The organism is Pseudomonas sp. ICMP 8385 (assembly GCF_002699915.1).
Lineage (GTDB): Bacteria > Pseudomonadota > Gammaproteobacteria > Pseudomonadales > Pseudomonadaceae > Aquipseudomonas > Aquipseudomonas gessardii.
On record NZ_LKBY01000093.1, the window covers coordinates 56,850 to 101,901 of the forward strand.

A 45,052-nucleotide genomic window follows, 5' to 3' on the forward strand; every position below is an offset into this window, starting at 1 on the left:
CCAGAAAACCCGGCGCCCACGCTGCATCACCGCCCCCGTCGCGCTGAAAAACAGCTGCTGGGCCATGTCGGCGCTGATCCGTGAGTAGTAGATCGCGATCACATCGCTGTCGGTCTTGTCGGCCAGGCTGCGAAAGCTCATGAAGCGTTGTTCCGGCCTTTTCAAATGGCCGGCGCTGTATTCGGCGTTGGGAGCCCCTGGCGTGCGGTAATGGAAATGGGCGTAGGCCAAGACCTTGCCCTGCGTGTCCTTGACCACATACTCCTGGAGGAAGTCATTCTCCCGCTTGAGCGCAATGCGCCCCTCTATCGGCAGGATTTGCACCTCATTCTGGCGCTTGAGGTAGGCAATCCCTTCTTCATCAGGCGCCAGGCGCTTGACCATCTCGATGCGGATCAGACGGCCATGCTCCACCAGGCGGCTGGAGGCCTGCGCCAGTTCCTTGAGCAGGGGCAGCGTGGCGTCGGACGCTTTATCTTGCCCCAGAGCCTTGCGGATCTTGTCAGCCACCGCGTCGATTTTCCCGGCGTGGCGCAATACTCGGGCCTCGACACTGGCGGGCAGGTGGGAGAGGCGTGCTTCGTTGCGGGCTTGCCCAAGGACCGTTGACTGTCGATCCAGCAGCTTGCGCCCATCCTCCTTGAGCTTTTCCAGGGGGCGCACCGGGCGCACGGGCGGCGGACTGGCCTCGGTGATCGCCTCGAACTCATCACTGCCAGGCGCCTGCCGAAAGCTCGCCACCACGCTCTGATCGACCGGGTTGATGACATCGACGATGTCCTCGTTCAATTCCGGCGTACGCGCCCGGACCTGGCCCACCAGATAGCGGTTCTTGCGGTCACGGATCAAGCGTTTGCCAGAGGCCAGCGAGGGTCCGGGTGTACGCACAACCGTGCGCTCACGCTCGCGCAGCAACGCCGCCAGGGAGCCTTGCGCCTCATGCTCCAAGGCGTTGAGCATCCGACTCAAGCGTTCGACGCTGCCCTCATAAAGCAAGTCAGAAGCCATGTCGCCATACTCGCGCAGGGACGCTTGGGTAGTGTCGTAGTCGAGCAGGATGGCGCTATACCCGTCGATGCGCTGTTGCACTGTCAGCGGGCCTGGGTCCTGCAAGTCTTTTTGTGACTGGAGCGACTGAATGGCTTCGTCGATCAGCGACCCGATACGGATGAAATCGTCATACTCCTCAGGCAACGGCGGCCTGCGTACGATCACCCCACCCAATGCCTTCACCTGCAGGGATTTCCAGTCCAGCGGCGTGCCAAGCGTAGAAGGGAGCAGTGCTTGCGCCCGTGACTCATACCCTGGCACTTGGGCCAGCCTGGCATAGTTGTTTCGCTCCAGGATGCTCAATTCGATCAGTTTTTCGTTGTAGCCAATGATCGTCTGCATGGACTGGACCAGCGTGTTGTGGGCCGCCTGGACAACGGCCACGTCTTCATGCCCCAGCTGCTCATGCAACTGGTTGCGACGCTCACTGGGAAACACCTCGGTCGAGCGTTTGGTAATCAGCATCGCCATTTGCACCCGCAGGTTTTCGACAAGATCCTCCAATTGCTGGATCTTCTCCTGCTCGAACCGCTCCACGGGTTTGTTGGCATGCTTTGCAATCAACGCATCGAGCTTGTCGAACTGCGCCCGGTTTTGTTGCTCCAGCGCAGTTAAATAACGGTCCCGCAGGCCTTGCAGGGAGGGGTCAAAGAGCTTTTCCGGGTCTGCCCCGTGGGCCTCTTCAAAACGCTCTTCGCTGGCCGCCACCTCACGCTCAGCCGCCATCAGCCGCTGCGTTGCCTCCTGATAATGACGTTCAAACATCTGGTTCTGACGCTGGATATTTGCGCGGCGACTGGCCGCCGACAGCTTGGGGTGCCCACCGCGCAATTGCAGGCCCAGGTCGACTTTCCAGACTCCATGCGCATCCTTCCCGAGCCAGGGGCCCATGTGCAGGGGGTTTCTCAAGTCCACTACCCGCCAACGCCCCTCAACCTGCTTGACCCCGTACAAGTGGCTGTCAATCAACAGGTAATCTTCCTGGCTGACGGCCCCACTGGCGTGCCGCACCATGACCCGGCCGCGTACGGGGCTGTCTGGCGAACTGATCGCCGGGGTTGCCGGCCATTGCTCGCCAGGCCCCGGCGACCAGCGCAAGCTCTCAAGCTGTGCCCGCTGCGCGGGGTCGAGGCGTAACCGTGAGTTGGCCCAGGAAAAGTCCATGCCCGTCACATCCGCCAGTGAGCGCTGCCAGGCAAACGTCGACGGCGTCTGCTGCACATGCCTGAGCGCAGGGGTTGCCAGCGAGCCGGTAAGGCGTGGTTGGGTCTCGCTCAGGCGCAAGCGCTGATCAAGGCTGACGACCGGGCTCAACAACAGGCCCGCCAGACTGCCGAGCAACTCGGCCAGGGCATTGGCCGACGCTTCCTGGCTGGCTTCGGCCGGCAGCGCCAGCACCGCGCGAAAACTGCCATACACCTGGGACAACCACCCGGCCACGGCCACCGGCCCCCGCAGCATGGGTAGCAAGGCGTTGAAAATCTGCCAGAGATTATTTTTGAACAGCGTCCAGCGCAGTGCCTCGACGGAGGTGGAGCACTGTTCGGCGGCCTGCCACAGCCCCCTGGCGTTTTCATCGAATACGGCCTCCAGAAATACCCCCGGCACGGGCTCGTCACTGAGCAATGCCGGGCTGGAAACCGCCTGCTCGCTGTATTCATCCCCCTGTAGAAAACGCTGGACATGGGGGTTTAGAAACCCGCCATTGCCAAACAAGGCCCGACTGCTTTCACTCAGGCGCTCAAGCACCAGCGCCTGTAGCTCGCTGCCCATCCGGGCGATCTCGTCAAGCAGCGCCTGGCGGCTGGAAAACTGTTGGAGCGCCGCCTCGTCCTGATCGGGCCGGTACAGGAGATGGGGCAGCTCACTGTGGTCCCTCGGGCCGATGACAAACAGGTTATCGGCCTTATGCACAACCCCACCGGCATGGGCGAGAAACGCCAGGGGCCGGGCCACGATCACATGGTTGCCGACGGTACGCTTGAGGGGGTCGCGCTGCAGCACCGCTTGCACCACCGCGACGCCTGACGGGGTCCACCCATGGCGTTGGCGCAGGCTGTTCTCCAGGGCACGCAAAGGCAGCTGGAGTGCCATTTGCTCGACAAACAATTGCCGTCGGCGCGCCGACTCGGCCGGGTCCGACAGCAACGCCTGCTTGAGCAGCGCCGGGTAATGCCGGCCCACATCGACCGTGTCGATAAGCCGCTTGAGGTATCCCGGCTGAAGCCACCTGGCCGGCAAGTGCCCCGGCGCGGCCTGATGGCTGATCTGCACATTGGCGTAGGGCGTGGCGAAAGGGTTTTCCAGCGCCCAGAGGGTCAGGGTCTTGGTGGTACGCTCCGTCCAGCCCACCGTGGCGCCTTGGGTGCGTTCAAATGTCAGCAGGCAATCATCCGGGTCGATCGGGACGGCTTGCGGGTAATCCAGGCGCATCTGACGTTGCAGCGCCTTGCGGGCATACACGTCAATCGGGTCCAGGCCGTCGAGGAACGACGCACCGCCCGTGCGTTTGTGCAAGTGCGCCAGGCGCTCAAGCCATTGGCCGTAGGTTTGCCGGTCGGCCTCGCTGGCGGCCTGCAACCATACCGGCAGCTGTTCTTCGTGGGGTTGCTGGACATAGTCGGCCTCGAACCAGACCTGGGGCGCAGTGAGTTTGCGCAGCAGGCGCTTGTAGCTGTCGACCTCGGGCAGTGCCGACCAGTCGATTTGCCTGAGTGCCCTTAACTGGCGCTCCAGCAAGGCCTGGGCCTGGGCATCGAAGACATCGCCCTGGGGCTCCCTGAGCAGCCATTTGACGAGCAGGCCGGGGATGTAGTTGCTCATGTAGCGTGGCAGCAGGTTGCCCAACTCATCCTGCGTGGTGAGCTTGAGCACGCTCATCGCAGGAACATAGACCAGGTTGACCTGTTGCTGCGCCACCTGGCGCTGCAGGACCAGCAGCGGCAGCCATTCGCCCGGTTGTCCCTCGTGGCCGGCATAGACCTGGTAAATCCGCAGCACATGCTCCCCACCCAGCACTTGGCGATCCACCTGGTAGGCCCAGAGTTCCTGTGGCCCGTCCCCCAGGCCCAGCAGCTTTTTGCCTTCTAGCGGCGTCAGCGCCGGGTTCTGCCGGGCGGTGAGCAGGCACTCGCGCAGTTGCCTGCCAACGGCGCCCCAGCGACTCAACGTCGTGTCGTCGGGAACAGGCGCGTTCCAATAAGCCACCAGCCGTGCGGTAAAGCCATCGAGCAGCTCGGGCGCCAGGGTGTTGAGCATGAACGCAATATCATGGACCGCAACCGCACCGGTGAACGGTACGAGGCCCAGGGTGAGCGAGTTGACCAACACGCAATGATGACCGGCCACGTAATTGAGCACGTCGCGGCTCATGCAGCGCTTGATCAGGGCGTCACTCAAGGTCGTGAGTTGGGTATAGCCGAGGCCATCCGCCCGAGCGGGCGGGTGCACGCCGATCCAGGTGATGTCGGCCTGCAAACCGGAAGCCGGGAACCACGCAGTGATCCACTCCTGGATCATGGACTCGGCCACCTGCGTCAACGTTGGCCGCTGGGCAAACAGGCGCCTCAGGTAGTCGCGGGATGCATCGACCTGTGAACGGCCCTGAAGTGCCCCGATTGGATTGCTCATGCCACGTGTCCTTAACATTCGATCACGGCAAAATAAGCCGTCACCTGCCACAGCGTGCGCTACATAAATCCACCTTTGCCCGTATCGAAAACGCTACAGCGGAACGTTTTCAATACACACCTGATCCCCCTTCGCTACGCAAGGCTTTGATCCAAATAGGCTTTTTTTGCACCGCCGATCCGTAGCGATTTCGCTACAGCCCCTTGCATTGCACTACCGCCCACTCTTCGCAACCTATTGATCTGTAACAACAAATTTATATTGGCCGCATTTTTGCTATGGACTTCCCCATTCCAATCCCGTCCACCAGACGATTCTGGCCCTGAGGAGTTTCCATGAGCGAATTGCGTTTTACTGAAGATCACGAATGGCTGCGTGTCGAAGCCGACGGCAGCGTCACCGTGGGTATTACCGCGTTCGCACAGAATGCGCTGGGTGATGTGGTGTTTGTGCAACTGCCAGAGTTGCAGGCCTACGACCAGGGCGCAGAAGCCTCCACCGTGGAGTCGGTCAAGGCCGCCAGCGGCGTGTACATGCCCCTGACCGGCAAAGTGCTGGAAGTCAACGACCAGCTCAGCGACAGCCCGGAGCTGGTCAACGAGGATCCGATGGGCGAAGGCTGGTTCTTCCGCTTTGAACCGGCGGATGCCGGGGCGGTAGCTAAGCTGTTGGATCAGGATGCCTACGACCGTCTGATCAAAGCCAACGCCCAAGCCTGAGGAGCGCGCCATGACTGTTAATTTGAGCACCGCCAACGAATTTGTCGCCCGCCACATCGGCCCGCGCTCGGACGACGAGCAACAGATGCTCGCGACCCTGGGCTTTGATTCCCTCGAAGCCCTGAGCGCCAGCGTGATCCCGGAAAGCATCAAGGGCTCCGCCGTGATGGGCCTGAGCGACGGCCTGAGCGAGGCTGATGCCCTGGCCTCGATCAAGGCCATCGCCGCCAAGAACCAACTGTTCAAGACCTATATCGGCCAGGGCTACTACAACTGCCATACGCCATCGCCGATCCTGCGCAACCTCCTGGAAAACCCGGCCTGGTACACCGCCTACACCCCGTACCAGCCCGAGATCTCCCAAGGCCGCCTGGAAGCGCTGCTGAACTTCCAGACCCTGATCAGCGACCTCACCGGCCTGCCGATCGCCAACGCCTCCCTGCTCGACGAGGCCACCGCCGCCGCCGAGGCCATGACGTTCTGCAAACGCCTGGGCAAGAACAAGGCCAGCAACCAGTTCTTTGCCTCCGTGCACAGCCACCCGCAGACCCTCGATGTGTTGCGCACCCGTGCCGAGCCGCTGGGCATCGAGGTGGTAGTGGGCGATGAGCACACACTGACCGACGTCAGCGCCTTCTTCGGCGCCCTGCTGCAATACCCGGCCAGCAACGGTGACGTGTTCGACTACCGCGAACTGACCGAGCGCTTCCATGCCGCCAACGTCCTGGTGGCCGTGTCCGCCGACCTACTGGCCCTGACCCTGCTGACCCCACCGGGTGAGTTCGGTGCCGACGTGGCCATCGGCAGTGCGCAGCGCTTCGGCGTGCCGCTGGGCTTCGGTGGCCCGCACGCCGCTTACTTCTCCACCAGGGACGCGTTCAAGCGCGATATGCCGGGGCGTCTGGTCGGTGTGTCCGTGGACCGTTTCGGCAAGCCGGCCCTGCGCCTGGCCATGCAGACCCGCGAGCAACATATCCGCCGCGAGAAGGCCACCAGTAACATCTGCACCGCCCAGGTACTGCTGGCCAACATCGCCAGCATGTACGCGGTGTACCACGGTCCCAAAGGCCTGGTGCAGATCGCCACGCGCATTCATCACCTGGCCGCGATCCTCGCCAAAGGCCTGGGCGCCCTGGGCTTCAAGGTTGAACAAGCCACGTTCTTCGACACCCTGACCCTGGCCACTGGCGCCCACACCGCCGCCCTGCACGACCAGGCCCGCGCCCAGCGCATCAACCTGCGCGTCGTGGACGCGGCACGCCTGGGCCTGTCGGTGGACGAAACCACCACCCAGGCCGATATCGAAAACCTGTGGCGCGTATTGGCAGGCGATAAGGCCCTGCCGGACTTCGCCGCCCTGGCCGCCAGCGTCGACAGCACCCTGCCCGCCGCGCTGCTGCGCCAGTCGCCGATCCTCAGCCACCCGGTATTCAACCGTTATCACTCGGAAACCGAGTTGATGCGCTACCTGCGCAAGCTGGCCGACAAGGACCTGGCGCTGGACCGCACCATGATCCCGCTGGGCTCGTGCACCATGAAGCTCAACGCCGCCAGTGAAATGATCCCGGTGACCTGGGCCGAGTTCGGTGCCCTGCACCCGTTCGCCCCGGCCGCACAAAGCGCCGGCTACCTGCAACTGACCCGCGAACTGGAAGCCATGCTCTGCGCGGCCACCGGCTACGACGCCATCTCCCTGCAACCGAACTCCGGCGCCCAGGGCGAGTACGCAGGCCTGCTGGCCATCCGTGCCTATCACCAGAGCCGTGGCGAAGAGCGCCGCGATATCTGCCTGATTCCGTCGTCGGCCCACGGCACCAACCCGGCCACCGCCAACATGGCCGGCATGCGCGTGGTCGTCACCGCGTGCGATGCCCGGGGCAACGTGGACATCGAAGACCTGCGCGCCAAGGCCATCGAGCACCGCGAGCACCTCGCCGCGCTGATGATCACCTACCCGTCGACCCACGGCGTGTTCGAGGAAGGCATCCGCGAAATCTGCGGGATCATCCATGACAACGGCGGCCAGGTGTATATCGACGGCGCCAACATGAACGCCATGGTCGGCCTGTGCGCCCCGGGCAAGTTCGGCGGCGATGTGTCGCACCTGAACCTGCACAAGACCTTCTGCATCCCCCACGGCGGTGGCGGCCCGGGTGTTGGCCCGATTGGCGTCAAGTCGCACCTCACACCCTTCCTGCCCGGCCACGCAGCCATGGCACGCAAGGAAGGTGCGGTGTGTGCCGCGCCGTTTGGTAGCGCGAGCATCCTGCCGATCACCTGGATGTACATCAGCATGATGGGCGGCACGGGCCTCAAGCGCGCCTCGCAGCTGGCGATCCTCAATGCCAACTACATTTCCCGGCGCCTGGAAGAGCACTACCCGGTGCTGTACACCGGCAGCAATGGCCTGGTGGCCCATGAGTGCATCCTGGACTTGCGCCCGCTCAAGGACAGCAGCGGCATCAGCGTGGATGACGTGGCCAAGCGCCTGATCGACTTTGGCTTCCACGCACCGACCATGTCGTTCCCGGTGGCGGGCACGCTGATGATCGAGCCGACCGAAAGCGAATCCAAGGTAGAACTGGACCGCTTCTGCGACGCCATGATCGCCATCCGCGAAGAGATCCGCGCGGTGGAAAACGGCACCCTGGACAAGGACGACAACCCACTGAAGAACGCCCCGCATACGGCGGCTGAAATCGTCGGTGAATGGAGCCACCCGTACAGCCGCGAGCAGGCGGTGTACCCGGTAGCCTCGTTGATCGACGGCAAGTACTGGCCGCCGGTGGGCCGGGTCGACAACGTGTTTGGCGATCGCAACCTGGTGTGTGCGTGCCCGTCGATCGAGAGCTACGCATGATCTGACTGAAGAGATGCAGTCAGTGTGGGAGCTGGCTTTGTGTGGGAGCTGGCTTGCCTGCGATAGCCTCACCTCGGAGCTACTGATAGACCGAGGTGTCTGCATCGCAGGCAAGCCAGCTCCCACACAAGCCCGGCTCCCACAGGGATCGGGTACAACCGAAAATCTGCGCTCAATAATAAGAAACCGGAGAACCACTCATGTCTTTAAGCGTGTTCGACCTGTTCAAGATTGGCATCGGCCCCTCCAGTTCCCATACCGTTGGCCCGATGCGTGCCGCTGCCCGCTTCGCCGAGGGCCTCAAGCGTGACGGCCTGCTGCACGCCACCACCTGCATCAAGGTGGAGCTCTATGGCTCACTGGGCGCCACTGGCAAAGGCCACGGCAGCGACAAGGCCGTGTTGCTGGGCCTGGAAGGCGAACACCCGGACACCGTCGACACCGAAACCGTGGCCGCGCGCCTGGCGCAGATGCGCAGCGACGCGCGCTTGAACCTGCTCGGTGAACACAGCATTGCGTTCAACGAGAAAGAACACCTGGCGATGATTCGCAAACCCCTGGCCTATCACCCCAACGGCATGATCTTTCGTGCGTTTGACGCTGCCGGCCTGCAGATTCGCAGCCGCGAGTACTACTCGGTGGGCGGTGGTTTTGTGGTGGATGAAGACGCTGCCGGCGCCGACCGGATCGTCGAAGACACCACGCCCCTGACCTTCCCGTTCAAGCACGCCAAGGATTTGCTTGGCCATTGCACCACCTATGGGCTGTCCATCAGCCAGGTGATGCTGACCAACGAAAGCGCCTGGCGCCCGGAAGCCGAGACCCGCAGCGGCCTGCTGAAAATCTGGCAGGTCATGCAGGACTGCGTGGCCGCCGGCTGTCGCAACGAAGGCATCCTGCCTGGCGGCCTGAAGGTCAAGCGGCGGGCGGCGGCGTTGCATCGCCAGCTGTGCAAGAACCCGGAATCGGCGCTGCGCGACCCGCTGTCGGTACTCGATTGGGTCAACCTGTATGCCCTGGCAGTCAATGAAGAAAACGCCAACGGCGGGCGCGTGGTCACCGCTCCCACCAACGGTGCCGCCGGGATCGTGCCGGCGGTATTGCATTACTACATGCGCTTTATCCCCGGGGCCAATGAAGACGGCGTGGTGCGTTTCCTGCTCACCGCCGCCGCCATCGGCATCCTCTACAAGGAAAATGCCTCGATCTCCGGGGCCGAGGTCGGCTGCCAGGGCGAAGTGGGCGTGGCCTGCTCCATGGCCGCCGGAGCCTTGTGCGAAGTGCTGGGCGGCACGGTCTCCCAGGTGGAGAACGCCGCCGAAATCGGCATGGAACACAACCTCGGCCTGACCTGCGACCCGATTGGCGGCCTGGTGCAGGTGCCCTGCATCGAGCGCAATGCCATGGGCTCGGTGAAGGCGATCAATGCGGTGCGCATGGCCTTGCGTGGCGATGGGCAGCACTTCGTGTCCCTCGACAAGGTGATCCGTACCATGCGCCAGACCGGCGCCGACATGAAAAGCAAATACAAGGAAACCGCCCGTGGCGGTTTGGCCGTCAACATTATCGAGTGCTGATGCTTATAAACGCGCCAGCACGTTTTTCAGGAGCTGAATATGTCCACCGAAACCCTGTTGAAAACCCCGCTGCACGCCCTGCACCTTGAACTGGGCGCACGCATGGTGCCGTTCGCCGGTTATGACATGCCGGTGCAATACCCCCTGGGCGTGATGAAAGAACACCAGCACACCCGTGAACAGGCCGGGTTGTTCGATGTGTCGCACATGGGCCAGATCCGCCTGACCGGTGCCAACGCCGCCAAGGCCCTGGAGAGCCTGGTGCCGGTGGACATCATCGACCTGCCCGTGGGCATGCAGCGCTACGCCATGTTCACCAATGACCAGGGCGGCATCCTCGATGACCTGATGGTCGCCAACCTGGGTAACGACGAGCTGTTTCTGGTGGTCAACGCCGCCTGCAAGGACCAGGACCTGGCACACCTGCGCCAGCATCTGGGCGGACAATGCCAGATCGAGCCACTGTTTGAAGAGCGCGCCCTGCTGGCCCTGCAAGGCCCGGCGGCGGTGAAGGTGCTGGCGCGCCTGGCGCCGGAAGTGACCAAGATGACCTTTATGCAGTTCGCGCCCCTGCGCCTGCTGGGGGTGGAGTGCTATGTCAGCCGCTCCGGCTATACCGGCGAAGACGGTTTTGAAATCTCGGTGCCCGCGGCCAGTGCCGAAAGCCTGGCCCGCAGCCTGCTGGCCGAAACCGAAGTGGCAGCCATTGGCCTGGGCGCCCGCGACTCCCTGCGCCTGGAAGCCGGCCTGTGCCTCTATGGCCATGATATGAACACCGAGACCACGCCGATTGAAGCCAGCCTGTTGTGGGCGATTTCCAAGGTCCGTCGCGCTGACGGTGCGCGTGCCGGTGGTTTCCCGGGCGCAGACCGGATCTTCACCCAACAGCAAACCGGTGTCAGCCGCAAACGCGTCGGCCTGCTGCCCCAGGAGCGTACCCCGGTGCGTGAAGGAGCAGAGATTGTCGACGAACACGGCAGCGTGATCGGCCGCGTGTGCAGCGGCGGCTTTGGCCCTAGCCTCGGCGGCCCGCTCGCCATGGGCTACCTCGACACGGCATTTACTGTGTTGGATAGCGAAGTCAGCGCCTTGGTACGTGGGAAAAAGGTGCCTCTTCGCGTAAGTAAAATGCCATTCGTGCCACAACGTTACTACCGTGGCTGATTGACTGTTCCTATAAGTAACGCGGTTGTGTTCATTTGCACTAATCTGTAACACGACCGCCATTAAAAAGTGCACTGACGATAGTCAATGTTATATCGATCAACCTATAACAAGTGACCCACACTATCGAATATGACAGCGTGACATTTCTGACCGAAGTGTCATAAAGGCGAGTAAATACGTGGCTTGCAGAGGGCTTGTTTTTTCCTTGTTAGTTGTCGTAGAGTTTGCCCACTGTGTTTGCATGGGTCGCTTGAAACCTGGACCTGGGCAGTAGCCAAAGTCTGCTACAACCCGTTCGACGTCTCTTACTTTCCTGCAATCCAGCCCAGTACTCTTTCAGGTGAAAGGGGCTGTCATTAATTTTTAGCGTCAAGGAAATAAGAAAATGGCTGATCGTCAGAGCGGTACCGTCAAGTGGTTTAACGACGAAAAAGGGTTTGGTTTTATCACTCCAGAAAGCGGTCCGGATCTGTTCGTCCACTTCCGCGCTATCCAGGGCAATGGTTTCAAGAGCCTGAAAGAAGGCCAGAAAGTGACTTTCGTTGCAGTGCAGGGCCAAAAAGGCATGCAGGCGGACGAAGTACTCGCGGAAGGCTGACCCTTACTGCGACAAAAAGCCTCTGGTGATGACATCAGGGGCTTTTTTATGTGCGTTTGTCCGTAAAATGGCTTTTTTCCTCCAGAGAGCCGAGCCATGTCGAAACACCTGCTAAGCCCCCAAGGCGAATTCCCCGCCGTTGGCCTGGGCCGTCGTCTGGCAGCGATGTTCTATGACTTCCTATTGTGTACCGCCCTGCTGATCGTCACCGCCCTCCTCTATAAGCTGGTGTGGATCGCCTTTGTGGGTGAAGCAAAGATGCGCACACTCTCGGAGTCCGGCGCCCTGGACGGTGATCCGTTGCTGTCGACAATTCTGTTTTTTGTGCTGTTTGGCTTCTTTGCCAAGTTCTGGACCCATTCCGGGCAGACCCTGGGCATGCAGGTATGGGGCGTGCGCGTGCAGAATGCCGACGGCTCGCGCATCAGCCTGTGGCAGGCGCTGTTGCGTTTTGTGGTGTCGATTGCATCGTGGTTATGCGCGGGGCTGGGGTTTATCTGGTCGCTGGTGGACAAGAAAAAACGCGCCTGGCATGACATCTATTCCGACACGCAGCTGGTGCGAATCCCAAAGAAAAAGAAATAGCCCCAGGCCAATGAGATCTAAATGTGGGCTTGCCCGCGATTGCGGTCTGTCAGTTAATGCATCTCTGGCTGTTCCACCGCTATCGCGGGCAAGCCCGCTCCCACACTTTTACTGCGTCAGGCATGGATCAGGCGTTGCCCGCCAGCTTCAGGCGTGCCGCCTGGGTAAAGTCCAGCATGCGCTTGAGCGGGCGCACGGCATGGGGGATCAATGAGGGTTCGACGAAGATCTCGTTGCTCCCTTCCCGCAGGCATTGCAACGTGCGCTCCAGGGTATTCATCGCCATCCACGGGCAGTGCGCGCAACTGCGGCACGCTGCGCCGTTGCCGGCGGTGGGCGCCTCGACAAACACCTTGTCCGGGCACAGTTGCTGCATTTTGTAGAAAATGCCGCGGTCAGTGGCAACGATGAATGTCTTGTTCGGCAAACGCTGCGCCGCCGCAATCAACTGGCTGGTGGAACCCACAGCGTCGGCCAACTCGATGACCGAGGTCGGCGACTCCGGGTGCACCAGGATCGCCGCGTCCGGGTACAGCGCCTTCATGTCTTCCAGCTGCTTGGACTTGAACTCTTCATGGACGATGCAGGCACCGTCCCACAGCAGCATGTCGGCACCGGTCTGGCGCTGGATATAGGTGCCCAGGTGTTTGTCCGGGCCCCAGATAATGGTTTCGCCGTTATCCATCAGGCTTTCGACGATTTCCAAGGCGCAGCTGGAAGTCACCACCCAGTCCGCACGAGCCTTGACCGCCGCCGAAGTGTTGGCATACACCACCACGGTGCGCTCCGGGTGCTGGTCGCAGAACGCCGAAAACTCGTCCACCGGGCAACCCAGGTCCAGGGAGCAGGTGGCTTCCAGGGTCGGCATCAGGATGCGTTTTTCAGGGGTGAGGATTTTCGCCGTCTCGCCCATGAAGCGCACGCCGGCGACCAGTACGGTCTTGGCCGGGTGGGCGGCGCCGAAGCGGGCCATTTCCAGGGAGTCGGAAACACAACCGCCGGTTTCTTCGGCCAGGGCCTGAATCACCGGGTCGCAGTAAAAGTGCGCCACCAGCACCGCGTCTTGAGCCTTGAGCTCGGCAGCAATGGCAGAACGTAAGCTTGCCTCTTCCTCGGCACTGAGCACCTTGGGTTGCTTGGCATCGAGGTGGGCTTGGACCAGAAGGCGTTCGGAAATTTGCGTCATGTTCGCAAGACCTGCAGGCGCAGTTGCGCGAAAGTCGAGTGTACCACCGGCTCTGGAGCCCTTCGGGCGCCGCCGGACGAAGTGATTGTGTTCATCAAGCACGGGTTAAGGTGAAGCTGCGCAAGGCTACAGAATATCGATTGGATTCAAAAGCCTAATATGGCACAGGAACATTGCCCATTTCCCTGGCCAGGTCCAGCCAGGCCCGTGCAGCCGGCGGCAGGTGAGCGTTACGCCGCCAGGTCAGGGCGATATGCCAGTCGGTCTGGGGCTCATCCAGGGCGATCAGGGCAATGCCGGCATGCAGGTGCTTGTAGGCCAGCATCCGCGGCAGGAAGGCGACGCCCAGGCCCGCGCCCACCAGGTCGACGATAAAGTCGATCTGGGCGCTGCGCACCGAAACCTTCGGCGAGACGCCCCGGCGCTCGCAGGCGGAAAGAATGATGCGATTCAGGGCAAACCCGGCCTCGAATAGTATGAAAGGCGAGTCGGACAGGTCCGAAAAATCCACACTGTTGCGCCCCGCCAATGGGTGGCTGCTGGGCAGCACGACCATCAACGGCTCGACCCGTACGTCCTGATACTCAAACTCGCCCTCCACCGGCACCAGCAGGGCGGCCACATCCACCTCCCCCGCTTGCAAGCACTCGCCCAGCTTCTTGCTGCCGTGCTCGATCAGCTCGATCTCGATCTGCGGGTAACGCTGGCGGTACACGGCAAACATTGCCGCAAACAATTCACCACTGCCCACCGGCGGCAAGCCAATGCGCAACACGCCGCGCTTGAGCCCCAGCAGGTCATTGATCTCGGCCACCAGGTCGCTGCGCTCGGCCAGCAACACCAGGGCGCGGCGGTAGGCAATCTCACCGGCGGCTGTCAGTTCGCTCTTATGACCGATACGGCTGAACAACGGCGTGCCCAACTCCTCCTCCAGCGTCTTGACCGCTTTGCTGACACTCGATTGCGTCAGCGAAACCATCTCGGCCGCTTGTGAGAAACTGCCTTGGCGCACCACTTCGACAAAGGCTCTCAGGGTTCGCAGGTTCATGACTATTCCATTTGCGACTTGAATGAAGTTGTAAAAGTTGTTTTTACCATGGAATGCCTTTGACTATCCTCCACCCACCGTTTTCTTTATTCCGGGGCCTCACTGTTCATGATCATTTCGTCCGCATCGGATTACCGCGAAGCCGCACGCCGCAAACTGCCGCGCTTCCTGTTCGACTACATTGACGGGGGCGCGTACGCCGAGCACACCCTCAAGGCCAACAGTGCGGACCTGGCAGATATCAGCCTGCGCCAGCGCGTGCTACGCAATGTCGAGAGCCTGAGCCTGGAGACCACCCTGTTCGACCAACCGCTGGCGATGCCGGTGGTCATGAGCCCGGTGGGCCTGACCGGCATGTTTGCCCGGCGCGGGGAAGTGCAGGTGGCCAACGCGGCAACCAATAAAGGCGTGCCTTTTTGCCTGTCGACCGTGTCCGTGTGCCCGATCGAGGAAGTGGCGTCCCAGACCGCACAGTCGATCTGGTTCCAACTGTATGTGTTGAAAGACCGCGGCTTCATGAAGAACGCCCTGGAGCGTGCGCAAGCCGCCGGGGTGAAAACCCTGGTGTTCACCGTCGACATGCCCACCCCCGGCGCCCGCTACCGCGATGCCCACTCCGGCATGTCCGGCCCGTACGCCGCCCAGCGGCGCATGTTGCAGGCCGTGAGCAAACCGGCCTGGGCGTTTGATGTGGGGCTGATGGGGCGCCCGCATGACCTGGGCAATATCTCCAGATACCTGGGCAAACCGACCCACCTTGAAGACTACATCGGCTGGCTGGCCACCAATTTCGACCCCTCCATCAGTTGGAAGGACCTGGAGTGGATCCGTGAATTCTGGAAGGGCCCGATGATCATCAAGGGCATCCTCGACCCACAGGACGCCAAGGATGCGGTGAGCTTTGGTGCCGACGGCATCGTGGTGTCCAACCACGGCGGCCGCCAACTCGATGGCGTGCTGTCCACCGCCAAGGCCTTGCCCGAGATCGCCCAGGCGGTTGGCAGCGACCTCACGGTACTGGTGGACTCCGGGGTGCGTTCGGGGCTGGACGTGGTACGCATGCTCGCCCTCGGCGCCCGGGGCGTATTGCTGGGACGAGCACCCGCCTACGCGCTGGCCGCCGATGGCCAACGTGGCGTGGAAAACCTGTTGGATATCTTTGCCAAGGAAATGCGCGTGGCCATGACCCTGACCGGGGTCACGTCCATTGCACAGATCGATGAGTCGATCCTGGTTCGCGGAAAGATCTGACCCCGAGCCTCAGGCTTCGCTGATCTTGCTGACACTGGTGATGTGCCCATTCCAGACCATCTCGTAATGGGCGGCCTGGACCATCGACAACACCGGCCTGGGGGTCAACAACGCCCAGCAGTGGTCGCCCTCCGAGCGTACTGACCGGTAACGAAGGCCGGGACAACCGGCCTTCTTCAACGCGCCGCCCAGGCGCTGGGCGTGGCTGTAGTCGTCTGGGTCGTAGATCGGGTCGCTTATCGGCATCGACGTCGCGTCCTTCATGGTGTCGCCGGCAAAGGTGCAGGACAGCCCGCGAAAGACAAAGCGTTCATAGTTAAGGCCGTGGACCCCGGACCAGTACTGGTTCTGGTGATGACGCACCTCGGCCAGCGCGGTCTCGACCGTGGCCGCCAGGTACAACACGCCAAAGCGCCCATCACTGAAACGCGATCCTGCCGGATTGACGTGGGTGAACGGTGCAATCGCGTAGGAACATCCCACAATCCCAAAGGGAATTTCCCTACGAGGTATCAGCTCGATTCGACCGACCTCATTGCCCAGCCGCGGGTTGGTCAGGGCCTGGATCTGATAAAGCGCCTCAAATTCATCGGCATCCGCCACATCGTCAAACAACGCAATCGGCGGGAATTTGGAATTGACCAGGCGATAGGCCTGCAACTGCCCCGCGGGCAAATCGCCCAACTGGCTCACCCTCACCATTGCGCGCCACGTAACACATCGATGTGGCGGAAGGTCTCGTACAGGGAAATCATATCGCCCTGGGCCATGATCTCCAGGGGCGAACGCCCGTTGAAAAACGCGTTGTCGTTGGCCATCGCGGCAAAGCCATACACATTCTCGGGGTTATCGAACACCATGCGCAGCGTGGCGTGGATGTTCAACACGAAGCTGATGCGCTGCATCTGGTCGGAATCCAGGCTCACGGACCACGCGACATCGCGCTGCCGGGCACGGGTGTAGGTGCTGCGCGAGATCCGCAGGATGCGGCAGGCCTGCTCGCTGCTGGCCTGCCATTTCTCCAGGATGCTCACCGCCGCCCGGAGTCCGGCGACGCATTGCTCCCGGGTGAAGGGTTGTGCTTGGAGGGCCAGGCTCATGGTTGCCACCTCAAAATAAATCCACAGATTCAAATATAGATAAAGTGAGTCTATAGAGCAAATCAGCGTACATCAGCCCTTACAACCAAAAGCCCCAGTGAAATGCTTTTTTTGATTTCAAATCGCACTTTACTGCCTGATGGGTGAGAATGGTTCCCGTCTATCTTTCCCATCTATTTGTGTATGAGCCCCCAAGAAATGGAATTCAACCCGTCTTCTTCGTCCCGCTGGCTGCTGGCCTTGTTCGGTGCAAGCCTGCTGTCACTGTCCGGCTGCCAGAGCCAAACGCCAGAGCAGGCAGCAGCCTCGGCGGCAGAACAGGCACTGGAACAACAGAAGTACGAAAAATTCACCACCACATTCCAAACGATACTGCGCAGCTATGCCCTGGCCGCCAATGAACAGGGGCTGACAGGCGTGATGAACCTGATCATGACCGTTGACGCGCAGAACCACGTGGTGGACTGCTCAGTCAAACGCGGGACCCTACTGCCCAACATGAGCCAGAACAACCTGCGCCAGGCCAAGCTGGCCCAACTGGTCACCGAACTGTGCTGGACCACCCTGTTTCCCGAGGTCTCGCCCAAGGCTTTCACCGATGCCAAGGACACCCAGGTGATTGTCGCGCCCATGGTGTTCAGCCCTATGATCGGGCTTTCGGAAGAACAGCAACGGTTGCAGAACCAGCGGGTCGACCTCTACCGGCAGATCCGTTTCTTCCGTGAACAACTGTTTATCGGGCATGACGTCCAGAGCATTGGCGTCGCCAGCTTCCACCTCATCGCCGATGCACAGGGCAAAGTGAGTGAGTGCATGGTCAACCTGAATCAGAGCCCGTACCGCTCACAGGGCTTCAAGGTCGATAGCGCATTGCAACAACGCCTCGTCACGCAGTGCAAACGGCTGGACCTGCGGCAGATGCCGGGGTTTGCCAACTACCCTCAAGGCCTGCCCCTGGGTTATGTGCAGGTGGACTACAGCCCGTGGATGAATGGACGCAGCGCTACGAAATAAACAACCAAGCCCACCTCCCCCAAGGGACAGATAGCCAATTGTCATAAATAGCCCCAAAGGTAATAATGCGAGACATTATCATTTGTGGCGATCAAGCTGATGGACGTCGGGATCAAACCTTCAACGCCAATGGATATCGAGCATCTCTACGGAAAGCACCACGGCTGGCTAAAAGGGTGGCTCTGCAACCGCGTTGGCAACAGTGCCGATGCCGCTGACCTGGCCCAGGACACCTTTATGCGCATGCTCACCCTGCGCCAGTTGCCCGTCCTGCGCGAGCCACGGCACTACCTGGTAACCATTGCCCGCGGCCTGATGATCGATAAGGCCCGCCGGCAAACCCTGGAACGGGCCTACCTGGAAGTGCTTGCCGCCCGGCCCGAGCCGCTTGAGGTTTCCCCGGAAACCTATCACTTGATCATCGAATCCCTGCTGGCCATTGATGCACTGCTCGATGGCCTCGGCGCGCGAACCCGGCAGATTTTCCTCCTGGTCCAGCTCGAAGGCCTGAGTTATGTGCAAGTCGGCAGGCAACTGGGCCTGTCAGTGACCACGATAAAAAATCACCTGGGCAAGGCGATGATGCAATGCATTCGGTTGATGGACGATTGAGCAGCCCACAGGTTGGCCCACCGTCCACGGCCCAGTTGCAGGCAGCGGTGCAGTGGTATCTGACGCTCAACGACGCCGATGTCAGCCCCGAACAACACCTGGCGTGGAAAAACTGGCTTGGCGCTGACCCCGAGCATGTCAAGGCCTGGGCCCGGATCGAAAAGCTCCAGCAACAACTCTGCGGGGTGCCCCGGGACGTCGCGTTGCCGATCTTGTCGCAGATGGGCGTCCAGCGCCGCCAGGGCCTCAAGATGCTGCTGGTGCTGGCCGCTGGCGCGACGGTGTTGGCCGGGTATCGACTCTCGCCCTACCACACCGACTTCGCCACCCGCACCGGAGAGCGGCGCCAGGTAACGCTGCCGGACGGCAGCTGCCTGGAGTTGAACACCGACACCCGAGTCGATATCGCCTATAACGCCCAGGAGCGGTTGATCCTGCTGCGCCGCGGCGAAATCCTGGTCACCACCGCAACAGACCGGTTGCCCGCTCGCCCCTTATCGGTGGAAACACCCCAGGGTCGCATACGGGCCCTGGGCACCCGTTTCGACGTGCGCCTGCTGCCAGGCTTGAGCAGCGTGCACGTACAACAACATGCCGTCGAAGTACGCCCCCGTGACACACCACAGCACATACAACGCGTGGACGAAGGCCAGGCACTGACCTTCGGCTCATCCCAACTCGGCAACCTGCGCCCGGCCACTGCCGATAGCAGCGCCTGGACCCAAGGTCTATTGGTGGCCATCGACTGGCGACTGGGCGACTTTGTCGGCGAACTGGCCCGCTATCGGGTCGGCTACCTGGGGTGCGCCGATGAGGTCAGGGACTTGAGAATTTCCGGCGCGTTCCGCCTCGACGATATCGACGGCATCCTGGCCAACCTGCAGGTCTCGTTGCCCGTGAAGGTTCGCCACTTCTCACGGTATTGGGCGCGCATAGAAGCGTAATCGCGCCTGACGGCGAATAAACCAGGCAGATCTCCTTGCCGATTGCTTTTTTCGTTCGGCTCATCAAGTAGAGCGGTTAATCAGCCGCCTTTACTGCAACGGCATAGGAAGTCATATGAGCCACCCACGCCCCCTTCACAGTGCCGCGTTGCGGCTGCACCTCAATTCGAGGTTATTGCGCATGAGCTTCGCCGGGACGCTGTGCGCATGCGCAGTCATCCCGCCAACCTGGGCACAGCAAGCCCCTGAACGGGCCCAATACACTATCGCGGCCGGGCCGCTCGATATCGCGCTCAGTCAGTTCGCCGCCGCCAGCGGCGTGACCTTGTCGTTCGGTTCGACGCAAACCCAGGGCCTGACCACACCGGGCATCCAGGGCCACTACTCGTTTGACGAAGGCATCGCCCGACTGCTGGCCCACAGCGGGCTGCAGGCGCGTCAAGAGGGCGTGGGACGCTACAGCCTGGTCAAGATACCCAGCGACTCGACGCTGGAACTCGGTGCGACCACCATCAGCGGCGCGGCCCTGGGCGATACGACCGAGGACACCGGTTCCTACACCACGGGCCCGATGGCAACGGCGACCAAACTCGCGCTATCCAACCGCGAAACCCCGCAATCGATCACGGTCATCACCCGCCAGCGCATGGATGACCAGAACATGCGCAGCCTGGAGGATGTCCTCAAGAACACCCCCGGCATTGCCGTGACCAAGGCCGGTCCACACCGTGCAACGTTCTACTCCCGCGGGTTTACCGTCGAAAACCTGATGACCGATGGCTTGTCCAACGACCTGTCCCATTACCTCAGCCGTGACATGAACTCCAGCCCCGACATGGCGATCTTTGACCGGGTGGAAGTGGTACGCGGCGCCACCGGGCTGATGCAAGGCTCAGGCAACCCGGCAGCGGCGGTCAACATGATCCGCAAGCGTCCAACTGCCACGCCGCGTGTCACCGTCACCGGCAGTGCCGGCAGCTGGGATAACTACCGCACCGAGTTCGATGCGTCCAGCGCGCTCAACGAGAGCGGCACCTTGCGCGGCCGGGTGGTGACGGCCTACCAGTCCAAGGACAGCTTCCAGGACGTCGTCAGCGCCGAGCGCTCGGTGTTCTACGCCATTACCGAGGCTGACCTGAATGAAGACACAACCTTTACCTTCGGCGCCTCCAACCAGGATGCCAACAACAACGACTCCTGGGGTGGCTTGCCGGTTGCCCGCGATGGCAGCGACCTGCACCTCAAGCGCTCGACCTACCTGGGCAGCACTTGGGAATACTGGGACCAGGACAACACCACCGCCTTCAGCCGCCTGGAGTACCGTTTTGCCAATAACTGGAAAATGCTCCTGTCTGCCAGCAAAAGCTGGTCGCAATTAAATATGCTCGGTTCCATCCCGATGCGAACCTGGCAAAGCGACTTCGTTGAGTGGGGGCAGAACATCGGCAGGTATGAGTACAAAGACCAACAGAACAGCTACGACGGTTATGTCAGCGGCCCGTTCTCGCTGTTCGGCCGCACCCATGAACTGGTGGTGGGCGCCAGCAGGCGCGAGCTGACATTCAATGGCAAAGGCTTGCCCATCGATGTCGAGACCAACACCAACCTGTACCGCCCCACTGGCATCCCCAAGCCGGACGTCAGCGCCACGCCCTGGACCCAACACCGCACCAGCCAGCAGGAAGGCACCTACATCACCACGCGCCTGAACCTCTCCGACGACCTGAAACTTATCCTCGGCGGGCGCCTGGACTGGTACGAATACGACGTGGACACGCGCTGGGAAGGTAAATCTTCCGCCAGTAGCCTGCCGAACAAAGTCACCCGCCACCTCACACGCTATGCCGGCGCCATTTATGACCTGGACGCCCATCACTCGGTGTATATCAGCTACACCGACATCTTCCGCCCACAGACCGAACTCGACGCGCAGAACAACGCACTCAAGCCCATCGAAGGCAAAAACTACGAGATCGGCCTCAAGGGTGAGTACTTTGACGGAAGCCTGAATGCCAGTGCGGCGATCTTTCGCATTGACCAGGAAAATCGCGCCAAGGAACTCAATCGCAACCTCTGCACGCCCAGGGGAACCACCTGTTATGAGGCGGCGGGCGCAGTGCGCAGCGAAGGTCTTGAGCTGGAAATCAACGGTTCTCCTGCACCCGGCTGGGAATTGGGTGCCGGTTATACCTATTCCTCGGCCAAGTACACCAAGGACAGCAACCCGGACAACGTCGGACGACTGTTCAGCACCGACACCCCTCGCCATATCTTCAAGGCATTCACCCGCTACCAACTGCCCGGAGACCTCAATCGCTGGACCATCGGTGGCGGTCTTTACCGGCAGAACACGATCTACAAAAAAGGCACCAACAGTGCTGACGCACCGCCGCCGCACGCTTACCGCATAGAGCAGAAGGCTTACACCGTGACTGACCTGATGGCCAGCTACAAAGCGTCAGAGAACGTCGATGTGCGCCTGAACCTGAACAACGTCTTCGACACTCATTACTATCAGGCCATCAGCGCTAACACTGATTACGGCAACAACCTGTATGGCGCACCGCGTAATGCAATGGTGACGGTACGCTGGGAACTTTGAAGGGGCAGTAGAGCGTTTGTCCGAGGGTTAGCCATCATCTAATTCTTGGCTACGGGGGCCTCACTGCCCCCGACGGACACGCCACGGACGGAGTCGAGGTTCTGACTCGCAAGTTCTATGCTCGAGCAAAATCCCGAGCTAAACACGCCGACTCGATAAGGAAGAAGGTTGACTCACTGGCCAGTGGGGTGGAGACCTTTTACTTCAACATGGTAGATGCAGCTCGAAGCTTTTCGGAGAACTGTTCGATCTCTTTAGCTGATGCTTCTCGCTTGCTAGCGTGCCGTTTAAACGCTAAAACGGCCCTCGAGTTAGAGGCTCTCTATGAGGAATGCAATCAATACGACGCTGCTGCCAGCTAAGGTTAAAGATTTGACGCGGGGTTCTGTCGACTATGACTGTTAGCTTTTGGGCGATTGTTGTCAGTCAGGGAAAAAATCCACGGCTTTATCGGTGATGGATTGGAACCACTAAACTAAAGAGCTTTAAAACCAAGCTCTACAGCTGACCCAGCTTCAGTTCGTACCATTTATGTACCATTGGGCTACTTTCGATTCATACCTCCGCCCTGACTAACCGCCTTAGGTATCAGGCAAAAAACAGCCAAATGCCCCCATTGCGAACCTGGCTGGCGATGTATAAAAATGCACTCAACCTTCGCTATTTTTATTCATAGAGCATTCAGAATTTAGCTTTTATCTAGCCGACAAATTAACCATCAGGGAGTGACGTCAATGACGATGCTGAAAAAATTAATTAAAGAGTATGGCGGCTTTCAAGAGGCGATTGATTTGGTTGGCGAGAAGTGCTTAGAAAAATTCTGTGATCGAGTATACGCAGGGCTCTGCTCGGAATACCAAGGCGCTGGATATATCAAGAATGTGCAATGGTTGCTTAGACACTTCTATGCATCCAAGAAGATGACGTTGAGCTCATTATTTCTCACCCAAACAGAAGAGCTAAACGGGAAAAACCTTAAAAACTTAACTTTCTACACTTGCTACTACTCATTATTCAATGCCCTATTATCAAACCTAACTCTTACTCCATACATAGACATAGAGAAGGAACATAGCAACCCAGCTGCACGGCAACCCCTTTGAAATAGCCAAGATCCTGTTGGCCGTCGGCTTGTCGATCATCAAGGCTGGAGTAAACAATTTTGGTGTCGTCCAGTTCCTGTCCAGTTGGCGGTTCCACGAAAACCACTAAGTAGAACTCCGGCATGGGTTTGTCCCAGCCGAGCTGAACACGAACCGGCGCCCCTAATTTCGTGCACGGCACGGTGATGATGTGTTGGCTCATGGTTGCGTTTTCCTTGAATATTCGCTGAGACCGGCTTCAGCCGTTCAGAACCATTTTTAAAAGGCCTTCCGCTTCCAAGCTCAACAGGTTTTTGTAAGGTTCAGGGTGGCCCAACACATCCAGCAGCCCTATGAAACACTCAGGCAACCACTCGGTTTCCTCCGGTTTCAGAACCGACGCACACGATGCTGGATTCTTGAAGCCCCGCGTGAATTCTGGGTGTATCGGCCTCACCGCCATACCACTCAAGGTCAATGTTGACGGGCACGACGCCTACGATTAACGCTTTAAGTCGATGCGCTTCACCAGTCCAGGTAGTAAAAGCGCCAGAATCGCCCTGTAGAGTGCAAACCTCTACTGCGACGTCAAGGTCACTGCTTGGCATGTGCGTTCCCCGAACCCGACTACCGAAGAGATACACCTTTCGGATCAGTGGCTGGGTACTGGCCCAGCTCGCGATTGCGGCGGCCATATCATCGATTTCCATCGGCGCTTTCCTCAAGAAAATCGACAAAGAAATGCCCAAGCATCTCCAGTTGCATCTGATCGTGGATAACTATGCGACACACAAGCACGCAAAGGTGAAGGCTTGGCTGGCGAAACATTAGCGCTTCCATGTGCATTTCACACCAACCTCCAGCTCGTGGATAAACATGGTCGAGAGGTTTTTCAGGGACATTACCGTGTTCTTGCGCGACGGCAGCTTCGGCTCTGTACGTGAATTGGAAAGCTCAATTACCACCTTTCTGGCATTACGCAATGCCCGACCGACCCGGTACGTTTGAAACGCAAAGGGCGAGGAAATTTTGAGCAAGATACGGCGAGTCCGCGAGGCGATGGAGACGCAGACGGAAGGGCAAGTTATTCTAAAACACCACACTAGCTTCTTCAGGAGTTTGACGCGTAATGATGAAAAGCAGTGCAGTATAATTCTCGATGAAGACAAATAGGGAGTGTAGCTTGGCAGGTGATTCCCGATAACAGCTGGTTACAGGCAAGCCAAACTCCACCCCCCATAAAATATAATACCTTTCTATAAATTAGCTAAACAAGACTCCAGCATGAAATTGAGTTTGCTTTTCTTTGACTACTGCTTGGGAGAGTGTAAATGCGAATTCTAAAATTGAATGGACTGAAGATTGTATTTCCATGATAAGTCCCAAGCTCCCCTGTATAGTTTGCATCATCATAGAGAGTTGCAGCACGTCCCCAAGGAATAGCAATAGAACATGCCTTATCCTCGTGAGCAGGACCAAAGTTCTTGTCGCTAGTATTAAAATGTGTAACAAAGTCCTGACCGTGGTTAAGTCCATAGATAGTTGCACCGACCTCCCCCCCAATTCCCACAGGTCCCTGTTGCTGAACTTCTATGTATTGGTATGAATCGCCAGATATAGTTTCGCTCTGTATTGACTGAAACCAATCATTTAAGTTGTAACCGTAATTATTTTCAAGCCCTTCAATATGTGGCTGGAATTCCCCGATCCTACCATCTGTGAAATCCATCGTTAATGGAGTTTCCCAGCCATTATGTATAAACAGAAATGACTGCCCATTCATCTCATATCTAAATGACGTACCGATAAAAAGTTGGACTTCAGAGTGCGGCGGTATAGAAATACAAGTTATCATATCATACGCCCCGATTGTCCTAAGGTCAGGATAGTTAGAGCCAATATTTATAGCAATTTGCTTTCCTGTGTAATCCTTATCTCCATATAAAATGATTTGGCTTTTTGGATCTGCTTTGGGAAGTGTATTTTGTGTATGTTTTGACATGACTTTCACCTTCTGAATTTTTTATTAGCCTCAAAATTAAATTGCATATTTATTGCGATAATCAGTATTCATGGGGGCATACGTAAATCCTCCATAGTGATTGGCTCAAATATAAACAACCTAAAACTAGCTACCCATTTGCCATTGATCCAGGGCACCTAATTTATAAGCTGACAGAAGATACTTTTCAATCCTTTTTTATTATATTGTTTTGTATCATTAATGACATTCTTAGCTAACGTCTATTTTTCCTTGGATCGGCCCTTTAGTTCTAATGATTCCGTACAATCGATATAAAATTTATAGCCTGATCGCATAATAGGTATTTGCATTATGATAGTGCTTCCATAGTATTTTTGGGTTGGGGAGCAACGAAACAGAAAGTGCACTTAAGGCTCGGAGCCGCCTAGCGTCATTGGGTTACTGGGCAACCTGATCAATCGTCATCTGGATTATGCAGTGGCCGCAGCTCACCCCGAGCGACCTCATCCGGTACCGCGAAGGAGTAACGTCCCAGCATATTGATATGCCCGTAAATCAGAGGCGACAGCCACGCGAGGTCCTCGTCCTTTACTGGGTAACCGTGCTGTTTCAGTCGTTCAACGGCAGCCGTCATGTAGAGCGTGTTCCATAGAACAATGATGTTGACCACCAGGCCCAAAGCACCAAGTTGATCCTCTTGGCCTTCGCGATAGCGCTGTCGAAGTTCGCCGCGTTTGCCATGGAATACAGCACGCGCCAAGCTATGGCGGCCTTCACCGCGATTCAACTGGACCAGCGTGGCCCGACGCTTTGACTCATCATCAATATAGGTCAGCGTATGTAAGGTCTTCTCAATTCGCCCAAACTCGGCCAACGCCTGGGCCAGCCGTGTCGGACGGTCCCCCGTTTGCAGTGTGCGCATGATACCGGTCGCCGGTACCCGACCGAGCTTGAGCGACCCGGCCAGACGTAGTAAATCGTCCCAGTGTTCGGTGATCAGGTCGAGTTTGACCGACTGGTGGGCCAGTCCGTTGAAAATTCCTAGATGTGCGCACGCACCGCTGTGATGGCGGCAGCATGAGCCTTTTCGTACAGCTTATCGCGCTCGTCGTCAGTGATAATGTTCGCGTCTGCCAGCGCCTCAGCGTACGCCCGTGCATTTTCTTCACGGCGATCGATGAAGCGGCTTTCGCCTTTCCCGATGTTGTCGATCTTGATACGCAGGATATTGAGCAGTGCAGTTTTTTGAGCAGCGGTCGTAGTCGTCATGTCGATTTCCTTGAAAACTAGCGAGTGTTGTTAACGAAGCCAAAGCTGTAGCCGCGGATCATGTCCACTGTCTTCTGAGCCCGTTCTGGGAGAGGGGTAAATTTCGGGGTTAGCTGCTCGAAATATTTTTTGGTGACATCGATGAAGTGCTCCGGGAGGTCGGGGTCTGCCAGGTTTTCGAACATCCCACCTCGATTGAAGTGGCGTTCCAGGTACATCCCGACTCCATGCAGCTTGGACTGCCATGAGTAAGGGTAAACGTCTTTCATATCGTCGGTCATTTTGACTGTCGGCTGTATGAGGGCTGTGCCGTGAGCAAGCACGTTTCGCAGCGTGAATAACACGCTAATGCCTTCCTTCACGTCCTTGTCGACTTCGGAGTCAAGCGCGATTCCGTAATACGAGATACCTGCGGATTTGACTAGATTGTCCCACCCCCCGGAGCTCTCCAATTCAATTAGGAACTTCTGCAGAAGACGGGTAGGAGAATCATGCTCAGTTCGACCGGCGCGCTTACGAGCGCCGCCGAACATTCCAACTTAGCCGTAATGATCCGCCAGCTAAACGCACTGGAAGCCACCGCCCAGCAAAGCGCTCAACTTGCTGTCGAGCCGTCCAACAATCGCTTCTTCCTCGACTACCAGCGCCTAGCCTCAGACATCGAGCGCATCCGCCTGGGCCTCGAAAACTACCTAACTCCCAACCGCGCCCAGCCTCGCGACACGGTCGAAATCTCCGGCGGGTACACGCTGGAACGTGAGCCGACCCCATGAGCATGAGCCCCACACAATCCGCCGCCTTAGGGCATGAGCACTATGTGGCTGAGCAGATTGCACCAGACCCAGTGACAGAAGACCTGGAGCAGGCGCCTGAGCAGCTTTCGCTGATGGCGATCTTTGATGCGGGCTCAGACGAACTTCCGTTTGAACAAAGCCTCTCCGACGCAACGGGTGAACCGCTGCCTGTGATTGGTCCGCTCGCTGGAAGATACGGCGACTGCACCTCTCTGGAAGACAAGCCATCACCTTACGCAACAGGACTAAGCCATGAGCTGCCGTGGGACGGCCCTGGAACCTTGTGGGCGGATCTTGGCATCCAGGAGCGAGCCCCGGCTGACGACAACGAGGAGGCCGCTGTGATGCTTAGGATGATGATGGACCGCTACGGAGCGAATGCATTTGGCGGGGGCTGGAGCTGAAAAGTGCCCCAGGTAGAGCTTTCCCTGTGTTACTTCGCGTAGTGGAAACGACAAGCAATGATGGTCAGCGTGTCACTTTCGTAGGCATAGACAAGTCGGTGCTCTTTGTCGATCCGCCGGGACCAGTAACCGGTCAAATCACCTTTTAGCGGCTCAGGCCTGCCCAGACCTTTGAATGGATCTCGTAGGCAGGCCTCGATCAACTCGTTCACGGCCGCATGTTTGACCGGGTCAGTTCTGTCCCAGTGCTGGTAGTCCTCCCAACCATCGGGCACAAACGAGACAGCCACATTCTCCCGAATGTTGCGCTTATTCTTCAGCTTCTGCTTCGCTGACATTTAGGGGGAGCTCCTTGGTGAAGGTTTTCCCGGCTTTGTGCTGTGCGATGGAACGACGTAGGCGTGTAGCGTTGGACTCGGTACCCAAGAGGTACATGGTCTCAGCCATGGAGTTGTAGTCTTCCAGAGAAAGGATGACTACATGATCGCCACGCTGGCGTGTGATGACGGTCGGCTCATGATCCCGGCATACATCGTCCATCGTTTGCTTTAAACCGGCGCGAGCCTGGCTAAAGGTAATTACGTGCATTGTTTGAGTCCTTCCTGAGACTTCTCAGGTCATCCCCAGAAACTTCCTCTGGTTGGATTCAGAATCCCCTGCATGTGCAAGGTGGTGTGATATGGCGAACCTGAGGGAACTGGCGTCATTTGCAGACACCGTGTAGCAACAGGCCGTCGCCATGGTACAAAACTTTGTACCACCTTTAAAGACCACATCCACGCAACCCGATCAGCGAGCTAGCAGTACAGGGGCGATAACATGTGTTCGTGTCTGCACGGTAATTACAGCTGCTAACGAATCATCAGCCTGACACATCTACTCATCAGATCAGTCCCTTTACCTTGCAGGAATATTCCGAGACCGCACCGCCCTGCTTGCGGCCGCATGCCTCGCTGAATAGCCTGAGAAAGTCGCTGCACATCAGCGATCAGGTTTAGCAGCCTGGACTAAACACAAGGCGCACAGCGCCACCTCTTGCATGGCGCTTTTTTTGGCCTGTACATTATGGTGGGCGTGCGCAGGGCGCCTTCGGGCGCGCCGGTTTCCTTGTGCACCGGTCTGCTAACCTGCGTACGGCCACCACCCTTTCGCTTAGCAGCGTCGGTGATGGCTTTCATCCAGCACAGGGAGCCAATAATATGACCCTGAACACCTCCGACCCGCCCTCCTTGACCAGCGCTCCAGCCTTATCACAACCGACCAAGTGCTTTACTCGTCCTGGAGGTCAACCATGACCCAGCAATCGGCAGTAAAAACCGTAGGCGTGACAACATTCGCCCAGTCGTTAGAGCAAGAGAGAGATGTTTTTCGTGTAAACGCCGGCATGCCGGTGAACGATGCTCTGGAACATGCCTCATCGTTACTACACTGCGCTCACAGACTCGCGGTGGATGCCGCGATGGATACACGTGGAGAGCATTACGCTTGGGCAACGCATTATCTGAGCGAAATGGCGAAAGCAGTCATTGACGACGTGAGGCAGGCACTGCTGCCGACACGGTCTGATTCTCAGACCTCGTGAATAACGGGTTTCAAAGTACGTATGAATTGCCTGAAGGCCTGAAATCCGAAGCACTCAGGGGCAGCCGAAAGCCATCTTCAGCATATTGACATCAACCCACCCACGAAATTATTGTTCGCTCCAGACGGCTGCATGTCTAACCTGTAAGCAGTACGTCACGCTCCTCAGAGAACCCCACGCTTGCCTTTGCACAAGGCAAAAAAAACCCGGAAATCCTCACTTACGTGGGCCTTCCGGATTTTCTAAACCGCTAAAAATGGTGGGTCGTGTGGGATTCGAACCTACGACCAATTGGTTAAAAGCCAACTGCTCTACCAACTGAGCTAACGACCCCGCGTATAATACTGATTTCTAAGGATTATTCAACACCTTATTTTAAATAAATCAGAAATAACGCGTTGGGTCAGTAATTCCGGCCGCTTGGAAGCCTTCTGCACGCAGTCGGCAGCTGTCACATTTTCTACAAGCACGACCGTCATTATCTGCCTGGTAGCAGGAAACAGTCAGCGAGTAGTCGACACCAAGCCTTACACCTGCCTTGACGATATCGGCCTTGCTCAGGTTTTGCAGTGGCGCCTGGATACGGAAGCCGTGCCCTTCTACGCCGGCCTTGGTCGCCAGGTTGGCCATGCGCTCGAACGACTCGACGAACTCTGGGCGGCAGTCCGGGTAGCCGGAGTAGTCCACGGCGTTGACACCGATAAAGATGTCACGGGCATTGAGCACCTCTGCCCAGCCCAGGGCCAGCGACAGGAACACGGTGTTACGGGCCGGCACATAGGTGACCGGGATGCCCTCAGTGGGCGCCTCAGGCACGTCGATGGAGCTGTCGGTCAAGGCCGAGCCGCCAATGCCATTGAGGTTCAGGCCGATCACCTTGTGCTCCACCACGCCAAGGTCGCGGGCGACACGGGCGGCAGCGTCCAATTCGGCATGAGAGCGCTGGCCATAGTCGAAGCTCATGGTGTAGCAGCTGTAGCCCTCGGCACGGGCCATCGCCACCACGGTGGCGGAGTCGAGGCCGCCAGACAGCAGGATTACGGCACGTTTTTGGTCAGTGATTTGTTCAGTCATTTCAGCGTCCTGGCTCGTCGTTCCAAAGGTATTTATGCAGCTGCAATTGCAGGCGCACCGGCAGGTTGTCCGCGACCACCCAATCAGCAAGGTCGCGAGCGTTCAAGTCATGGTGACTGGGGGAGAACAGCACCTCGCCGGCGCGTCGGTCCAGGCCGTACTGGATCAGCTTGGAGTTGGCCCAGTCGTAGTCGTCCCGCGAGCAAATGACAAACTTCACCTGGTCGTTGGCGGTCAGCAGCTCGATGTTCTCATAACGGTTGCGATGCGCTTCCTTGGAGTCCGGCGTCTTCAGGTCAACCACGCGGCTGACACGCGGATCGACCGCGGAAATGTCCAGGGCGCCGCTGGTTTCCAGCGACACCTCGTAACCGGCGTCACACAGCTGCTTGAGCAAAGGAATGGCATTGGGCTGGGCCAGGGGCTCACCGCCCGTCACACAGACGTAGCGCGGCCGGAAGCCTGCAACCTGCTCCAGGATGTCGTCGAGGGTGCGAATGGTGCCGCCACTGAAAGCGTAGGCGCTGTCACAGTACTGGCAGCGCAACGGACAGCCGGTGAGACGCACAAATACTGTGGGCAGGCCGGCAGTGCGCGTTTCACCCTGTAACGAGTAAAAAACTTCAGTGATGCGTAATGTGTCTTGCATAGTCGCCACGGGCGTAACAGCTAAACAGGCTGTCCGCCTCCGTCAGGCACTTTGTGGGATCCCGGCAAAGCGTGAACCCCAAAAAGCGTATTTCATAAAAGGGCGTGGATTCTAACGAAAAAACCCGCGATAGGCGCGGGTTTCTTCCAAGCGGGATGGCAGTGTCTACAAACGCTGCAAATCACGCTGAGCCAACTGGGCTGCAGAGGTACCCGGGTATTGGGCCACTACTTGCTGCAGAATGCCTTTGACCTTGTCGGTATGACCCAGGCGGCGCTCTACATCAGCCAGTTTGTACAACGAATCAGGCACCTTGGCGTGTTTGGGGTAAAGCTGGCTGACCTTGGCAAATGCCTGGCCTGCCCCCTGCAAATCACCCTTGGCCAGGTTGACCTCACCCAACCAGTACTGGGCATTGCCCGCGTATTGGCTGTTTGGATAACGCCCCAGGAAAGCGGTGAACGCCTTGCTGGCCCGGTCGAAATCCTTGGCCTTGATCAGGTCGAAGGCTGCGTCGTAATACAGCTTTTCCTTCGCCGGATCACCCGGTTCGCTGCTGGCGGCAGGGGCCTGTGTGGCACCTGCGGCTGCACCACCGGCGGCGCTTGCGGCACCACCGGCAGAAGAATTATCAGGAGTAGCGGCTGGTGTAACGCCGGCTCCTATACGTCGGTCAAGATCCTGGTAACGCTCCAGGCCTTCCTGCTTGAGCTGACGCACTTCATTCTGCAGAACTTCAATGGTGCCTTGTTGCTGCGCCAATTGATCCTGCATGCGTTGCAGTTGGTTGAACAGTTCGCCCTGTGCCGAAGGAGCGGCCGTGGCCGCTCCTCCCGCATAGGCGCCGTTCGTGCCATAACCTGCAGGTGGATAGCTGCTCCCACTATTGTTATAGCCAGAGTTGCTATCTTCCACGGGAACCGCAGCCCACACCGCAAGCGGTGCAAGGCTGAGAGCCAATACGGTTACAACACGACGGCACGTTCGCATGACGAATTACTTACGCAGTTCGACGCGACGGTTTTGAGCCCAGGATTGCTCGTCGTTGCCGGTAGCAACTGGACGCTCTTCACCGTAGGAAACCAGTTCCAGCTGAGCTGGGGAAACACCTTGCAGTACCAGGTAACGCTGAACGGCTTTCGCACGACGCTCGCCCAGTGCCATGTTGTACTCACGAGTACCACGTTCGTCGGTGTTGCCTTCCAGAACAACGCGAGCGCCGTTACCTTTCAGGTCTTTCGCGTGAACGTCCAGAGCGCGCATGGCTTCTGGCTTCAGGTCCGAACTGTCGTATTCGAAGTAGAAAGTGGTGATTGCGCGCAGAGCAGCTTCTTCGCTCAGGGAGCCGTCAACTGCACCAGTGTTAGCGCCGTAACCAGCGTTTGGATCAACAGCTGCGCCTTCACCGGCATTGTCGCCGCCTTTAGACGAGCAACCAACGGCTACGGACAGAGCCAGAGCCAGAGCAGCAAACTTACCAAACTTCAGCATTTCCATCGTGAAACTCCTAATGAACCCCAGTGTGTTAAGTACTTCTTTTTGTAGCGCCGCGTCAGTTCAGGTAAGGGGACCAGGACGGTTCTCTGACTTCGCCTTGTGCGGTAGGAAGCGGGAGCCTTACGCGTCCATTAATGGACACGAGCATCAAGACTCCCCGGCCCTGCTGGCGGGTGGCGTAGATTACCATGGTGCCGTTGGGCGCAACAGTAGGTGACTCATCAAGAGTGCTATCTGTGAGAATTTTTACACTTCCGCGCTGCAAATCCTGGGCCGCAACCTTGAAATTAGTGAAGCCATCCTGGCGATGGATCATAACCAGGGTCTTTTCATCGGCCGAAAGCTTCGGATTGGCGTTGTAGTTGCCGATAAAGGTCACACGTTCGGCACCACCACCGCCAACACTGCTCTTGTAGATTTGCGGTTTGCCACCACGGTCCGAGGTGAAGTAGATGGTCGAACCATCCTTGCCCCAGAACGGCTCGGTATTGATACCAGGGCCGGAAGTGACACGGGTAATCTGGCGCGAACCGAGGTTCATCACGTAGATATCCGGGTTACCGTCCTTGGACAGTACAAATGCCAGGCGATTGCCATCCGGCGACCAGGCTGGCGCGCCGTTCAGGCCTTCAAAGTTGGTGATCTGCTCGCGGCGACCGGTGTCGATGTGCTGGACGAAGATGCGCGGACGCTTCTGTTCAAACGACACGTAGGCGATACGCTTGCCATCCGGGGCAAAACGCGGCGACAGGATCGGCTCGCGTGACTGCAACAGGGTCACTGCACGGGCACCGTCGTAGTCCGAACGCTGCAAGGTGTAGCGGGTGTTGTTCACCGAGAAACGCTCAGCCGTCACGTACAAGATGCGGGTGGAGAACGCACCTTTGATACCGACCAGCTTCTCGAACGATTGGTCGGCGATGTAGTGCGCCATGTCCCGCAGTTGGTCGACGCTGCCCGACACGCTACCGGTCAGCACTTGCTGCTCGGTAGCCACGTTGAACAGGGCGTATTGCACCTGCAGGCGACCGCCCGCTGGCACGATGCTACCTACCATCAGGTACTGGGCGCCCAGGGCTTTCCAGTCACGGTAGATCACTTCGCTGCCTTGGGTCGGCTGGCTGATCATGTTCTGTTTCGGAATTGGCGCGTAGTAACCCGAGTTGCGCAGGTCATTGCCAATGATTTCCGCCATATCGTCCGGCAGCACGCTGCCGCCCTGCCAGCCAAACGGTACAACCGCAATCGGGGTGGCCCGATCGCTACCGCTGGTTACCAGGATGTTCTTTTCATCCGCCGCCGCTATCCCTGCCATACAGCAAATAACGACAAGCATTCCTCGAAGAAGGTTTCTCACAAGGCTAGATCCTCAGGTGTGAATGTCATCTTGAATGAACGATAGGGAGCGAAGTCGCTTGGTTTCATTCCCTGCATCTCGGTCAGGCGGCCAATATTCTTGACCGCTGCAACCGCCGAACTGTCGAACGAACCGTCGCCACTGGACTTGGCCACGCTGACCGAAGTCACCGTACCGTCCGGCAACATGCCGATCTGCAGCACGACTGTCATGCCTTTGCGTGCCGAAGGTGGACGTGTCCAGCCTTCTGCTGCGCGTGCGCGAATCAGATCGTCGAAACTGCCCGCGACTTCATCACCACGCTCATCGGCCAGGGCCTGCTGACGCTGCGGCGTGTCGGAAAGCAAATCTGCCAAGGCCTGGGCCTTTTTATCTTCGGCGGATTTGCGTGCTGCTTCCTGGGCCTTTTTCTTGGAGGCGTCGGCGGCAGCTTTCTTCTTCGCGTCGTCGGCGATTTTCTTCTTCGCCTCGTCTGCTTCGGCTTTTTTCTTGGCGTCTTCGGCGGCTTTCTTCTTCGCGTCTTCGACTATCTTTTTCTTGGCTTCTTCAGCGGCCTTTTTCTTGGCCTCTTCTTCAGCCGCTTTCTTGGCTTCTTCTTCAGATTTCTTCTTGGCTATATCAGCCAATTGTTTCTCTTCGGCTTTTTTCGCTTCGGCGGCTTTTTCGGCTTTCTTGGCTTCATCAGCCTTTTTCGCCTCATCGGCCTTCTTCGCTTCGTCAGCCTTTTTCGATTCTTCGGCCTTTTGAGCCGCCTCTTCTTTCTTTTGTTCCGCAGCAGCCTTCACCGCTTCCTGCTCGACCTTTTTCTGTTCCATCTGTTCGACTTCAGTCTGACGCGCAGCCGACTTCTGGGCCTCACCCGCAATCTTCTGATTGGTCTGGGTGGTGGCCTGGCTTTTCGATTTCAGCTGATACAGGGTCGCCTGCACGATCGGCTTGGCTGGCGGCAGCTCCGGGGTCATGGCAAAGCTGACAAACAGCATGCCAAACACCAGAACGTGCAGGGCAATTGCCCAGACGCTAGGCCAGAAGAAGCTTTCCGAGGCGGACGGCTCTCGCTGTTGCTGCATCAGGGCGCCTCGGTAATCAAGCCAACATTACCGACCCCGGCCTTCTGCAGCCCGCCCATGGCGCCCATGACGGAGCCATAGTCGACCGACTTGTCACCGCGGATGAACACCTGGGTGTGCTTGCCGCCTTCGTTGCCGGCGCGGATGATCTTGGTCACCGCGTCGGTCATTTGCGGCAAGGTCATGGCCTTGTCCTGTTGCTTCTGGGTGTCGACTTCGCTGCCAAGGTTCCAGTAATAGGTCTTGTCAGCCTTGATCGAGATGGTCAGGACCTGGGTGTTGTTGTCCTGCGGCAAGGCTTCGCTGGAAACCTTGGGCAGATCAACCTTCACACCCTGATTGAGCATCGGCGCGGTCACCATGAAGATCACCAGCAGCACCAGCATCACGTCGATGTAAGGCACGACGTTCATCTCGGCGACCGGCTTGCGCTTTTTGCGAGCTCGAGCGATTAAAGCCATTGGGGATTACCTGCTTATTCTTCGCTGGTGTGCACTTTACGGTGCAGGATCGCCTGGAATTCATCGGCGAAGGTGTAGTAACGGCCAATCAGGGTTTCGCTGGTGGCGGCGAAACGGTTGTAGGCGATTACTGCGGGGATTGCAGCGAACAGGCCGATGGCAGTGGCGATCAGCGCTTCGGCGATACCCGGGGCCACGGTGGCCAGGGTCGCTTGCTGGGCCGTTGCCAGGCCACGGAAGGAGTTCATGATGCCCCATACGGTACCGAACAGACCGATATACGGGCTGACCGAACCGACGGTGGCCAAAAATGGCAGGCTCTGCTCGAGTTTTTCTTCCTCGCGCGAGATCGCTACGCGCATGGCACGGGCCACGCCTTCCATGACCGCTTCCGGGTCAACACCAGACTGCTGGCGCAGGCGGGAGAATTCCTTGAAACCCGCGCGGAAGATCTGCTCGACGCCCGAATCCGGGTCCGGGTTGCTGCCCGCCTGGCGATACAGCTTGGACAGGTCGATACCCGACCAGAAGCGCTCTTCAAAGCTCTCCAGGGCACGTCGACCGGCGCGCAGCAGGTTGCTGCGCTGAAAAATCATGACCCATGAGGTAACCGATGCGGCTACCAGGGTCAGCATGACCAGTTGAACCACGACACTGGCATTGCTGACCAGGCTCCACATGGAGGAATGGTCGACGACGGTAGGTTCCACGCTAAATCTCCTGCTTTGATTGTTGACCCGCGCCGCTCACGTTGGCAAAGGCCGCACGTAGAGTTTCGGGAATGGCCCTGGGTTTCAAACTGTTGGTGCGCACACACGCCACCAGGAACTGCCCCTCGCAGAGCAGCGTTGCATCCGTTGCCCGCCTGACCTGCTGTTTAAAGCGCAGGCTGACACGGTTCAATTCGATTACTTCTGCGCTGACCAGCAATTCATCGTCCAGTCGCGCCGGCGCGTAGTAACGGGCCTCGCTGGAATGCACGACAAATAACAGGTCCTCCCCTACCAGCTGGGATTGGGCAAAGCCCAGTTCCCGTAGCCGCTCGGTTCGAGCCCGCTCCATAAACTTTAGGTAATTGACGTAATACACGATGCCGCCCGCATCGGTGTCCTCGTAATAAACGCGACAGCGATGTGCGAACGACTGATCCCCGTTTTGCGCGCGCATACTCTAGTGCTTACTCCTCAGGTTGCCAATCCGGCCAGGCAACTGTTTTTCATTCTCAGCAGCATTTCTAACGAAAGAATGACGACGCCAGCCACTAGGACAGCACAAACGTCGAATAAATCGACCGCTCATGCCTTTAATCGTCCACTGCATCGAGGAATTCGTCTACCACAGGCATCTCCCCCAATCGTGACGGAATGTTTAACCCAAAGTGCAAATACGCATGGCGCGTGACCACACGCCCCCTCGGCGTACGCATGATGTAACCCTGTTGAATCAGGTACGGCTCCAGCACATCCTCGATGGTATGGCGCTCCTCACTGATCGCCGCCGCCAGGCTGTCCACACCCACCGGCCCGCCGTCGAACTTCTCGATCATGGTCAGCAGCAGGCGCCGGTCCTGGTGGTCGAAACCATGCTCATCGACATCCAGCAGGTTCAGCGCCAGGTCGGCCACGGCCTTGGTGATATGGCCCTTGGCCCGCACCTCGGCAAAATCGCGCACCCGGCGCAGCAAGCGGTTGGCGATCCGCGGCGTGCCCCGGGCCCGGCGGGCAATCTCGAAGGCGCCTTCCGGGTCCAGCGGCAGGCCAAGAATCCCCGCCGAACGGCTGACAATCGTCGCCAGATCGGCAGTGCTATAGAACTCTAGACGTTGAACAATGCCGAAACGGTCTCGCAACGGGTTGGTCAGCATGCCGGCACGGGTGGTGGCGCCGACCAGGGTGAAGGGCGGCAGGTCGAGCTTGATCGAGCGCGCCGCCGGGCCTTCGCCAATCATGATATCCAGCTGGAAATCTTCCATGGCCGGGTACAGCACTTCTTCGACGATGGGCGACAGCCGATGGATTTCGTCGATAAACAGCACGTCATGGGGCTCAAGATTGGTCAACAGCGCGGCCAGGTCGCCCGGGCGTTCCAGCACCGGGCCGGAGGTGCTCTTGATCGACACCCCCATTTCCTGGGCGATGATATTGGCCAGGGTGGTCTTGCCCAGCCCCGGCGGGCCGAAGATCAACGTGTGGTCCAGGGACTCGGCACGCCCGCGCGCCGCCTGGATGAACAGCTCCATCTGCTCGCGCACGGTGGGCTGGCCGATGTAGTCGGCAAGGCTCAGAGGGCGGATGGCCCGGTCCTGGACCTCTTCGCGGTCGCGAGGGCCGGTGGCCGCAATCAGACGATCAGCTTCAATCACTTAAATCATTCCCTTCAGGGCTCGGCGGATCATGTCTTCTGCGCTCAGGTTCTTGTCCTTGATGGCCGACACGGCCTTGCTGGCCTCCTGGGGCTTGTAGCCCAGGGAGATCAGCGCATTGACGGCATCGCTTTCGGCACTGGCGACCTGGGTCGCCGGCATATCCGGCTGGTTCGGCACCAGGGTAAACATGCTTGGCGCCACTTCCCAGGCCTTGAAGCGGTCCTTGAGTTCCACCAGCAGGCGCTCAGCGGTCTTTTTACCGACCCCCGGCACCTTGGTCAGCGCCGAGGTGTCCTGGGCCGAAACGGCACGTACCAGTTCGTCCACTTCCAGGCTCGACATCAAGGCCAGGGCCAGTTTCGGGCCTACGCCATTGAGGCGGATCAGCTCGCGGAAGAAGTCGCGGTCACGCTTGCCGATGAAACCATAGAGTAGTTGCGCGTCTTCGCGCACCACCAGATGGGTGTGCAAGGTTATCGGCTCACCGACCGACGGTAGGCGGTACAGGGTGGTCATGGGCACTTCCAGCTCATACCCCAGCCCGTTTACATCCAGAATCAGGTGCGGCGGCTGTTTCTCAGCCAGGGTGCCGCGCAAGCGTCCAATCACGGTTCAGATCCTTAAAGCTTGAGGTCAGATCGAGGCCCGACCATAACGATTGCGCTGATGCTATCAGAGACGCAGGCGCCCGCCACGACTGCGTGCCGTGCCGAGGCCATGGGGCAGCAGGCTGGACCGGGTGTGCGCATGGCAAATGGCAATGGCCAGGGCGTCAGAAGCGTCGATCTGTGGCTTGGAGGTGAGCTTGAGCATATGCATGACCATCATCTGCACCTGCTCTTTATTGGCCGCGCCGGTGCCGACCACGGCCTGCTTGACCTGGGTCGCGGTGTATTCGGCGATTTCCATGCCCTCCTCCGCACCGGCGACAATCGCCGCGCCCCGGGCCTGGCCCAGCTTCAGGGCCGAGTCAGCGTTTTTGGCCATGAACACCTTTTCAATGCCCATGGTCACCGGCCCGTAGGTCTGGATCACTTCGCGCACGCCGCGGTAGACGATCTGCAAGCGCTCGGCCAGTTCCCCTGCGCCGGTACGGATACACCCCGAGGCGACGTAGATGCAGCCACGCGGGGTCTGCTGCACCACGCCAAAGCCGGTGATGCGCGAACCGGGGTCGATACCTAGGATTAAAGTCATAACGCCTGCAGATAGAGTGAACAAAAGCCAGCATAAAACATGCAGGGCGACATGAAATCCTGTGGGAGCTGTCTCGCCCGGCGAGGCTGCGATGGTATCGCCGCGGTACACCCGACACTGCGCGTTGCCTGCATCGCAGCCTCGCCGGGCGAGACAGCTCCCACATTGGATCGGTGTTGCGGTTAAGAAAGCTGTTCGGCGACAGACTCTGGAATGTCGGCGTTGGAGTAGACGTTCTGCACATCATCCAGGTCTTCAAGCATATCCAGCATCTTGAGCACCTTTTGCGCGCCATCCAGGTCCAGTTCGGCGCTGGTGGTCGGCAGCATGACGATTTCTGCGTCGGTGCCTTTGAAGCCAGCCGCTTCCAGGGCGTTACGCACCGCATAGAAGCCGGCGAACGAGGTGAACACGTCGATGGAGCCGTCTTCGTTGGTCACCACGTCGTCGGCATCCGCCTCCATCGCAGCTTCCATCAGGGCGTCTTCATCCGTGCCGGGTGCAAAGGTGATCTGGCCCTTGCGCTCGAACAGATAGGCCACCGAACCATCCGTCCCCAGGTTGCCGCCGCACTTGCTGAAGGCATGGCGCACGGCCGCTGCAGTACGGTTGCGGTTGTCGGTCATGCATTCGACCATCACCGCGACGCCGCCCGGACCGTAACCTTCATAGGTCAGTTCGACCATGTCGTCGGTATCTGCCGCACCGGCCCCACGGGCCACGGCGCGGTCGATGATATCGCGGCTCATGTTGGCGCCCAGGGCCTTGTCCAAGGCCAGGCGCAGGCGCGGGTTGGAGCCAGGATCACCGCCGCCCTGGCGGGCAGCGACGGTCAGTTCGCGAATCCACTTGGTGAAGATCTTGCCTTTTTTGGCATCCTGACGCTCTTTGCGGTGCTTGATGTTCGCCCACTTGGAATGGCCAGCCATAACACAACTCCGAAATTCTCTAGAAACCTTTCAATCCCGCCCCAGGCGGGATTTCCCTCTTTTAAACGCAAAGGCGCATCCGAAGATGCGCCTTTTTGACTGCGTACAACCTTATCGCGCTTTCACGCCGCAGCCTTACTCAGCCTTCGGCGCCTCGCGCAGGCGGATGTGCAGCTCGCGCAGCGCCTTGGCATCCACCACACCCGGAGCCTGGGTCATGACGTCCGCAGCACTCTGGGTTTTCGGGAAGGCAATCACTTCACGGATCGACTGGGCACCGGTCATCAGCATCACCAGGCGGTCAAGGCCGAAGGCCAGGCCACCGTGAGGTGGAGCGCCATATTTCAGGGCGTCGAGCAGGAAGCCGAACTTCTCTTCCTGTTCCGCTTCGTTGATGCCCAACAGGCGGAAGACCGACTGCTGCATCTCTTTGCGGTGGATACGGATCGAACCGCCACCCAGCTCAGTGCCGTTGAGCACCATGTCGTAGGCACGGGACAGAGCGCCCGCCGGGTTGGCTTCCAACTCTTGCGGCGTGCACTTGGGTGCGGTGAACGGGTGGTGCAGGGCGCTGAAGCTGCCGTCGTCGTTCTCTTCAAACATCGGGAAGTCGACGACCCACATCGGTGCCCATTTGCAGGTCAGCAGGTCGAGGTCGTGGCCCAGCTTGATCCGCAGCGCGCCCAGGGCTTCGCTGACGATCTTGGCCTTGTCGGCGCCGAAGAACACGATATCGCCATCGACTGCGCCAACGCGGTCGAGGATCACATTGAGCTTGTCTTCCGGGATGTTCTTGACGATAGGCGACTGCAGGCCTTCAGCACCCTTGGCGCGCTCGTTGACCTTGATGTACGCCAGGCCCTTGGCGCCGTAGATGCCGACGAACTTGGTGTAGTCATCGATCTGCTTGCGCGGCATGCTCGCCCCGCCTGGCACACGCAGTGCGGCGATGCGGCATTTCGGGTCGTTGGCCGGGCCGCTGAACACCTTGAAGTCGACTTCCTTGAGCTGGTCGGCAACGTCGACCAGCTCCAGCGGGTTACGCAGGTCTGGCTTGTCGGAACCGTAGCGGCGCATGGCTTCTTCAAAGGTCATGTGCGGGAACTCGCCGAATTCCAGACCCAGCACTTCCTTGAACAGGTTGCGGATCATTTCTTCGGTCAGGCCCATGATCTCTTTTTCATCGAGGAAGCTGGTCTCGATGTCGATCTGGGTGAATTCCGGCTGGCGGTCGGCGCGCAGGTCTTCGTCGCGGAAGCACTTGGCGATCTGGTAGTAACGGTCGAAGCCGGCGACCATCAGCAGTTGCTTGAACAGCTGCGGCGATTGCGGCAGGGCGAAGAAGCTACCGGCGTGGGTACGGCTTGGCACCAGGTAGTCACGGGCGCCTTCCGGCGTGGCCCGGGTCAGGATCGGCGTCTCGACGTCGAGGAAGCCGTTCTCGTCGAGGAAGCGACGGATGCTGGTGGTCATGCGCGAACGCAGGCGCAGCTTCTCGGCCATTTCCGGGCGACGCAGGTCGAGGAAGCGATAACGCAGGCGGGTTTCTTCGCCAACGTCGGAGAACTCGTTGAGTGGGAACGGCGGGGTTTCCGACTCGTTCAGCACTTCCAGCTCGTAGCCCAGCACTTCGATCATGCCCGACGCCATGTTGGCGTTGGTGGCACCGGCCGGACGCAGGCGGACCTTGCCGGTGATTTTCACGACGTACTCGCTGCGCACGCGGTCGGCGGCAGCGAAGCTCTCGGCGCGATCCGGGTCGAATACCACCTGGGCCAGACCATCACGATCACGGATATCGAGGAAAATCACCCCGCCATGGTCGCGGCGACGGTGAACCCATCCGCAAAGGGTGATTTCCTGACCTTCCAGGGTCTCGTTCAGTTGGCCGCAATAGTGGCTGCGCATCATGGTAGTGGTTTCACTTCTCGTAATTCGAAATTCGGTGGAGTTCCTGCCCGGACACCGCACCTTTTAAGTCAGGCCACGGATAATGCAGGAGCTCGCGCGTAGAGTTCAACTCAGTCTGCTTTGTCGCCGCCCGCCAGGTTCTTCTTGGCGCCGGTCTTGAAGTCGGTCTCGTACCAGCCGCTACCGCTCAGGCGAAAGCCCGGCATGGACAACATCTTTTTCAGCTCGGGCGCCCGGCAAGCAGGGCAGTCGACCAACGGCGCGTCGCTGATCTTTTGAATGGCTTCCAACTGATGACCACAGGAAGCGCATTGGTAATCGTACATGGGCATGGAATATCTCGGCGATCACATCACTGCTGCGCCACGCCCCGTACCAGCCGGTATGCGCAGCAAAGGGCGAGATTATATCCGTTAAATCGAGGCTGTGCAGCCGTGGCAACGCGCAGCGCACGCTATAGAAACACTCCGGCCCCTCTGATACAGGGTAACCCGGCTACATAACCCCAGCCTGATCTGCGGTGGATACCTGCCCTTTCAACGCATGAACCACACACACCACCCTGACCAGGCCGCTGAAATTCTTGACCCCGCCATAACGCAGGTGCACTTCGCGATCGACGTAAGACAGCAGCGCACTGACCGAACAGGTATTGATCCTGGCGATCTCGCCAAGGATATTCCAATACACTTCTTCAAGCCGCAGGCATGTTGAGAAACCATTCAACCGGACAGAACGCGATAATGGCCGGGCCAGCGCCATATCGAACCCTTTGACGAAGGGGTCGATCTTTATCTTGTAGACGCCGGAAGTTTCCAGCACACCTTTACCCATACTACGCGACATACACTTGACACTCCCTTGCCAAACGGCTCTTGAATAAACGGCTGTTATTGACCGTTGAGCCTATAAAACATCAAGCAGGCAAAGGCAGCCAGAAGACGGAGAGTCGCGGTTCGTAGGACAAGCCAACGTATGGATCAGGAAGCAACCAGGTGAAGCCAGTGGCGCCTGCCAGGCACCACTGGCCTGCGGTGCTTACTTGCTTTCGAGCAGCGCACGCAGCATCCAGGCGGTTTTTTCGTGAATCTGCATGCGCTGGGTCAGCAAGTCTGCGGTGGGCTCATCACTGACTTTATCGAGCAACGGGAAGATCCCGCGGGCCGTGCGGGTAACGGCTTCCTGGCCATCAACCAGTTGCTTGATCATGTTTTCAGCGCTGGGTACGCCTTCTTCTTCCTTGATCGAAGACAGACGGGCATAGATAGAGTAGGCACCCGGTGCAGGAAAGCCCAGGGCACGAATACGCTCGGCAATGGAGTCGACGGCCAGCGCCAGTTCGTTATATTGCTCTTCAAACATCAAGTGCAATGTACGAAATTGCGGCCCTGTGACGTTCCAATGAAAGTTATGGGTTTTCAGATAGAGTACATAGGTATCTGAAAGCAGCCGTGAAAGTCCGTCAACAATGGATTTACGATCTTCTTCGCTGATACCGATATCGATTGCCATGTTTATTCCCTTCAATTGTGATGAAAATTCATTGATCAGGCGCTTACCCACTCTAGCAAGAGTACCCGCCTTGCGCAGCCCTCACGCCGCAGGAAGCCTGCGACAAATCGCCTCTTTGCATCACGCTTGATGCACGAGCGACAAGGCCCGGCGCCCTGAAAAAACCGCGCACCTGTCTAGGACAAGCGTTTGCCGCACAAATGCCATAATCTTCGCAACGCCTTGAAACGCTTGATTTGAGAAGGCACAGGCTTTGCTGTTAAATAGGCAGCGTGTCGCCGCCGCTATTTCCTGTGGTAAGCGGCATAGGCTGAAAATCGCGCACGTGCCCAACGCCTCCCATTGTTCAGAAGCGAACCGTGCCAGTCAGCTCTTCCTTGTGATCCGTCTTAACGTGAGTTAATCAAAATGTTGAAAATCGTCCACCTGCTAACGGGCGCTGCAGCGTTGCTGCTGTCCTTTATCCCTAGCCTGCAACCAGAAAGCCTGCCGTACCTGCAACAACACGACGCGCTGTACCTGGCTCTGTTCGGCCTTCTCAACCTGACGCTGGCGCCAGTGATTCCCTACTGGAACAAAGGCACACGCCATCAACTGCAAAACCTGGTCAGCGCATTGCTGGTACTCACCGTCGTCGTACAAACCCTCACCCTCCTGGCCCCCATGCCTGAAGTCGGCGGCCATCCAGCCATCCTGCTCAGCCTGGCCATTGCTGTTGTGGCTATCGTTCTTCACCTGGCCATCAGTTTCTACCGTGCATCGGCCCCGGCCACCTCGCAAAACTACGATATGACCAACCGGGATACCGGGACCGTCAAGTGGTTCAACACCTCCAAAGGCTTCGGCTTTATTTCCCGGGACTCGGGCGACGATATCTTCGTCCACTTCCGGGCCATTCGCGGCGAAGGCCATCGCGTCCTGGTGGAAGGCCAGCGCGTGGAGTTCTCCGTGATGAACCGTGACAAAGGCCTGCAAGCTGAAGACGTGATCGCCGCCCTGCCGCGTCGCTGACCCCAGGCCAGGCTCCAAAAAAAACCGCGATGCAGTCGAGACTGCATCGCGGTTTTTTATCGCCTGGGGTTTATCCAGGCATCAGTAATGGGGCGGCGGCGCTTCTTCCTCGGAAGACTCGAACTGCCCGCCCATTTCTTCCTGGCGCTTGAGCAAGGCCGTTATCTGCAATTGCAGGCGCTCTACCGCCCGCTGCTGGGCGACCAGGATGTCATTGAGTGTCTCGATGGTGTCGTCCTGGAAAGCCAGGCGGCTCTCAAGGTCCGTCACGCGGTCTTGCAGGTCCATGGCTCAGTCCTGGGCAAAAGTGAAGTCGGGGGGCAACAACTGGCGCAGACGGGCACGGATCACCGCGACCTGAGCGTCGGTATAAGGCACTGCCGGGTGCCTGCCCCAGACTGGGGCAGGCCAGGCCGCATCGTCGCGCTTGCGCACAATCACGTGCATATGCAACTGGTTGACCACATTGCCCAGCGCGCCAATGTTCATTTTATCGGCATCGAACCCTGCATTGAGCAACTGCGCCAAGGTGGTGGTTTCGTGCCACAACCGGGACTGGTCACCGGCATCGAGCTGGAACACTTCGCTGATGCCCGCAATGCGCGGCACCAGGATAAGCCACAGGTAGTTTGAATCGTTGGACAGCAGCAGCCGGCACAGGGGAAATTCCCCGATGGGCAAGGTGTCGTTTTGCAGACGTGGATCCAAGGCGAACACCGCAGTCACTCCGTTCGGCTAGTCAGTTTCAGGCGCCCAGCATACCTGCGAATGGCGGCTGCTTCACGGGGCAATCCGTTCGCCACCTGCGAGCAATCCCACTGCCGGGCACCGACGCACCAAAATGAGTCTTTTATGCCCCGCCTTGAGGGAAACTCTGAAAAAGACTTTCTGATTTGGCAAAATACCGCGACCCCACCCACCGAGTTTCCCGATGAAGCAGATGACCTTCGCCGACGCCGAG

46 protein-coding genes, 1 tRNA gene and 2 pseudogenes (1 of these 49 running past the window's edge) are annotated in these 45,052 nt (G+C 58.7%); 16 read left to right on the forward strand and 33 right to left on the reverse strand.

Translation table 11 applies throughout. The features are described 5' to 3' along the window. Positions 1 to 4,680 carry the 5' portion of a hypothetical protein gene (locus tag AO268_RS12030; RefSeq protein WP_099168815.1) on the reverse strand. The gene continues 3 nt to the left of window position 1, outside the view, so the window shows 4,680 of its 4,683 coding nt (coding positions 1–4,680); the start codon lies at positions 4,678 to 4,680; its stop codon lies beyond the left edge, outside the window. A gap of 335 nt (positions 4,681 to 5,015) precedes the next feature. Here AO268_RS12030 and gcvH point away from each other — a divergent pair, with 335 nt between their 5' ends. The 6 genes from gcvH (at position 5,016) to AO268_RS12060 (ending at position 12,186) form a co-directional block, all read left to right on the forward strand. Then, positions 5,016 to 5,399: a glycine cleavage system protein GcvH gene (gcvH, locus tag AO268_RS12035; RefSeq protein WP_099168816.1), complete on the forward strand. Its 384-nt coding sequence runs from the start codon at positions 5,016 to 5,018 to the stop codon at positions 5,397 to 5,399. Between the two features lie 10 nt (positions 5,400 to 5,409). Then, positions 5,410 to 8,259, forward strand: coding sequence for an aminomethyl-transferring glycine dehydrogenase (gene gcvP / locus AO268_RS12040; protein ID WP_099168817.1), 2,850 nt, complete (start codon positions 5,410 to 5,412; stop codon positions 8,257 to 8,259). Between the two features lie 200 nt (positions 8,260 to 8,459). Next, on the forward strand, positions 8,460 to 9,836 hold the full coding sequence (locus AO268_RS12045; protein ID WP_076964711.1) for an L-serine ammonia-lyase: 1,377 nt from the start codon (positions 8,460 to 8,462) through the stop codon (positions 9,834 to 9,836). A 39-nt stretch (positions 9,837 to 9,875) separates the two neighbouring features. Next, positions 9,876 to 11,000 (forward strand): glycine cleavage system aminomethyltransferase GcvT, encoded by a 1,125-nt coding sequence (gene gcvT, locus AO268_RS12050; RefSeq protein WP_099168818.1) that lies wholly within the window; start codon positions 9,876 to 9,878, stop codon positions 10,998 to 11,000. A gap of 388 nt (positions 11,001 to 11,388) precedes the next feature. Next, positions 11,389 to 11,601, forward strand: a complete 213-nt coding sequence (locus tag AO268_RS12055) for a cold-shock protein (RefSeq protein ID WP_076964709.1) — start codon at positions 11,389 to 11,391, stop codon at positions 11,599 to 11,601. Between the two features lie 96 nt (positions 11,602 to 11,697). After that, positions 11,698 to 12,186 (forward strand): RDD family protein, encoded by a 489-nt coding sequence (locus AO268_RS12060; RefSeq protein WP_076964708.1) that lies wholly within the window; start codon positions 11,698 to 11,700, stop codon positions 12,184 to 12,186. Positions 12,187 to 12,313: 127 nt separating this feature from the next. Here AO268_RS12060 and nadA read toward each other — a convergent pair whose 3' ends face one another. Further along, on the reverse strand, positions 12,314 to 13,372 hold the full coding sequence (gene nadA / locus AO268_RS12065; RefSeq protein ID WP_076964707.1) for a quinolinate synthase NadA: 1,059 nt from the start codon (positions 13,370 to 13,372) through the stop codon (positions 12,314 to 12,316). A 154-nt stretch (positions 13,373 to 13,526) separates the two neighbouring features. Beyond that, on the reverse strand, positions 13,527 to 14,420 hold the full coding sequence (locus AO268_RS12070; RefSeq protein WP_076964706.1) for a LysR family transcriptional regulator: 894 nt from the start codon (positions 14,418 to 14,420) through the stop codon (positions 13,527 to 13,529). A gap of 108 nt (positions 14,421 to 14,528) precedes the next feature. On the opposite strand from AO268_RS12070, the gene lldD reads away from it, so the two are divergent. Continuing rightward, the gene (lldD, locus tag AO268_RS12075; RefSeq protein ID WP_076964705.1) at positions 14,529 to 15,671 is read left to right on the forward strand and encodes an FMN-dependent L-lactate dehydrogenase LldD; all 1,143 of its coding nucleotides are present in this window, start codon (positions 14,529 to 14,531) and stop codon (positions 15,669 to 15,671) included. Positions 15,672 to 15,680: 9 nt separating this feature from the next. On the opposite strand, the gene AO268_RS12080 is transcribed toward lldD, so the two are convergent. Together AO268_RS12080 and AO268_RS12085 are read right to left on the reverse strand one after the other, a co-directional pair. Further along, on the reverse strand, positions 15,681 to 16,373 hold the full coding sequence (locus tag AO268_RS12080; RefSeq protein WP_099168819.1) for an RES family NAD+ phosphorylase: 693 nt from the start codon (positions 16,371 to 16,373) through the stop codon (positions 15,681 to 15,683). Continuing rightward, entirely contained in the window at positions 16,367 to 16,771 is a 405-nt protein-coding gene (locus AO268_RS12085; RefSeq protein WP_076964703.1) for an antitoxin Xre-like helix-turn-helix domain-containing protein, read from the reverse strand. Before AO268_RS12085 ends, AO268_RS12080 begins: the two co-directional genes overlap by 7 nt. Positions 16,772 to 16,954: 183 nt before the next feature. Here AO268_RS12085 and AO268_RS12090 point away from each other — a divergent pair, with 183 nt between their 5' ends. From AO268_RS12090 to AO268_RS12105, 4 genes are all read left to right on the forward strand, one after another. Continuing rightward, complete coding sequence (locus AO268_RS12090) at positions 16,955 to 17,785, forward strand: hypothetical protein (RefSeq protein WP_141562807.1); 831 nt, start codon at positions 16,955 to 16,957, stop codon at positions 17,783 to 17,785. A 99-nt stretch (positions 17,786 to 17,884) separates the two neighbouring features. Then, positions 17,885 to 18,397, forward strand: a complete 513-nt coding sequence (locus AO268_RS12095; protein ID WP_083743117.1) for a sigma-70 family RNA polymerase sigma factor — start codon at positions 17,885 to 17,887, stop codon at positions 18,395 to 18,397. Then, entirely contained in the window at positions 18,373 to 19,341 is a 969-nt protein-coding gene (locus tag AO268_RS12100) for a FecR domain-containing protein (protein WP_099168821.1), read from the forward strand. The genes AO268_RS12095 and AO268_RS12100 overlap by 25 nt, the downstream gene beginning before the upstream one ends. A gap of 115 nt (positions 19,342 to 19,456) precedes the next feature. Continuing rightward, positions 19,457 to 21,943 (forward strand): TonB-dependent siderophore receptor, encoded by a 2,487-nt coding sequence (locus tag AO268_RS12105; RefSeq protein WP_099168822.1) that lies wholly within the window; start codon positions 19,457 to 19,459, stop codon positions 21,941 to 21,943. A gap of 1,041 nt (positions 21,944 to 22,984) precedes the next feature. Here AO268_RS12105 and AO268_RS12110 read toward each other — a convergent pair. Further along, positions 22,985 to 23,248, reverse strand: coding sequence for a hypothetical protein (locus AO268_RS12110; protein WP_099168823.1), 264 nt, complete (start codon positions 23,246 to 23,248; stop codon positions 22,985 to 22,987). 139 nt (positions 23,249 to 23,387) lie between these two features. Further along, a complete protein-coding gene (locus tag AO268_RS12115) occupies positions 23,388 to 23,735 on the reverse strand; it encodes a nucleotidyltransferase domain-containing protein (protein ID WP_099168824.1) in 348 nt (115 codons plus the stop codon). A 7-nt stretch (positions 23,736 to 23,742) separates the two neighbouring features. Here AO268_RS12115 and AO268_RS12120 point away from each other — a divergent pair. Continuing rightward, positions 23,743 to 24,096: pseudogene (locus AO268_RS12120) on the forward strand (transposase); the annotation flags it as partial. Between the two features lie 196 nt (positions 24,097 to 24,292). Here the strand turns inward: AO268_RS12120 and AO268_RS32375 are convergent. From AO268_RS32375 to AO268_RS12140, 4 genes and pseudogenes are all read right to left on the reverse strand, one after another. Beyond that, the gene (locus AO268_RS32375) at positions 24,293 to 25,027 is read right to left on the reverse strand and encodes a hypothetical protein (protein ID WP_141562808.1); all 735 of its coding nucleotides are present in this window, start codon (positions 25,025 to 25,027) and stop codon (positions 24,293 to 24,295) included. Positions 25,028 to 25,463: 436 nt separating this feature from the next. Continuing rightward, a pseudogene (locus tag AO268_RS12130) lies at positions 25,464 to 26,060 on the reverse strand (Tn3 family transposase); the annotation flags it as partial. Continuing rightward, positions 26,051 to 26,278 (reverse strand): hypothetical protein, encoded by a 228-nt coding sequence (locus AO268_RS12135; RefSeq protein WP_099168826.1) that lies wholly within the window; start codon positions 26,276 to 26,278, stop codon positions 26,051 to 26,053. The pseudogene AO268_RS12130 and the gene AO268_RS12135, both read right to left, overlap by 10 nt. A 17-nt stretch (positions 26,279 to 26,295) precedes the next feature. After that, entirely contained in the window at positions 26,296 to 26,622 is a 327-nt protein-coding gene (locus tag AO268_RS12140) for a hypothetical protein (protein ID WP_141562809.1), read from the reverse strand. A gap of 147 nt (positions 26,623 to 26,769) precedes the next feature. On the opposite strand from AO268_RS12140, the gene AO268_RS12145 reads away from it, so the two are divergent. Further along, positions 26,770 to 27,051, forward strand: a complete 282-nt coding sequence (locus AO268_RS12145) for an integrative conjugative element protein, RAQPRD family (RefSeq protein ID WP_099168828.1) — start codon at positions 26,770 to 26,772, stop codon at positions 27,049 to 27,051. Then, complete coding sequence (locus AO268_RS12150) at positions 27,048 to 27,476, forward strand: hypothetical protein (RefSeq protein ID WP_099168829.1); 429 nt, start codon at positions 27,048 to 27,050, stop codon at positions 27,474 to 27,476. The genes AO268_RS12145 and AO268_RS12150 overlap by 4 nt, the downstream gene beginning before the upstream one ends. A 29-nt stretch (positions 27,477 to 27,505) precedes the next feature. On the opposite strand, the gene AO268_RS12155 is transcribed toward AO268_RS12150, so the two are convergent. Beyond that, complete coding sequence (locus tag AO268_RS12155) at positions 27,506 to 27,814, reverse strand: Txe/YoeB family addiction module toxin (RefSeq protein ID WP_076961918.1); 309 nt, start codon at positions 27,812 to 27,814, stop codon at positions 27,506 to 27,508. Beyond that, a complete protein-coding gene (locus AO268_RS12160) occupies positions 27,786 to 28,064 on the reverse strand; it encodes a type II toxin-antitoxin system Phd/YefM family antitoxin (RefSeq protein WP_076961917.1) in 279 nt (92 codons plus the stop codon). The genes AO268_RS12155 and AO268_RS12160 overlap by 29 nt, the downstream gene beginning before the upstream one ends. Positions 28,065 to 28,767: 703 nt before the next feature. Between AO268_RS12160 and AO268_RS12165 the strand changes: the two genes are divergently transcribed. Continuing rightward, positions 28,768 to 29,058 (forward strand): DUF3077 domain-containing protein, encoded by a 291-nt coding sequence (locus AO268_RS12165; RefSeq protein ID WP_099168830.1) that lies wholly within the window; start codon positions 28,768 to 28,770, stop codon positions 29,056 to 29,058. A gap of 257 nt (positions 29,059 to 29,315) precedes the next feature. On the opposite strand, the gene AO268_RS12170 is transcribed toward AO268_RS12165, so the two are convergent. From AO268_RS12170 to AO268_RS12255, 18 genes are all read right to left on the reverse strand, one after another. Then, positions 29,316 to 29,391: transfer RNA gene (locus AO268_RS12170), tRNA-Lys, on the reverse strand. Between the two features lie 51 nt (positions 29,392 to 29,442). After that, on the reverse strand, positions 29,443 to 30,132 hold the full coding sequence (gene queC, locus AO268_RS12175) for a 7-cyano-7-deazaguanine synthase QueC (protein ID WP_076961915.1): 690 nt from the start codon (positions 30,130 to 30,132) through the stop codon (positions 29,443 to 29,445). A 1-nt stretch (position 30,133) separates the two neighbouring features. Continuing rightward, positions 30,134 to 30,781 (reverse strand): 7-carboxy-7-deazaguanine synthase QueE, encoded by a 648-nt coding sequence (queE, locus tag AO268_RS12180; RefSeq protein ID WP_057441364.1) that lies wholly within the window; start codon positions 30,779 to 30,781, stop codon positions 30,134 to 30,136. Positions 30,782 to 30,946: 165 nt separating this feature from the next. Further along, positions 30,947 to 31,771 (reverse strand): tol-pal system protein YbgF, encoded by an 825-nt coding sequence (gene ybgF, locus AO268_RS12185; RefSeq protein WP_099168831.1) that lies wholly within the window; start codon positions 31,769 to 31,771, stop codon positions 30,947 to 30,949. Positions 31,772 to 31,777: 6 nt separating this feature from the next. Beyond that, positions 31,778 to 32,278, reverse strand: coding sequence for a peptidoglycan-associated lipoprotein Pal (pal, locus tag AO268_RS12190; protein WP_029300299.1), 501 nt, complete (start codon positions 32,276 to 32,278; stop codon positions 31,778 to 31,780). Positions 32,279 to 32,333: 55 nt separating this feature from the next. Continuing rightward, a complete protein-coding gene (tolB, locus tag AO268_RS12195) occupies positions 32,334 to 33,614 on the reverse strand; it encodes a Tol-Pal system beta propeller repeat protein TolB (RefSeq protein WP_154220440.1) in 1,281 nt (426 codons plus the stop codon). A gap of 17 nt (positions 33,615 to 33,631) precedes the next feature. After that, positions 33,632 to 34,705, reverse strand: a complete 1,074-nt coding sequence (gene tolA, locus AO268_RS12200; RefSeq protein ID WP_076961913.1) for a cell envelope integrity protein TolA — start codon at positions 34,703 to 34,705, stop codon at positions 33,632 to 33,634. Next, positions 34,705 to 35,157 (reverse strand): protein TolR, encoded by a 453-nt coding sequence (gene tolR, locus AO268_RS12205; RefSeq protein WP_162473200.1) that lies wholly within the window; start codon positions 35,155 to 35,157, stop codon positions 34,705 to 34,707. Before tolR ends, tolA begins: the two co-directional genes overlap by 1 nt. A gap of 23 nt (positions 35,158 to 35,180) precedes the next feature. After that, positions 35,181 to 35,876, reverse strand: a complete 696-nt coding sequence (tolQ, locus tag AO268_RS12210; RefSeq protein WP_029300305.1) for a protein TolQ — start codon at positions 35,874 to 35,876, stop codon at positions 35,181 to 35,183. Position 35,877: 1 nt separating this feature from the next. Further along, positions 35,878 to 36,333, reverse strand: a complete 456-nt coding sequence (ybgC, locus tag AO268_RS12215; RefSeq protein WP_099168832.1) for a tol-pal system-associated acyl-CoA thioesterase — start codon at positions 36,331 to 36,333, stop codon at positions 35,878 to 35,880. A gap of 136 nt (positions 36,334 to 36,469) precedes the next feature. Continuing rightward, positions 36,470 to 37,528, reverse strand: a complete 1,059-nt coding sequence (gene ruvB / locus AO268_RS12220) for a Holliday junction branch migration DNA helicase RuvB (RefSeq protein ID WP_029300308.1) — start codon at positions 37,526 to 37,528, stop codon at positions 36,470 to 36,472. Next, positions 37,529 to 38,140, reverse strand: coding sequence for a Holliday junction branch migration protein RuvA (ruvA, locus tag AO268_RS12225; protein WP_076961911.1), 612 nt, complete (start codon positions 38,138 to 38,140; stop codon positions 37,529 to 37,531). It lies immediately after the preceding gene. A 63-nt stretch (positions 38,141 to 38,203) separates the two neighbouring features. Next, a complete protein-coding gene (gene ruvC, locus AO268_RS12230; protein WP_005790910.1) occupies positions 38,204 to 38,728 on the reverse strand; it encodes a crossover junction endodeoxyribonuclease RuvC in 525 nt (174 codons plus the stop codon). A 182-nt stretch (positions 38,729 to 38,910) separates the two neighbouring features. Then, the gene (locus tag AO268_RS12235) at positions 38,911 to 39,657 is read right to left on the reverse strand and encodes a YebC/PmpR family DNA-binding transcriptional regulator (protein WP_076961910.1); all 747 of its coding nucleotides are present in this window, start codon (positions 39,655 to 39,657) and stop codon (positions 38,911 to 38,913) included. Between the two features lie 135 nt (positions 39,658 to 39,792). Then, positions 39,793 to 41,568, reverse strand: coding sequence for an aspartate--tRNA ligase (gene aspS, locus AO268_RS12240; RefSeq protein ID WP_076961909.1), 1,776 nt, complete (start codon positions 41,566 to 41,568; stop codon positions 39,793 to 39,795). A 110-nt stretch (positions 41,569 to 41,678) separates the two neighbouring features. Then, positions 41,679 to 41,900 carry an FmdB family zinc ribbon protein gene (locus AO268_RS12245; RefSeq protein WP_029300317.1) on the reverse strand — a complete coding sequence of 74 codons (222 nt, stop codon included), beginning with the start codon at positions 41,898 to 41,900 and terminating at the stop codon, positions 41,679 to 41,681. A 163-nt stretch (positions 41,901 to 42,063) separates the two neighbouring features. Continuing rightward, entirely contained in the window at positions 42,064 to 42,414 is a 351-nt protein-coding gene (locus tag AO268_RS12250) for a ribbon-helix-helix domain-containing protein (RefSeq protein WP_076961908.1), read from the reverse strand. Positions 42,415 to 42,606: 192 nt separating this feature from the next. Continuing rightward, positions 42,607 to 43,080: a Dps family protein gene (locus tag AO268_RS12255; protein ID WP_076961907.1), complete on the reverse strand. Its 474-nt coding sequence runs from the start codon at positions 43,078 to 43,080 to the stop codon at positions 42,607 to 42,609. Between the two features lie 408 nt (positions 43,081 to 43,488). On the opposite strand from AO268_RS12255, the gene AO268_RS33545 reads away from it, so the two are divergent. Beyond that, entirely contained in the window at positions 43,489 to 44,091 is a 603-nt protein-coding gene (locus AO268_RS33545; protein WP_076961906.1) for a cold-shock protein, read from the forward strand. 81 nt (positions 44,092 to 44,172) lie between these two features. Here AO268_RS33545 and AO268_RS12265 read toward each other — a convergent pair whose 3' ends face one another. Together AO268_RS12265 and AO268_RS12270 are read right to left on the reverse strand one after the other, a co-directional pair. After that, positions 44,173 to 44,379, reverse strand: a complete 207-nt coding sequence (locus AO268_RS12265; protein WP_076961905.1) for a SlyX family protein — start codon at positions 44,377 to 44,379, stop codon at positions 44,173 to 44,175. Positions 44,380 to 44,382: 3 nt separating this feature from the next. Further along, positions 44,383 to 44,808 carry an HIT domain-containing protein gene (locus AO268_RS12270; protein WP_099168833.1) on the reverse strand — a complete coding sequence of 142 codons (426 nt, stop codon included), beginning with the start codon at positions 44,806 to 44,808 and terminating at the stop codon, positions 44,383 to 44,385. Between the last annotated feature and the right edge of the window lie 244 nt (positions 44,809 to 45,052).

Excerpts from the sequence above, each read along its gene's own strand:
- gcvH (WP_099168816.1), top strand. The coding sequence starts at position 5,016 with ATGAGCGAATTGCGTTTTACTGAAGATCACGAATGGCTGCGTGTCGAA.
- gcvP (WP_099168817.1), top strand. The coding sequence starts at position 5,410 with ATGACTGTTAATTTGAGCACCGCCAACGAATTTGTCGCCCGCCACATC.
- AO268_RS12045 (WP_076964711.1), top strand. The coding sequence starts at position 8,460 with ATGTCTTTAAGCGTGTTCGACCTGTTCAAGATTGGCATCGGCCCCTCC.
- gcvT (WP_099168818.1), top strand. The coding sequence starts at position 9,876 with ATGTCCACCGAAACCCTGTTGAAAACCCCGCTGCACGCCCTGCACCTT.
- AO268_RS12055 (WP_076964709.1), top strand. The coding sequence starts at position 11,389 with ATGGCTGATCGTCAGAGCGGTACCGTCAAGTGGTTTAACGACGAAAAA.
- AO268_RS12060 (WP_076964708.1), top strand. The coding sequence starts at position 11,698 with ATGTCGAAACACCTGCTAAGCCCCCAAGGCGAATTCCCCGCCGTTGGC.
- nadA (WP_076964707.1), bottom strand. The coding sequence starts at position 13,372 with ATGACGCAAATTTCCGAACGCCTTCTGGTCCAAGCCCACCTCGATGCC.
- AO268_RS12070 (WP_076964706.1), bottom strand. The coding sequence starts at position 14,420 with ATGAACCTGCGAACCCTGAGAGCCTTTGTCGAAGTGGTGCGCCAAGGC.
- lldD (WP_076964705.1), top strand. The coding sequence starts at position 14,529 with ATGATCATTTCGTCCGCATCGGATTACCGCGAAGCCGCACGCCGCAAA.
- AO268_RS12080 (WP_099168819.1), bottom strand. The coding sequence starts at position 16,373 with ATGGTGAGGGTGAGCCAGTTGGGCGATTTGCCCGCGGGGCAGTTGCAG.
- AO268_RS12085 (WP_076964703.1), bottom strand. The coding sequence starts at position 16,771 with ATGAGCCTGGCCCTCCAAGCACAACCCTTCACCCGGGAGCAATGCGTC.
- AO268_RS12090 (WP_141562807.1), top strand. The coding sequence starts at position 16,955 with ATGAGCCCCCAAGAAATGGAATTCAACCCGTCTTCTTCGTCCCGCTGG.
- AO268_RS12095 (WP_083743117.1), top strand. The coding sequence starts at position 17,885 with ATGGACGTCGGGATCAAACCTTCAACGCCAATGGATATCGAGCATCTC.
- AO268_RS12100 (WP_099168821.1), top strand. The coding sequence starts at position 18,373 with ATGCATTCGGTTGATGGACGATTGAGCAGCCCACAGGTTGGCCCACCG.
- AO268_RS12105 (WP_099168822.1), top strand. The coding sequence starts at position 19,457 with ATGAGCCACCCACGCCCCCTTCACAGTGCCGCGTTGCGGCTGCACCTC.
- AO268_RS12110 (WP_099168823.1), bottom strand. The coding sequence starts at position 23,248 with ATGAGCCAACACATCATCACCGTGCCGTGCACGAAATTAGGGGCGCCG.
- AO268_RS12115 (WP_099168824.1), bottom strand. The coding sequence starts at position 23,735 with ATGGAAATCGATGATATGGCCGCCGCAATCGCGAGCTGGGCCAGTACC.
- AO268_RS32375 (WP_141562808.1), bottom strand. The coding sequence starts at position 25,027 with ATGTCAAAACATACACAAAATACACTTCCCAAAGCAGATCCAAAAAGC.
- AO268_RS12135 (WP_099168826.1), bottom strand. The coding sequence starts at position 26,278 with ATGACGACTACGACCGCTGCTCAAAAAACTGCACTGCTCAATATCCTG.
- AO268_RS12145 (WP_099168828.1), top strand. The coding sequence starts at position 26,770 with ATGCTCAGTTCGACCGGCGCGCTTACGAGCGCCGCCGAACATTCCAAC.
- AO268_RS12150 (WP_099168829.1), top strand. The coding sequence starts at position 27,048 with ATGAGCATGAGCCCCACACAATCCGCCGCCTTAGGGCATGAGCACTAT.
- AO268_RS12155 (WP_076961918.1), bottom strand. The coding sequence starts at position 27,814 with ATGTCAGCGAAGCAGAAGCTGAAGAATAAGCGCAACATTCGGGAGAAT.
- AO268_RS12160 (WP_076961917.1), bottom strand. The coding sequence starts at position 28,064 with ATGCACGTAATTACCTTTAGCCAGGCTCGCGCCGGTTTAAAGCAAACG.
- AO268_RS12165 (WP_099168830.1), top strand. The coding sequence starts at position 28,768 with ATGACCCAGCAATCGGCAGTAAAAACCGTAGGCGTGACAACATTCGCC.
- queC (WP_076961915.1), bottom strand. The coding sequence starts at position 30,132 with ATGACTGAACAAATCACTGACCAAAAACGTGCCGTAATCCTGCTGTCT.
- queE (WP_057441364.1), bottom strand. The coding sequence starts at position 30,781 with ATGCAAGACACATTACGCATCACTGAAGTTTTTTACTCGTTACAGGGT.
- ybgF (WP_099168831.1), bottom strand. The coding sequence starts at position 31,771 with ATGCGAACGTGCCGTCGTGTTGTAACCGTATTGGCTCTCAGCCTTGCA.
- pal (WP_029300299.1), bottom strand. The coding sequence starts at position 32,278 with ATGGAAATGCTGAAGTTTGGTAAGTTTGCTGCTCTGGCTCTGGCTCTG.
- tolB (WP_154220440.1), bottom strand. The coding sequence starts at position 33,614 with ATGCTTGTCGTTATTTGCTGTATGGCAGGGATAGCGGCGGCGGATGAA.
- tolA (WP_076961913.1), bottom strand. The coding sequence starts at position 34,705 with ATGCAGCAACAGCGAGAGCCGTCCGCCTCGGAAAGCTTCTTCTGGCCT.
- ybgC (WP_099168832.1), bottom strand. The coding sequence starts at position 36,333 with ATGCGCGCGCAAAACGGGGATCAGTCGTTCGCACATCGCTGTCGCGTT.
- ruvC (WP_005790910.1), bottom strand. The coding sequence starts at position 38,728 with ATGACTTTAATCCTAGGTATCGACCCCGGTTCGCGCATCACCGGCTTT.
- AO268_RS12235 (WP_076961910.1), bottom strand. The coding sequence starts at position 39,657 with ATGGCTGGCCATTCCAAGTGGGCGAACATCAAGCACCGCAAAGAGCGT.
- aspS (WP_076961909.1), bottom strand. The coding sequence starts at position 41,568 with ATGATGCGCAGCCACTATTGCGGCCAACTGAACGAGACCCTGGAAGGT.
- AO268_RS12245 (WP_029300317.1), bottom strand. The coding sequence starts at position 41,900 with ATGCCCATGTACGATTACCAATGCGCTTCCTGTGGTCATCAGTTGGAA.
- AO268_RS12250 (WP_076961908.1), bottom strand. The coding sequence starts at position 42,414 with ATGTCGCGTAGTATGGGTAAAGGTGTGCTGGAAACTTCCGGCGTCTAC.
- AO268_RS12255 (WP_076961907.1), bottom strand. The coding sequence starts at position 43,080 with ATGGCAATCGATATCGGTATCAGCGAAGAAGATCGTAAATCCATTGTT.
- AO268_RS33545 (WP_076961906.1), top strand. The coding sequence starts at position 43,489 with ATGTTGAAAATCGTCCACCTGCTAACGGGCGCTGCAGCGTTGCTGCTG.
- AO268_RS12265 (WP_076961905.1), bottom strand. The coding sequence starts at position 44,379 with ATGGACCTGCAAGACCGCGTGACGGACCTTGAGAGCCGCCTGGCTTTC.